57 protein-coding genes and 2 tRNA genes (2 of these 59 cut by a window edge) are annotated in these 56166 nt (G+C 60.9%); 26 read left to right on the forward strand and 33 right to left on the reverse strand.

From position 1 onward, the window contains the following. From edd to rimO, 4 genes are all read right to left on the reverse strand, one after another. Positions 1-733: the beginning of a phosphogluconate dehydratase gene (gene edd / locus CD351_RS05205; RefSeq protein ID WP_111991619.1), read on the reverse strand. It extends 1073 nt beyond the left edge of the window; only the first 733 of its 1806 coding nucleotides appear in the window; its start codon is at positions 731-733; its stop codon lies beyond the left edge, outside the window. Beyond that, complete coding sequence (gene zwf, locus CD351_RS05210; RefSeq protein ID WP_111991620.1) at positions 726-2198, reverse strand: glucose-6-phosphate dehydrogenase; 1473 nt, start codon at positions 2196-2198, stop codon at positions 726-728. The genes edd and zwf overlap by 8 nt, the downstream gene beginning before the upstream one ends. Before the next feature lie 86 nt (positions 2199-2284). Continuing rightward, on the reverse strand, positions 2285-3094 hold the full coding sequence (locus tag CD351_RS05215) for a transglutaminase family protein (protein ID WP_111991621.1): 810 nt from the start codon (positions 3092-3094) through the stop codon (positions 2285-2287). A gap of 248 nt (positions 3095-3342) precedes the next feature. Then, positions 3343-4755: a 30S ribosomal protein S12 methylthiotransferase RimO gene (gene rimO / locus CD351_RS05220; RefSeq protein WP_111991622.1), complete on the reverse strand. Its 1413-nt coding sequence runs from the start codon at positions 4753-4755 to the stop codon at positions 3343-3345. A 188-nt stretch (positions 4756-4943) separates the two neighbouring features. Between rimO and CD351_RS05225 the strand changes: the two genes are divergently transcribed. Continuing rightward, the gene (locus CD351_RS05225; protein WP_111991623.1) at positions 4944-5342 is read left to right on the forward strand and encodes a DUF1761 domain-containing protein; all 399 of its coding nucleotides are present in this window, start codon (positions 4944-4946) and stop codon (positions 5340-5342) included. Positions 5343-5476: 134 nt separating this feature from the next. Here CD351_RS05225 and CD351_RS05230 read toward each other — a convergent pair whose 3' ends face one another. The 3 genes from CD351_RS05230 to serS are packed head-to-tail and all read right to left on the reverse strand — an operon-like array spanning position 5477 to position 8625. Next, on the reverse strand, positions 5477-6568 hold the full coding sequence (locus CD351_RS05230; RefSeq protein WP_234027238.1) for a TrkA family potassium uptake protein: 1092 nt from the start codon (positions 6566-6568) through the stop codon (positions 5477-5479). A gap of 12 nt (positions 6569-6580) precedes the next feature. Further along, positions 6581-7345 (reverse strand): 5'/3'-nucleotidase SurE, encoded by a 765-nt coding sequence (surE, locus tag CD351_RS05235; protein ID WP_111991624.1) that lies wholly within the window; start codon positions 7343-7345, stop codon positions 6581-6583. Continuing rightward, the gene (serS, locus tag CD351_RS05240) at positions 7345-8625 is read right to left on the reverse strand and encodes a serine--tRNA ligase (protein ID WP_111991625.1); all 1281 of its coding nucleotides are present in this window, start codon (positions 8623-8625) and stop codon (positions 7345-7347) included. Before serS ends, surE begins: the two co-directional genes overlap by 1 nt. Positions 8626-8765: 140 nt before the next feature. Between serS and CD351_RS05245 the strand changes: the two genes are divergently transcribed. Continuing rightward, entirely contained in the window at positions 8766-9158 is a 393-nt protein-coding gene (locus CD351_RS05245; RefSeq protein WP_111991626.1) for a hypothetical protein, read from the forward strand. 77 nt (positions 9159-9235) lie between these two features. Here the strand turns inward: CD351_RS05245 and CD351_RS05250 are convergent, their stop codons facing one another. Continuing rightward, the gene (locus CD351_RS05250) at positions 9236-10003 is read right to left on the reverse strand and encodes a hypothetical protein (RefSeq protein WP_111991627.1); all 768 of its coding nucleotides are present in this window, start codon (positions 10001-10003) and stop codon (positions 9236-9238) included. An 84-nt stretch (positions 10004-10087) separates the two neighbouring features. Between CD351_RS05250 and CD351_RS05255 the strand changes: the two genes are divergently transcribed. Further along, a complete protein-coding gene (locus CD351_RS05255; protein WP_111991628.1) occupies positions 10088-10765 on the forward strand; it encodes a Fe2+-dependent dioxygenase in 678 nt (225 codons plus the stop codon). On the opposite strand, the gene CD351_RS05260 is transcribed toward CD351_RS05255, so the two are convergent. From CD351_RS05260 to CD351_RS05275, 4 genes are read right to left on the reverse strand one after another with little or no spacing between them, the layout of a single operon-like run. Further along, positions 10743-11477, reverse strand: coding sequence for a hypothetical protein (locus CD351_RS05260; protein ID WP_111991629.1), 735 nt, complete (start codon positions 11475-11477; stop codon positions 10743-10745). The genes CD351_RS05255 and CD351_RS05260 overlap by 23 nt on opposite strands. Positions 11478-11532: 55 nt before the next feature. Beyond that, positions 11533-13401, reverse strand: coding sequence for a beta-galactosidase (locus CD351_RS05265; RefSeq protein ID WP_111991630.1), 1869 nt, complete (start codon positions 13399-13401; stop codon positions 11533-11535). Positions 13402-13404: 3 nt separating this feature from the next. Further along, on the reverse strand, positions 13405-14508 hold the full coding sequence (locus CD351_RS05270) for an acyl-CoA dehydrogenase family protein (RefSeq protein ID WP_111991631.1): 1104 nt from the start codon (positions 14506-14508) through the stop codon (positions 13405-13407). 4 nt (positions 14509-14512) lie between these two features. Next, positions 14513-15724: an acyl-CoA dehydrogenase family protein gene (locus CD351_RS05275; RefSeq protein ID WP_111993606.1), complete on the reverse strand. Its 1212-nt coding sequence runs from the start codon at positions 15722-15724 to the stop codon at positions 14513-14515. A gap of 301 nt (positions 15725-16025) precedes the next feature. Between CD351_RS05275 and CD351_RS05280 the strand changes: the two genes are divergently transcribed. The 11 genes from CD351_RS05280 to CD351_RS05330 all read left to right on the forward strand — a co-directional run bounded on the left by CD351_RS05280 (position 16026) and on the right by CD351_RS05330 (position 24690). Next, entirely contained in the window at positions 16026-17657 is a 1632-nt protein-coding gene (locus CD351_RS05280; protein WP_162627617.1) for a caspase family protein, read from the forward strand. 44 nt (positions 17658-17701) lie between these two features. After that, a complete protein-coding gene (locus CD351_RS05285) occupies positions 17702-18106 on the forward strand; it encodes a hypothetical protein (protein ID WP_234027239.1) in 405 nt (134 codons plus the stop codon). A gap of 223 nt (positions 18107-18329) precedes the next feature. Beyond that, positions 18330-19688 carry a site-specific integrase gene (locus CD351_RS05290; RefSeq protein ID WP_162627618.1) on the forward strand — a complete coding sequence of 453 codons (1359 nt, stop codon included), beginning with the start codon at positions 18330-18332 and terminating at the stop codon, positions 19686-19688. Then, entirely contained in the window at positions 19685-19972 is a 288-nt protein-coding gene (locus CD351_RS05295) for a hypothetical protein (protein WP_111991634.1), read from the forward strand. The genes CD351_RS05290 and CD351_RS05295 overlap by 4 nt, the downstream gene beginning before the upstream one ends. A gap of 83 nt (positions 19973-20055) precedes the next feature. Continuing rightward, positions 20056-20286, forward strand: a complete 231-nt coding sequence (locus CD351_RS05300; RefSeq protein WP_111991635.1) for a hypothetical protein — start codon at positions 20056-20058, stop codon at positions 20284-20286. A 4-nt stretch (positions 20287-20290) separates the two neighbouring features. After that, entirely contained in the window at positions 20291-21739 is a 1449-nt protein-coding gene (locus CD351_RS05305; RefSeq protein WP_162627619.1) for a hypothetical protein, read from the forward strand. Between the two features lie 361 nt (positions 21740-22100). Then, complete coding sequence (locus CD351_RS05310) at positions 22101-22673, forward strand: hypothetical protein (RefSeq protein ID WP_111991637.1); 573 nt, start codon at positions 22101-22103, stop codon at positions 22671-22673. A 10-nt stretch (positions 22674-22683) separates the two neighbouring features. Continuing rightward, entirely contained in the window at positions 22684-22950 is a 267-nt protein-coding gene (locus CD351_RS05315; protein WP_174214246.1) for a hypothetical protein, read from the forward strand. After that, positions 22947-23255 (forward strand): hypothetical protein, encoded by a 309-nt coding sequence (locus CD351_RS05320; RefSeq protein ID WP_111991638.1) that lies wholly within the window; start codon positions 22947-22949, stop codon positions 23253-23255. Before CD351_RS05315 ends, CD351_RS05320 begins: the two co-directional genes overlap by 4 nt. Further along, positions 23218-23919 (forward strand): hypothetical protein, encoded by a 702-nt coding sequence (locus CD351_RS05325; protein ID WP_162627620.1) that lies wholly within the window; start codon positions 23218-23220, stop codon positions 23917-23919. Before CD351_RS05320 ends, CD351_RS05325 begins: the two co-directional genes overlap by 38 nt. A gap of 156 nt (positions 23920-24075) precedes the next feature. Continuing rightward, entirely contained in the window at positions 24076-24690 is a 615-nt protein-coding gene (locus tag CD351_RS05330) for a hypothetical protein (RefSeq protein WP_162627621.1), read from the forward strand. Positions 24691-24829: 139 nt separating this feature from the next. Here the strand turns inward: CD351_RS05330 and CD351_RS05335 are convergent, their stop codons facing one another. The 4 genes from CD351_RS05335 to sppA all read right to left on the reverse strand — a co-directional run bounded on the left by CD351_RS05335 (position 24830) and on the right by sppA (position 29218). Continuing rightward, positions 24830-25882, reverse strand: a complete 1053-nt coding sequence (locus CD351_RS05335) for a hypothetical protein (RefSeq protein ID WP_162627622.1) — start codon at positions 25880-25882, stop codon at positions 24830-24832. 14 nt (positions 25883-25896) lie between these two features. After that, entirely contained in the window at positions 25897-26949 is a 1053-nt protein-coding gene (locus CD351_RS05340; protein WP_111991642.1) for a DNA cytosine methyltransferase, read from the reverse strand. Between the two features lie 197 nt (positions 26950-27146). After that, positions 27147-27221: transfer RNA gene (locus tag CD351_RS05345), tRNA-Val, on the reverse strand. 107 nt (positions 27222-27328) lie between these two features. Next, the gene (gene sppA / locus CD351_RS05350; RefSeq protein ID WP_111991643.1) at positions 27329-29218 is read right to left on the reverse strand and encodes a signal peptide peptidase SppA; all 1890 of its coding nucleotides are present in this window, start codon (positions 29216-29218) and stop codon (positions 27329-27331) included. Positions 29219-29432: 214 nt separating this feature from the next. On the opposite strand from sppA, the gene CD351_RS05355 reads away from it, so the two are divergent. Both CD351_RS05355 and CD351_RS05360 read left to right on the forward strand, forming a co-directional pair. Continuing rightward, positions 29433-30461 (forward strand): aspartate carbamoyltransferase catalytic subunit, encoded by a 1029-nt coding sequence (locus tag CD351_RS05355; protein WP_174214247.1) that lies wholly within the window; start codon positions 29433-29435, stop codon positions 30459-30461. Further along, a complete protein-coding gene (locus tag CD351_RS05360; protein WP_111991644.1) occupies positions 30458-31693 on the forward strand; it encodes a dihydroorotase family protein in 1236 nt (411 codons plus the stop codon). The genes CD351_RS05355 and CD351_RS05360 overlap by 4 nt, the downstream gene beginning before the upstream one ends. Positions 31694-32076: 383 nt before the next feature. Here CD351_RS05360 and CD351_RS05370 read toward each other — a convergent pair whose 3' ends face one another. The 3 genes from CD351_RS05370 to CD351_RS05380 all read right to left on the reverse strand — a co-directional run bounded on the left by CD351_RS05370 (position 32077) and on the right by CD351_RS05380 (position 35022). Next, positions 32077-33549 carry an SPOR domain-containing protein gene (locus CD351_RS05370; RefSeq protein ID WP_162627623.1) on the reverse strand — a complete coding sequence of 491 codons (1473 nt, stop codon included), beginning with the start codon at positions 33547-33549 and terminating at the stop codon, positions 32077-32079. Positions 33550-33618: 69 nt separating this feature from the next. Further along, positions 33619-34278: a hypothetical protein gene (locus tag CD351_RS15675; RefSeq protein WP_162627624.1), complete on the reverse strand. Its 660-nt coding sequence runs from the start codon at positions 34276-34278 to the stop codon at positions 33619-33621. 15 nt (positions 34279-34293) lie between these two features. Further along, positions 34294-35022, reverse strand: a complete 729-nt coding sequence (locus CD351_RS05380; protein WP_111993610.1) for a ParA family protein — start codon at positions 35020-35022, stop codon at positions 34294-34296. A gap of 301 nt (positions 35023-35323) precedes the next feature. Between CD351_RS05380 and CD351_RS05385 the strand changes: the two genes are divergently transcribed. After that, the gene (locus CD351_RS05385; RefSeq protein WP_234027240.1) at positions 35324-36301 is read left to right on the forward strand and encodes an SPOR domain-containing protein; all 978 of its coding nucleotides are present in this window, start codon (positions 35324-35326) and stop codon (positions 36299-36301) included. A gap of 103 nt (positions 36302-36404) precedes the next feature. After that, positions 36405-37697 carry a DUF418 domain-containing protein gene (locus CD351_RS05390; RefSeq protein WP_111991649.1) on the forward strand — a complete coding sequence of 431 codons (1293 nt, stop codon included), beginning with the start codon at positions 36405-36407 and terminating at the stop codon, positions 37695-37697. A 13-nt stretch (positions 37698-37710) separates the two neighbouring features. Here CD351_RS05390 and CD351_RS05395 read toward each other — a convergent pair whose 3' ends face one another. Next, the gene (locus CD351_RS05395) at positions 37711-38412 is read right to left on the reverse strand and encodes a hypothetical protein (protein WP_111991650.1); all 702 of its coding nucleotides are present in this window, start codon (positions 38410-38412) and stop codon (positions 37711-37713) included. Between the two features lie 246 nt (positions 38413-38658). Between CD351_RS05395 and CD351_RS05400 the strand changes: the two genes are divergently transcribed. Then, a complete protein-coding gene (locus CD351_RS05400) occupies positions 38659-38874 on the forward strand; it encodes a bacterioferritin-associated ferredoxin (RefSeq protein WP_111991651.1) in 216 nt (71 codons plus the stop codon). A gap of 160 nt (positions 38875-39034) precedes the next feature. Further along, the gene (bfr, locus tag CD351_RS05405; protein WP_111991652.1) at positions 39035-39535 is read left to right on the forward strand and encodes a bacterioferritin; all 501 of its coding nucleotides are present in this window, start codon (positions 39035-39037) and stop codon (positions 39533-39535) included. Between the two features lie 46 nt (positions 39536-39581). Here the strand turns inward: bfr and CD351_RS05410 are convergent, their stop codons facing one another. The 3 genes from CD351_RS05410 to CD351_RS05420 all read right to left on the reverse strand — a co-directional run bounded on the left by CD351_RS05410 (position 39582) and on the right by CD351_RS05420 (position 41868). Continuing rightward, entirely contained in the window at positions 39582-40076 is a 495-nt protein-coding gene (locus CD351_RS05410) for a DUF2721 domain-containing protein (RefSeq protein WP_111991653.1), read from the reverse strand. Further along, entirely contained in the window at positions 40076-41503 is a 1428-nt protein-coding gene (der, locus tag CD351_RS05415; protein ID WP_111991654.1) for a ribosome biogenesis GTPase Der, read from the reverse strand. The genes CD351_RS05410 and der overlap by 1 nt, the downstream gene beginning before the upstream one ends. 80 nt (positions 41504-41583) lie before the next feature. After that, complete coding sequence (locus CD351_RS05420; RefSeq protein ID WP_111991655.1) at positions 41584-41868, reverse strand: DUF3297 family protein; 285 nt, start codon at positions 41866-41868, stop codon at positions 41584-41586. Positions 41869-42049: 181 nt separating this feature from the next. Between CD351_RS05420 and CD351_RS05425 the strand changes: the two genes are divergently transcribed. Both CD351_RS05425 and tig read left to right on the forward strand, forming a co-directional pair. Then, a tRNA-Leu gene (locus CD351_RS05425) sits at positions 42050-42134 on the forward strand. Between the two features lie 59 nt (positions 42135-42193). Further along, entirely contained in the window at positions 42194-43753 is a 1560-nt protein-coding gene (tig, locus tag CD351_RS05430; protein WP_111991656.1) for a trigger factor, read from the forward strand. A 75-nt stretch (positions 43754-43828) separates the two neighbouring features. Here tig and CD351_RS05435 read toward each other — a convergent pair whose 3' ends face one another. Both CD351_RS05435 and CD351_RS05440 read right to left on the reverse strand, forming a co-directional pair. Beyond that, positions 43829-45157 (reverse strand): sodium:proton antiporter, encoded by a 1329-nt coding sequence (locus tag CD351_RS05435; protein ID WP_111991657.1) that lies wholly within the window; start codon positions 45155-45157, stop codon positions 43829-43831. A 54-nt stretch (positions 45158-45211) separates the two neighbouring features. After that, the gene (locus tag CD351_RS05440) at positions 45212-46741 is read right to left on the reverse strand and encodes an amidase (protein WP_111991658.1); all 1530 of its coding nucleotides are present in this window, start codon (positions 46739-46741) and stop codon (positions 45212-45214) included. A 117-nt stretch (positions 46742-46858) separates the two neighbouring features. Here CD351_RS05440 and CD351_RS05445 point away from each other — a divergent pair, with 117 nt between their 5' ends. From CD351_RS05445 to CD351_RS05460, 4 genes are all read left to right on the forward strand, one after another. Further along, on the forward strand, positions 46859-47566 hold the full coding sequence (locus CD351_RS05445) for an ATP-dependent Clp protease proteolytic subunit (RefSeq protein WP_111991659.1): 708 nt from the start codon (positions 46859-46861) through the stop codon (positions 47564-47566). 209 nt (positions 47567-47775) lie between these two features. Beyond that, positions 47776-49050, forward strand: a complete 1275-nt coding sequence (gene clpX / locus CD351_RS05450) for an ATP-dependent Clp protease ATP-binding subunit ClpX (protein ID WP_111991660.1) — start codon at positions 47776-47778, stop codon at positions 49048-49050. Continuing rightward, positions 49050-49394, forward strand: a complete 345-nt coding sequence (locus tag CD351_RS05455) for a hypothetical protein (protein ID WP_111991661.1) — start codon at positions 49050-49052, stop codon at positions 49392-49394. Before clpX ends, CD351_RS05455 begins: the two co-directional genes overlap by 1 nt. A gap of 7 nt (positions 49395-49401) precedes the next feature. Continuing rightward, positions 49402-50094: an aspartate/glutamate racemase family protein gene (locus tag CD351_RS05460; RefSeq protein ID WP_111991662.1), complete on the forward strand. Its 693-nt coding sequence runs from the start codon at positions 49402-49404 to the stop codon at positions 50092-50094. Between the two features lie 128 nt (positions 50095-50222). On the opposite strand, the gene CD351_RS05465 is transcribed toward CD351_RS05460, so the two are convergent. The 8 genes from CD351_RS05465 to CD351_RS05500 all read right to left on the reverse strand — a co-directional run. Continuing rightward, positions 50223-50792, reverse strand: a complete 570-nt coding sequence (locus tag CD351_RS05465; protein WP_111993611.1) for a fasciclin domain-containing protein — start codon at positions 50790-50792, stop codon at positions 50223-50225. Between the two features lie 259 nt (positions 50793-51051). Continuing rightward, on the reverse strand, positions 51052-51861 hold the full coding sequence (locus tag CD351_RS05470; RefSeq protein WP_234027241.1) for an anti-sigma factor domain-containing protein: 810 nt from the start codon (positions 51859-51861) through the stop codon (positions 51052-51054). Next, positions 51858-52463, reverse strand: coding sequence for a sigma-70 family RNA polymerase sigma factor (locus CD351_RS05475; protein WP_111991664.1), 606 nt, complete (start codon positions 52461-52463; stop codon positions 51858-51860). Before CD351_RS05475 ends, CD351_RS05470 begins: the two co-directional genes overlap by 4 nt. Beyond that, complete coding sequence (locus tag CD351_RS05480; protein ID WP_111991665.1) at positions 52463-53443, reverse strand: cation diffusion facilitator family transporter; 981 nt, start codon at positions 53441-53443, stop codon at positions 52463-52465. Before CD351_RS05480 ends, CD351_RS05475 begins: the two co-directional genes overlap by 1 nt. A gap of 6 nt (positions 53444-53449) precedes the next feature. Then, positions 53450-54145: a monofunctional biosynthetic peptidoglycan transglycosylase gene (gene mtgA, locus CD351_RS05485; protein WP_111991666.1), complete on the reverse strand. Its 696-nt coding sequence runs from the start codon at positions 54143-54145 to the stop codon at positions 53450-53452. A gap of 36 nt (positions 54146-54181) precedes the next feature. Continuing rightward, positions 54182-55420, reverse strand: a complete 1239-nt coding sequence (locus CD351_RS05490) for an aspartate aminotransferase family protein (protein ID WP_111991667.1) — start codon at positions 55418-55420, stop codon at positions 54182-54184. A gap of 57 nt (positions 55421-55477) precedes the next feature. Further along, on the reverse strand, positions 55478-56047 hold the full coding sequence (locus tag CD351_RS05495) for a class GN sortase (protein ID WP_199797906.1): 570 nt from the start codon (positions 56045-56047) through the stop codon (positions 55478-55480). Positions 56048-56100: 53 nt separating this feature from the next. Then, a protein-coding gene (locus tag CD351_RS05500) for a marine proteobacterial sortase target protein (protein ID WP_234027242.1) crosses the window boundary here: on the reverse strand, positions 56101-56166 show its 3' portion. It continues 2187 nt past the right edge of the window; only the last 66 of its 2253 coding nucleotides appear in the window; its start codon lies beyond the right edge, outside the window; the stop codon is at positions 56101-56103.

Here is a 56166-nt window from a genome sequence, read left to right on the forward strand (position 1 = left end):
CCGGAACATGCAGCCCCATCATCTCCATCATCATCTGGTTGGAGTTGGCGGTGCCATAGAACGTGCAGGTGCCCGGCGAGTGATAGCTTGCGAGTTCGCTTTCGAGCAGCACATCGCGCCCGACTTCGCCCGCCGCATATTTCTGGCGGGTTTCCTGCTTCTGCTTGTTCGAAATCCCGCTCGGCATTGGGCCTGACGGCACAAAAATCGCGGGCAGGTGGCCAAAGCGCAGCGCGCCGATCATCAGGCCGGGGACGATCTTGTCGCAAATGCCAAGATAGGCCGCGCCGTCATACATCTGGTGGCTCATCGCGACCGTGGCGGCCATGGCGATGTTGTCGCGAGAAAAGAGCGAGAGCTCCATCCCGTCCTCGCCCTGTGTGACGCCATCGCACATAGCAGGCGTGCCGCCCGCGACCTGAGCCGTTGCGCCCACTTCGCGCGCATAGATCTTCAGGCGATCGGGATAGCGGCCATAGGGCTGATGCGCGGAGAGCATGTCGTTATAGGCGGTGACGATCCCGATATTGGGCCCGCGCCCCTCCTTCATCGCCTCCTGATCCTCAAGCGCGCCCGCAAAGGCATGAGCGAGCACCGAGCATGAGACCTGCTCGCGTTCGGGGCGTCGGTCGCCCTCGCGCTTCATCAGGTCGAGATATCGCCCGCGCGACGGTTTTGAGCGTTCGATAATACGCTCCGTCACGCGGTGGATGGTGTCGTTGAGGTTACTCATGCCAGCTCACTCCGTCGCGTTCGGCGAGCGCGATTGCCGCGCTCGGCCCCCAGCTGCCTGCGGTGTAGGTCTTGGGGGTGACGCCGTTCGCTTCCCATTCGGCGCGGATCGCGTCGATCCAGTGCCACTGTGCCTCGACCTCGTCGCGGCGCACGAACAATGTCTGATCGCCCTTGATGAGGTCAAGAAGCAGGCGCTCATACGCGATGCGGCGCTGGGTCTCGGCAAAGGCCGATGGCATCGCGATCTTCAGCGGCACTTCGCGCAGGCGTACGCCGTCTTCATCAAGGCCCGGCACTTTCGCCATCAGCGAGAGCGTGATGTCCTCTTCTGGCTGAATGCCGATGAGGAGGTGGTTGGGTTGGAGCCCTGCGGCGGTTTGAAGTTTCTGGCCTTCGAAGATCGAGTGCGGGACGCAGCGGAATTTGACCAGAATCTCGGTCACGCGTTCAGGCAGGCGCTTTCCGGTGCGCAGGTAAAAGGGCACGCCCTTCCAACGCCAATTGTCGACATGCGCCTTGATCGCGGTGAAGGTTTCCGTGGTCGAGGGCTTGCCCAGTTCCTCGTCATAGCCCGGCACCGCCTGTCCGTTGACCGCACCTGCGCGGTACTGACCGGTAACGGTCTCGCTGGCGACAGCCTTGCGCAGAGCACGCAGCACCTTGACCTTTTCATCGCGCACGGCGGTCGCATCGAAGCTTGTCGGCGGTTCCATCGCGACCAGAGCGAGCAGTTGCAACATGTGGTTCTGCACCATGTCACGCAGCGCGCCTGCATCGTCGTAGAACGTCACGCGGCCTTCGAGACCCACCGTCTCCGCGACTGTGATCTGCACATGCTCGATGATGTTCGAATTCCAGATCGGTTCGAACAGGATGTTGGCAAAACGCAGCGCAAGGAGGTTCTGCACCGTCTCCTTGCCCAGATAATGGTCGATGCGGAAAATGCGTTCTTCGGGAAAGGCATCGGCAACCGCATCGTTGATCTGCGCAGAGCTTTCCAGATCGGTGCCGAGCGGTTTTTCAAGGCACATGCGCACCTTCTCACCCGTCAGCCCGGCATGTTGTAGCCCGGCAATCGTGGGGCCGAACAGGCTGGGTGCGGTGGAAAGGAATATGGCGAGGCCGCCATTTTCCTCATCGCTTTTGCCCGCATCGGCGACCTTTGCCGCCAGCGCATCGAAGCCATCGACCGTGGACGCATCGAGCGGCTGGTATGTCAGGCGATTGAGAAACTGCGCCATGCTGCCGCGCCGTTCAGCGGGCAGGAATTCCTCAAGCGCCTCACGCGCCATATTGCGAAATTCGCCATCGTCGATTTCGCTGCGCGCCGTGCCGATAATGGCGAGGCGTTCCGGCAAAAGCCCGTCCGCATCAAGAGCGCAAAGGCTGGGCAGCAGCTTGCGCCGCGCAAGGTCCCCCGTCGCCCCGAACAAGAGCAAACGGTCAGCAGCAAATTCAGTCATCGTGATCCCCAATATTCAAGTGGGGCGTAACGTCATGTCAGGATGCCTGCAACGAAAGAATTGTTGCAGGTGCGAAAACGTAAGATTCAGTCTCCAAACGCTACGGAAACCTTGCTGTATTCGAATTGCATCGGGCCAAAGGTGGTGAGGAAAGAGACATCGGCTGCATCGCGTCCCACGCCGATCTTCACCGCATTGGCAAGGTCGGCCATTCCGGTTGCATCGACAAGTTGCCAGCTACCTGCGCCTTCGCTTTCCTCGCCATGCGGATCGGCAAGGAACACCTCGGCGACGGCATGAAAATCCTGCGGCGTGACCCCGGGCGCATAGCAGGCGACATAGCGCGCCGGGATCGAAGAGGCGCGGGCCAGCATCACCAGCACATGCGTGTAATCACGGCAGATACCGGCGCGCGCGATGAAGCTGTCGCTTGCATCGGTGGAAGCATCGGAGATGCCCGGCGTGTAGGTGAAGTTGGCCTCTATCCAGTCGCGGATCGCGGCGATGCGCGCACCCCCGCTCGTCCCTTCGAATTCGGCGGACGCGAGCGACTGGTACTGGTCGGCGCGGCAATAACGGGAATCGAGCAGGAACTTGACCGTCTCGCCCGGCAGCATGTGCGGGGGAAGCGAGGCGAGGGTGGAAAGGTCGTGCAGCTGTCGTTTGACGCGAATGTTCGCTTCGTACTGGACCTCCATCCGGCCTTTTCCTTCGAGCCAGATCCGCTCCCCGATATTATCCTGCGCCGCGACGCGGGCGAGGTGCTGGGTTGCGGTGATCGAAGTCGCAGTGTCGATAATCTCCTGCTCAGGCAGCGAAGCGGCTTCGAACTGAAGCAGCGCCGAAGTCGGCTGGTCGAAACAAAAGGCGAAGCGGGAGGAGATGAGTACGGACATATGTTAACCTAACGCATGAGAACGCGGCGGTTCCGAGCGCGGCGTGTTTTCCTACTTGCCAGCCGGCTGATACGGCAGCGCGCATGGCTCTCGCACGCCCGACTGAGAATGGACACTCGCCCTCAGCCAGAGTGACACTTTATGCCCAAGGGTCACACTTTGAGCCGCAAGGTGACACTTTTCGGCCCGAGAGTGACACAAAGGCAGGTTTTGCCCCTGGACCGTGTAACATGCGGTCCACTTCTGGACTAAGCGTCTGTAATCACGCCATAAAGGTCGTGAGCGTCGGCGTCCTCAATCTCGACATCGACGATCGCGCCGGGTTCCAGGGTCAGGGGCACGTTGCGGAGGTAAACCGCGCCGTCGATCTCCGGCGCGTCGGCCTGACTGCGCCCGGTTGCGCCGATGTCACCGTCCTCGTCGGGTTCGCCCACCTCGTCGATGATGACGGGCAGGGTCTTGCCGACCTTGGCGGCGAGCTTGGCGGCGCTGATGCGCTCGGTCACTTCCATGAGGCGGGCATAGCGCTCTTCCTTGACCTCTTCGGGCACGGGGTTCGGCAGGTCGTTGGCGGCCGCGCCCTCGACAGGTTCGAACCGGAATGCGCCGACGCGGTCGAGCTGTGCTTCCTCAAGCCAGTCGATGAGGTACCTGAAGTCGTCTTCGGTCTCGCCGGGGAAGCCCACGACGAAGCTCGAACGCACGGCGATCTCGGGACAGATCTCGCGCCAGCCCTTGAGGCGCTGGAGCACCTTGGCCTCGTTCGCGGGACGCTTCATCGCTTTGAGAACCGAGGGCGCGGCGTGCTGGAACGGGATGTCGAGATAGGGCGTCAAAAGCCCCTCGGCCATCAGCGGGATGACGTGATCGACGTGGGGGTAGGGGTAGACATAGTGGAGCCGCGTCCACGGAGCCTTGCCCTCTGCGGTGCGCAGCTGGCCAAGCTCACGGGCGAGGTCCGTCATGTGCGCGCGCACTTCGCGCCCCTTCCAAGGCTTAGCCTCGTGGCGCGTATCGACACCGTAGGCGCTGGTGTCCTGGCTGATGACGAGCAGCTCCTTCGTACCTGCCGCGACCAGCTTCTCCGCCTCGCGCAGCACCGCGTCGATCCGGCGGCTCGCCAGCTTGCCGCGCAATTGCGGGATGATGCAGAAGGCGCAGGAGTGATTGCAGCCCTCGGAGATCTTGAGATAGCTGTAATGGCGCGGGGTCAGCTTGATCATGTTGTCTGCGCTACCGCTTCGCTGCTTGAGCGCGGCGGGCTGCGGGATCAAGTCGACGAACGGCCCCTGAGAAGGCGGGGCGTGGGTGTGCACGGCCTCGACCACCTGCTCGTACTGGTGCGCGCCGGTGACGGCGAGCACTTGCGGATGAGCGGCGCGGATCGCGTCGGCCTCCTCGCCCATGCAGCCGGTCACGATGACGCGCCCGTTCTCGGCGATGGCCTCACCGATGGCGGCAAGGCTCTCTTCCTTGGCGCTGTCGAGGAAGCCGCAGGTGTTGACCAGCACGACATCGGCGCCCGCATAATCGGCGCTCATCGCATAGCCGTCGGCACGCAGGCGTGTGAGAATACGCTCGGAATCGACCAGCGCCTTGGGGCAGCCGAGCGAGACCATGCCGACGCGCTTGGCGTCTGGAAGGGTGGAGGGGGTATTCATGATGCGCGCGCCCTTACACCGGTTGCGAGCGAAGTGCCAGAGTGTGCAGCTTTCCTACATCTGGCTTTGGCGCTACCAAGCCACCCGCTTCCTCCACCCTTCCACCCGGATTATCACACCGGGTTACGATCCGGGTGGAAGGGTGGAGGGAGCGGGTGGCCGGGTCGCAAACAAACGGGAGAGGAAAGATGGGCGATTTCGCATTATGGCCGGTGCTTGCTGGCACCGCGGCGTTCTTCACGGTCGGGGCGATCTGGTATGGGGTGCTGTTCGGTGAAGCATGGCAGCGCGCGGCGGGCATGTCGGACGAGGACGTGCAGGGCGGCAACATGGCGCTGATCTTCGGGCTGACTTTCGCCTTCGAAATGCTGATCGCGATGGTGCTGTGGCACCTGATCGCGCGGACCTCGCCAGAGCCGCATGTGGTGATGATGATGGCTGTCGGTTTCGCGGTGGGCGTGATGATCCCGGCGGTGGGTATCAACTACCTCTACCAGCGCAAAAGCGGCATGCTGTTCGCGATAGATGCAGGCCACTTCATCGCGGGAATGGCCGCGATGGGCGGAGTGTTCTTGTTGTTCCTGTAAGCCGCCGATCCAATTGGTTAGCGGTGGATCGAACCCGTCAGGGTTCGCAAGGCCGACCGGCCGCCCGCAGCGGGCGCAGCTTTGCTGCGCGTCTAGCGAGGACGCTCACCCGGATGGGTGAGCGCAAGACAAGGTTACCCGCCGTTGCCATTACCGTTGCCGTTGGTCGACGGCACGATCTCGACGATCACGTCGCCGGGCTGGAGGTTCTGGCACTCGTCCTCCCAAAAGCCGATGGCGCGGCCGTTGCGATAGACGCGAAGGCCCCTGCCGCCGGTTGAAAGCTCGGTGATCGAGCAGCCGCACTCGTCCTCCGCCACCACGCGCTCGACGAGCTGAACACGGCCCGAAACCGAAGCGAGGTCGGCAAGGTAGTCTGCGATATGCGGCCCGTTGGCGGACCCTGCGAGCAGGAGGCCGGTAAAGCGCACGGGGTTAATCACGTTGTTCGCGCCCGCCTGCCGCGCCAGCAGCTCGTTGTCGTCAGCGCGCACGACCACGCTGATCGGCACCTTGGGAGCAAGATGGCGAACGGTGAGGACGATGAGGATCGAGGTGTCGTCGCGCCCTGCCGAGACCAGCACGTTCTTGGCCATCGACACCCGCACCGCCTTCAGCGTCTCATCGCGGGTCGCATCGGCGGCTATCACGTTGACGCCAAGCTTCTCGGCCTCCTTGAGGCGGTCTTCGCTCGGGTCGACGACCACGATGTCGTCGGCCTTGGTGCCGCGTTCGATAAGCTCCTCGACGCTCTGCGAACCCGACACGCCATAGCCGAGGACGACCACGTGACCCGAAAGCTTCTCCTGAATGCGAGCCATGCGCCACTTCTCCCAGCTGCGTTTGATGATGAAGTTGTAGGCAGTGCCCACGAAGATGAAGAACACCGCGAACCGGATCGGGGTGACGATGATCGCTTCCTTGAGCCGCGCACTGTCAGTGACCGGAGCGATGTCGCCAAAGCCCGTCGTCGTGATCGAAATCATGGTGAAGTACACCACGTCGAGGAAGCTGATCTCCCCATCGACGCTGTCGACCAGGCCGTCGCGGTCGAACCAGTGGATCATCACGACGATGAAAATGAGGAAGATCGCCGCGCCAATCCTGAGCGAAAGATCGCCCCAGACCGGCAGCTTGACCGCGCGTCTCAGCGGCTTGAGGCGCTTTTGCACGGGATGCCTGCCCCGCTGGTTCGAAATCGTGTGCTGAGGTTCGCGCTTCGCCATGGGCCTGTTGAATCAGTCCTCGTACCGCGATGCAAGCGTGTCGATGCTGCTGTAATGCGTGAGGTCGAGGTGAAGCGGCGTAACCGATATGAAGCCGTCGTCGATCGCTTCAAGGTCGGTGCCGTGGTCGAGTGTGTGCTCGATCGGGTCGAGGCCGAACCAGTAATACTGAAAGCCGCGCGGATCGCGCCCTTCGACCACCGTGCCGCGGGCGTAGTCGTGGAAGCCCTGACGCACGACGCGGATGCCCTTGACGTCTTCGGCGGCGAGCGGCGGGAAGTTGACGTTGATGAGCGAGCGCTCGGGCATCGGCACATCGAGCAGCGGCGCGATCACGCGCTTGCCCCAGGCGAGCGCCGCGCGGAACGTGTCGTCGTCCGCTGCTCCGTTGCGGGCATAGACCTGGCTCAAGGCGATCGAGCGAATGCCCGCAAGCGCGCCTTCCATCGCCGCCGAAGCCGTGCCGGAATAGGTGATGTCATCGCCAAGGTTCGCCCCGCGATTGACGCCCGACAGGATGAGGTCGGGCGCAGCGTCGACGACCTTGCGCAGCCCCATCGTAACGCTGTCGGTCGGAGTGCCCGTGACCGAGAAGCGCCGCTCTCCATGCTTGCGAAGGCGCACAGGGCGCGTAAGCGTGAGCGCGTGGCCCATCCCCGATTGCTCTTCGTCAGGAGCGCAGATCCAGATGTCGTCGGTAAACTCGCGCGCGATGGCCTCAAGCACTTCGAGCCCCGGCGCGCGGATGCCATCATCGTTCGTCAGGAGGATACGCATCAGGTGGCAGGTTCCAGCTTTGTCACGCCGCCCATATAGGGAGCGAGCGCCTCGGGGACCAGCACGCTGCCATCGGCCTGCTGGTAGTTCTCGATCACCGCGACGAGCGTGCGCCCCACCGCAAGGCCGGAGCCGTTAAGAAGGTGAAAATACTCGCTCTTCTTGGAACCTTCCGGGCGATAGCGCGCATTCATCCGACGCGGCTGATAGGTGCCGCCGTTGGAGCAGGAACTGATCTCGCGATAGGCATCCTGACCGGGCAGCCACACCTCCAGGTCGTAGGTCTTCATCATCGCCGCGCCCATGTCGCCCGAACACAGCGCGACGACGCGGTAATGCAGACCGAGCTTTTGCAGGATGCCTTCCGCGATGGCGGTGATGCGATCGAGCTCTTCCTCTGCCTTCTCAGGCAAGGAGGCAACGATCATTTCGACCTTCTCGAACTGGTGCTGGCGGATAAACCCGCGCGTGTCGCGGCCCGCTGCGCCCGCTTCGCTGCGGAAGCAGGGCGTGAGCGCGGTCAGGCGCATGGGAAAATCGCTCTCGGCGAACAGCTGCTCTCGGAAGGAATTGCCAAGCACCATCTCGGAGGTCGAAATCAGCAAGCGCCCGTCGGTCGTGCGAAACAGGTCTTCGCCAAACTTGGGGAGTTGTCCCGTCCCATAGCCCGCTTCCTCGTTGATCAGGAGCGGCGGATTGCACTCGGTAAAGCCATGTTCGCGCGTGTTGTTGTCGAGCATGAACTGGCCAAGCGCGCGGTGCAGGCGCGCCATATCGCCGCGCAGGAAGGTAAAGCGAGCGCCAGAAATCTTGGCGGCGGTTTCGAAGTCCATGCCGAGCGCGGGCGCAATGTCAGCGTGCTCCTGCGGGTCGAAATCAAAGCTGGGCTTCTCACCCCATTCGCGAAGGAAGACGTTGTCGTCCTCATCCTGGCCATCGGGAACCGAGGGATCGAGAAGATTGGGGAGCGCAAGCATCATGTCTTCGAGGCGCTTGGCGACTTCGCGCTCGCTCTCTTCCAGAGCAGGCATGTCGGCCTTGATCTGCGCAACTTCGGCCTTGAGCGCTTCGGCGGTGTCCTTGTCGCCCTTGCCCATGGCAGCGCCGATGGCTTTTGACGCTTCGTTGCGGCGGCTCTGCGCCTCTTGGAGCTTCGTCGTGAGCGCGCGGCGTTCCTCGTCGAGTGCGAGAATCTGCGCTGCAACCGGCTCAAGACCGCGCCGCGCCATAATGGCGTCGAACTCTTGCGGATTGTCCCTGATCATACGGATATCATGCATGGGCGCCAGCCTATGCCTTGTCGCCCTCGTGATGAAAAGGGAGAGTTTGCCGTACGAGCAAAACGATCCGCCGAACCGCTTGAATGCAAAACGGAACCTTCGTGCGCCGGTGCCATTAGTGAGGGGTAAGGAGAACTCACATGCTAAGGAACGTCATCGGAGCCCTCGTCGGCTCGCAAGTCACCAAACAAGTCCCCATCGCAGGCGGCACGGCAGGCGCTCTGCTGGGAAGCGCGATCCCGTTTGCGCTCAAGCGGATGAGCCTGCCCACCATGATTGCCGTCGGCGCTGGCGGTTACCTGTTCAAGAAAATGCGCGACGACAAGCGCGCCCGCGAAAGCGAAGTGCAGATTGCAGGCACAAGCATCGACGGCGACAGCATCGAAGCCCTGCCAAAACCCAAAGCGGCCAAGAAAACGAAGCCCAAGGCCAAGACCGCTTCGCGCAGTCGGAAAGCTGAAATGGCCGGCTCGCCGGCAGCGCCACTGGTCAATGGCGGCGGAGTGGCAATGCCTCCGGTGCCCACCAACTGAACCCAACCAGACCTGACACATAATCAGCGCGAGCCGGTCCCATACCGGCTCGCGCTTTGTGCGTCTGCGGAAGCCCTTTAGGGCAGGTCGAGCTGCACCCGCGATGCGAGCGCCGAAAACTGGCCCGCTGACGCAGGTTCGCCATCGGCGAACGGCCCGTCCTCACGCCAAAGGCCGAGCATCTGGTCGAGAGTTTCGCGAACGGCACCGGCTTTGGGCGCATCGAGATCCTCGGCAATCCTGCGCGCGACCGTCACGAAGCCCCACGCATCCTGATATTCGGCAGGATCGGTGATCGCGCCGTCTTTGACCGCGATCGCATATTCTTGGCTTGCGGTGTCCATCAGGAACCGGATCTGTGCTGCCGGATCGCCCCCGGCAGCCTCGCGCATCTTTTCGAGATTGGCCTGCGCGGCGGCAAGTTGCGGTTCGACTTCGGACGCGGGAAGGCCCGCTTCAAGACTGTCTGAAACTTGCTCGAAGGGAGCGGGATCGAAGCCCAGCGCGTCCAGTCCAGCGCGCTCGTCCGAATGGGTTTCGGACACCGGGTGAAGCAGATGCGGCGCAGCCGCCTCGCTTTCACCTGCACGATAAAGCGCCAAGCCCGCCTCAACGTGCCCTGCCATGAAGACCAGGCGCTGTTCCACGGGAAGGGCGCCGATCTCGCCGCCTTCTCCTCCTTCGCCGCCTTCACCAGCCTCTCCGGCTTCGCCTGCGGAGCCAGCTTCACCCACCATGGCGGCTTCGCCACCTTCGCCCGCCTCGCCGCCGCAACCGGCAAGACCCGTACCGATCAAAGCGGTTGCAAGGCCAAGCGCACCCCATGTCTTCATCTCAACTTTCATTGAATGTCCTCCAGCTTTGTCGCATGTCTGGCTCACGCCATAGCCACGGAGGGGGCAAGTGCAAATCACCATAGAGCAGGTGCCATGATCCTGAGCATCGCAGCAATCACGGACGAGACGACACTCGCTGACATTCGCGCAAAGCTTGAGGCGCTGACGTGGCAAGATGGGCGCGCGACAGCCGGGGCGGCGGCGCGCGAGGTCAAGGATAACGCGCAGGCGGTGATGAGCGATGCCGCATGGCGCAATCTCAACGCCGTGCTTGGCCCGCTCATTGCAGAAAACCCGGTCGTAAAGGCGGCTGCGCGGCCCCGGCGCATTTCGAACCCTATGATAAGCAAGACCGAAGGCGGCGGGCATTACGGCGCTCACGTCGACAATGCGATCATGGGCACTGGCACCGCGCGGATGCGCACCGATATCTCCTTCACGCTGTTTCTGAGCGATCCGGAAAGCTATCAGGGCGGAGAACTGGTCATCCACACTGCGGGTATGACCCAGTCGATCAAGGGCAAGCCGGGCGAGCTTATCCTATACCCCTCGACCAGTATCCACGAAGTGCGCCCTGTGACCGATGGCACCCGTATTGTCGCGGTGGGCTGGATCGAGAGCACGATCCGCGACGACCACCAGCGAGAGATGCTGTTCGATCTGGAAAACCTGCGCACTACGCTGCGTCAGAAATTGCCGGGAGGGTCGGCAGAATTGCTCACGGTCGATAAGACGATTGCGAACCTGCTCAGGATGTGGGGGCAGGCTTGACGCTGGCACGCTTCGAAGCAGGGCGCTTTGCCTTCACCGTGAACCAGATTATGAGGCTGACGCCGACCACACTGGGGCCTGCCCAGATCAGCGGATTGAAGACATGTTCGGGAACCCAGCGGATCAGGCCGACCGACATGAATGCGGTGTAGGCTGAAATGCCCATCCCGATGAGGGCGCGAAAATGTTCGCCAACGTATGATTTGGGCGAGGGCGCTTGCGGGCGCCAGATGAAAATCTGTTGCAGGCTCATCGCAACGATGCCGAGGAGCGCGACCGCCATCATCAGAACTTCCCCGATGCGCGCGCCGTAAATGCCGCATTGAAGTGCCGAAATGATCACAGCGGCAATGACGACCTGATAACGAAACCGCCTAAGCGCTGTGCGGTCGCGGGCGTGCCTGACGACGCTGAGGCCATAGTCGGCAAACCCTATCGTCAGCAGACCGAGATAGAGCATCATCCATCCGAAAAGCCCATCAAACAGCACGCGGTCGGTCACCGATGGAATGCGCTCTTCAGGACCGTAAAGCGACAGCAAGGCCATCGCCACGGCAAGCGCACCTGCACCCATGAACCCGTAGCAGGCAATGCGCCCCCAGCGGCGGTGGTTCATCGCGCCTTTTCGTGTCGCGATCGGCACCCAGAACGCAATCAGCCCGGTCGCTCCGGTGATTACGTGAAGGACAACGAGTAACTCGAACAAGTGCATACACTGCATGTGTACAATTTTCTGGACACTATTCGAAGCGATTTATGCTTTGTGATTAAGTGGTGCGCCAACTGGTCTCAGCATTGAGATAGTCGGAACGCACGATCACATTTCCGATCTGACGTTCGCGAATTCCTTCGGGCAGATTCTGGACCGGAAGCTTAGCGTCGCGGGCCGCTTGTTCGAGCACGGTGGCGAATGCGCTGCGATCGGGCCAGGTGGTGCACAGGCGAACCCTACCATGTTTCCAGCACAGGGTCTGATCCCGCTCACCCTCCATTGCGGGCTCGGCCTTGCCCGAATAATGATCGTACCAACCGCCCGTCACACCATGCGATCCGCGCTCGTCAAGTCGGTCCGGCAGGCTCTCGCTGAGCGTAATCGTGCCGCCGACCAGCGGGCCCAGCTTGCCCGGTGCAAGGTTGTGGGGAATTGCAAAATCATCGTCGCGGCTCCCGGTGCGCGGACCGATCACGACTTCGCCCTCATAGTCTTCAAGTGCCGCGACAAGCGCGTCGGGTACGATCGGAAGGCACGGGATGACGACCATCGGATAGTCCGACAAATCAGCACTTGGCGCGACGATATCTATGTTGAGCCCAAGCTTGCGAAGCGCAGAATAGCATGCGAATGCCGCCCATAGCGCCGAGCGACCCTGACCCTGTGGCTGGATCTGTGTGATCCACTCCGCATCGTAGGCGAAGACGATGGCTGCGTGCCGGGGCGTCGCGCTCTGGTCGAGCCCCTGGAACTCGCCAAGCGCATCTGCGGCCTCTCTGGCCTCGGCGAAAGCGGGCGCTGGCTCACCATCGGGGCGCAAAAGCCCTGCATGCATCTGCTCTTGCGCCCGAGGGCATTGCCTCCATCGAAAATAGCTTACCAGCTCCGCTCCGTGGGCGAAGGCCTCCATCGTCCAGAGCTTCACCATGCCGGGCAAGGGTGCGGGATTGTAGCGCGCCCAGTTCACCGGCCCCGGCTGCTGCTCGAGCACGCTCCAGCGCCCATCGATGGCGCAGCCGCGATACAGATCATGGTGAAATGCCGCGATGTCGGGGTGGCCCTGATGAGCGTATGCGCGTTTCTCTTCCTCGGAAAAGCGGAACATCTCAAGGAAGCCAAGCGGATAGCTGTCCCACCCCAGCACGTCGATATCGGCGGCAAGGTCATGGTGATCGTAGCCCGTGTAAAACCCCATCGCATTATGCGTGATGTCGCGGCCCGGCGAACATTCGCGCAGGATATCGACCTGTATCCGGTTGAACGCGATCACCTGATCCGAGGAGAAGCGCCGGAAGGCCAGCCAGTGTGCGGGGTTCGCCTCGGTCACGGTGAGGTTGGGCAATTCAACCTCATCAAAGCTGCGATATTCCATGCTCCAGAAGACATTGCCCCAGGCGGCGTTCAGCGCCTCGATGGAGCCGTAACGTGTCGCAAGCCAGGTTCGGAACGCATCGCGCGCGCTGCCGGAGAAGCTCTGCACCGTGTCATGGCAGCCATATTCGTTATCGGTCTGCCATGCGACCACGCCCGGATGCCCGCCATATCGCTGTGCCACGGCTCTGGTGATGCGCGCGGCCTCGGCCCGGTATCCGGCGTGGCTGAAGCAATAATGGCGCCGCGATCCGTGTCCGCGCGGTTTCCCGTCGCGGTCGATTGCGATCATGTCGGGCATCTGGTCGACAACCCATTTCGGCGGTGTCGCTGTCGGTGTCCCCATGATGATGCCGAGGCCGGCCTCATGCAGCGCCTCGACCGCGCGATCGAGCCAGCCCCAATCAAAGCGGCCCGGCTTCGGTTCGATCCGGCTCCATGCAAACTCGCCTATGCGAACCCGCGAAAGACCGACCTCGCGCATCTGGGCGGCATCGATCGCCCATCGGTCTTCGGGCCAATGCTCGGGGTAATAGCAAACACCAAGATCCATGGCTTAACGCTGACCCAGTTTGCGCAGGTGATAATCATGGTCGCCGAACATCGCATCATAAGCGAGCAGGCGCTTGTGATAGTGCCCGACATTAAGCTCATCGGTCAGGCCAAGTCCGCCATGCACCTGTATCGCTGATTCTCCGATTTCGCGCCCAAGCTTGCCGAGCTGGCCTTTGAGCACGTGGATATCGCGCGCCGTCACCGCGCCCGAATTGGCAAGCGCTGTTGTGTAAGTCAGCGTCGACAGCGCCTTCGCATAGGCGATCTTCATGTCGGCGAGCCGATGCGCAATAGCCTGAAACATGGCAATCGGCTGTCCGAACTGTTTGCGCGTCATGGCGTATTCGCTGGTGATGTCGAGCAGCGCATGCATCGCTCCCAGCGCTTCTGCGGAGAGCACGATAAGAGCCTGAGCGATGATGCGATCGAGAGCGTCGCTTGCATCATCGAGCAGCATTGCATCGGAACCCACCCGCACATTGTCGAAGCGGATATTGGCTGCGCTGCGCCCGTCAATCGTGGTGAAGGGTGATGTCGAAAGCCCTTCGGTGCTCCTCTCGACAAAAAACAGCGCGACCTTGCCCGTGGCACACATCTTTGCAGCCACGACCAGCACATCAGCATCGCCGCCGGCGATAACGATCCGCTTTTCTCCCGTCAGCACGAAACCCGCATCATTTTCTTGAGCCGTCATTGCGATGAGCTCGGGCGACGCGGTGCCGTTGCCCTCTTCATATGCGAAAGCTGCCACCGCTTCCCCGCTTGCAAGCTTCTCGATCCACTCTGCCGCCCTCGGGTTCGCGCTCGCCGCGAGGGCCGCGCCTGACAGCATGATCGCAAAGGCGAAGGGTTCGATCACAAGATGCTTGCCGAAACTGCGTGAGAACGAGACGAGGTCGCTGATCGACCCTCCCAGTCCGCCATGCTCTTCGCTGAAGGGAAGGGCCAGCAGGCCAAGCTCGGCAAATTGCGCCCAGACATTTGCAGACCATGGTTCGTCGGACGCGACCAGCGCTTTGCGGCTGTCGAAGTCGTAATTCTTCTCAAGATAGCGCGTGACGCTGTCGAAGAGCATCACCTGCTCTTGCGAGTAGCTGAAGTCCATCGCCTCAGGCCCCTGCAGCAAGACTGCGTGCAATCAGGTCGCGCTGGACCTCGTTGCTGCCGGCATAGATCGTGGTCGCACGGCTGTTGAGGTAAAGCGGCATGGTGATGAGGTCGAACTCGCTTCCCTGCGGCTCGACATTCGATCCCACACGCAACGCTTCCAGCTGGCGGGCAAGGCCTCCCACTCCCGACACCTTGCTCATCATAACGCTCGCGCGCTGGACGAGTTCAGAATTGATCGTCTTGTTCATCGAGGGGAATGCAGGGTCGCGCGCGATTTCGTGACCGCTGATCGCCAGCTTTTCCAGATGGCTTAGCGACGTTACATCAGCTTCAAGCTCACCGAAATCGCGCTGAAATACCGGATCGTCGGCCAGCATTCCGCCGAACGGCGAACTCGTCTCACAGGCCGCTGCGCGCGCGCGTTCCAGATAGCGCATCAGAGTGGGGCTCGCCGCATTGCCCCCGCCGCGCTCATGCTTGAGCAGGTGTTTTGCCACGCTCCAGCCCTGATTTTCCTCACCCACGCGGCCTGATTGCGGCACGCGGACATTGTCGAAGAAGACTTCGCATTGCTCAGGAAAGCCATCGAGCCCGTAGATCGGGCGCACTTCCATGCCGGGATAGTCCATCCGGTCGAGCAGGAGGAATGTGATCCCTGCCTGTTTCTTGCCCTCGGTGCTGGTGCGCACCAGCATGAACATGCGGTTTGCGTGATGCGCGTAGGTCGTCCAGATCTTAGAACCGTTGATGATGTAGTCATCGCCATCAGCCTCGGCGCGGCAACTCAGCGAGGCCAGATCGGACCCAGAACCCGGCTCGGAGTACCCCTGCGCCCAGAAATCCTGGCCTTTCAGAATCGGTGGCAGGTATTTCGCCTTTTGCTCTTCGGTACCAAGGTCGATCAGCAGCGGCCCCACCATGCCAAGGCTCTGCGGCAGAAGCGGGGGCAGGTCGGCCTTTCGGTACTCCTCTGCGAAGATGAAGCGTTGCTCGACGCTCCATCCTGTCCCGCCATACTCCTTGGGCCAATGGGGGGCGGCCCAGCCTTTTTCGTAGAGAATCTGATGCCAGGCCATGCACTGGTCAAACGGCGCAAATACGCTCGTCGTCTTGCGACCGGCTTCGCGGATGGCCGGGGTCGGCGCGGTGGCGAAGAACTCCGCCACTTCGCGCCGGAAAGCTTCGAGCTCTGGCGAAAACTCGACATTCATCAGATGTGCCTCTCTCGTCTCTTTTTGGCCGCTCACCATGGACGAAGGGTGCGCGGAGGCAAGCCTAAAGAACGGCTTTGCAGATCGCCGGGCGGTAATGCTGGCACTTCGTCTTCAGGAGGGGCGCGTGCTTTCAACGCGCCGGTATTGGGCCCGCTCAGTGTCTTTTTGTCCGAAGCGCCACTGTCCCGTTCCGGGCCTTGGCGACTCCTGACCTCATGTTGACTCGGTGAATTGATCGGCTAGGTCATTTCTCAGGGCGCGTTTCGGGGGGATTATGGCGTCAAGGCGGGGCTCATTGTTGTCATTTTTCGGGGCCATGGTGCTTGGCCTTGCTCCTGCGCTGGTGGCGGCACAGGCAGACCGCACGTCCGCTTCCGATGGCGAAACCGATTTGCGCGCGCCGGACGCCCGCATTGCGCAGCCATCAGCTGCGGATATCGGCATTACGGCGATGATGCAGATGCTGCGCGATGAAGGCATCGATATAGACGCACGCATGGCCGGCGCTCGCACCCAATGCCGCAGCAGAGTTACAGCTCAGGCGACGGATGAAAGCGCTGACCAGATCGAGCGTGACATCGAGCAATGCATCGTCGGTGAAGAGGGCATCATCTACGCCCGCGCCATCAATGAAATGAACGCCAACCGCGTGAACTCGTTCAATGATGCGATGTCGGATTACAATGCACAGGTCGCCGAAGCCGAGCGCAAGGAACGCGAATACGAGCGCGAGTTACAAGGACACAGCGCTGAAGTCGCCGAGATCGAGCGGCAAAAGCAGCAATATGAGCGCGATATGGCAGCGCACAGGCGATTGCTTGCAGAGCGGGGTTTGCCTGTTACGGGCGAGGCTACGCCACCTTCGCAGATCGCTCAATCCTCGCCGCCGCAACAACAGACCGCGACCTCAGAGCCGGAACAGCCTGCGCAGCAGGTCGCATTGGCACAAGGCGCATCTCCACCTCAGAATACCGCACCGGTTCAGGCCCCACCACCGGTCCGAACTGCACAGGCCGATCCTCCGCCTGCGGCCGCGTCGCGTCAGTCGCCCCCGGCGATAGCCGCTGAACGCGGCACTCCCGACAGCTCGACGCCTTCCAAGAAGGCGCAGATCGCGGGTAACAGAGCAAGCGCCTCGCGCGGGTCGCCGACGGTGCCCGGTCGCGGCAGGATGCTTTCGCAGGGGCCCGGAACTTCTGCGCAGGAGGAAATCGAGCTCGCCATCATGGAAGCGAGCGGCCCCCGGATCGCGCTCGTCATTGGCAACGAGGAATATGCAGGCTCGATGGGAGCGCTTTCCAATCCGGTAAACGACGCGGTGCTGATCGGCGCCACACTTCGCAGCCTAGGGTTCGACGTCGAGATACTGACGGACGCAACGCAGCGGCAGATGAAGGAGGCCGTTCGTCGTCTGGGCGATCGCCTGCTCGCCGCCGGTGAGAACGCAACCGGGCTGTTTTATTACGCCGGACACGGAGTGCAGTCGAAGGGGGCGAACTTCCTCATTCCCGTCGGCTCGGTTGTCGATTCCGAAAGCGACCTTGAACTGGAGGCCGTGTCAGCCGATGCCATTCTCGCGCAGTTGGAAGAGGCCTACATCTCGACCCGCATCGTCATCCTCGATGCGTGCCGCAACATGCCTCTGCGCCGCCGCACGAGGAACGGTGAGCGCGGACTGGCCCGCATGGAAACACCCAATGGCAGCTTCGTCGCCTATTCGACTTCGCCAGGAAGCACGGCGGCTGACGGCGGAGGCATCCACAGTCCCTTTGCAGAAGCTCTCGCAACGCAGATGCTGGTGCCTGACAGACCGATTGAAGTGACGTTTCGCGAAGTCAGGCGACAGGTCGTCGAGATGACCAGCGGAGATCAGGTGCCGTGGGATTCGTCCTCGCTCCTGGAGACGTTCAGCTTTTCCAAGAGCCGCTGAGATCAACCGCTCTTGATCTAGCGGCGTTCATGGTGCCATCAGGCATGATGCAAGCTCATACCCGCGCCCTTATCGCCGCTTCCACTTTTTCCGTCATTACCGGCGAGACGGTTGCCGGGATTTACGATCACACGTCTGGCCGCAATCTCAAGATAGCAGCAGAATGCCGCGGCGATCGCCTTCAGGCCTTCGACGGCGAGCGAGGCGTGCGCTTCGGCGGCACGCTCCCGGAATTGTACGATGAGGGCGACGAGGCCTACGTCTCACTGGAAGTCGCAGGCGACAAAGCGCGAGGCCACGACCGCGCAAGCGCGAGCGACTACTCCGCTCACGTCGAGGATGGATTGGTGCGGCTCTACGATTACGCGGCGAGCGAGTGGTTCGCCTACGATATGCAGGGCCCTGAGACTGGCTTTGCCTATCACCGCGATCTTCAAGCGGGACGCTGAGGTCTGGTGAGGAATGGTGGGCGCGGCAAGGATTGAACTTGCGACCCCACCCGTGTGAAGGTGACGGAGCAAGCTGTTTCGAGTTTGTTTGAGTTTGCGCAAGCTTGTTGAATCGCAGGTATTTCAGCGGTTTACCATGTTTGTGAGTTGTGCCCACTTGTTTGACGGGGTATTCAGATTGCCGGGCCGTCCTTTTCCGGTCCTTTTTTCTGGAGCCGATCGAATGAAGGTTGCAAAGCTAACCAAGCGCGAAATCGCAAAGCTGAAACCCGCCGAAAAACCCTACGTCGCATGGTGCGGCGTTTTGCCCGGCTTCGGGCTGTCGGTTCGTCCAAGCGGCGTCATGTCATTCATCGCGCAATACGACTTTGGCGGACGGGCGGGATCGACGCGTCGTGCGACGATCGGTCGGTTCGGTGATTGGACAGCCGACGAAGCACGACTTGAAGCTGAAGACATACTTCGGGCCGCGAAGCGGGGAGTAGATCATGTCGAAGCGAAGGCGAGGCGCAAAGCTGAACTAACGGTCGCGCAGCTTTGCGACGAATATCTTGAACACGGTTGCGAGCATAAGAAGCCGTCAACCGTCGCGATGGATAAGGGCCGTATCAATCGGCATATCAAACCGCACAAGATCGCGCGAATGAAGATAAGCGATGTTCGAGACGTGCATGTCGAGCGTTTGCTCAAAGACATTGCCAGCGGGAAAACAGCGGTGAAACGCGAAGGTGGCAAAGGTTACATCGCAACCGGCGGAAAAGGCACTGCAACGCGCACCGTTCGAATGCTTGGCGGTATCTTCAGCTACGCCGTGAAGTGCAAATACCTCAAACAGAACCCGCGTAGTGGCGTTGAACTCTATCCTGACAAGAAGGGTGAGCGGTTCTTGTCTCCGAATGAAATTCAACGATTGGGTGAGACGCTGCGCGAAGCTGAAACCGACGGATTGCCGTGGCAACCGAAGGACGGCCCCAACGCGAAACATACGCCGAAGAAGGCAGCAACGGCGCGCGAAGTCGTGTCACCGTATGCCGTAGGCGCTATTCGCTTGTTGATGCTGACAGGTTGTCGGCTGCGCGAAATCCTCAATTTGCGTTGGTCGCAAGTCGATCTTGAACAAGGGTTGTTGGACCTGTCGGACTCGAAAACAGGGGCAAAGAAGGTCTTGATCGGAGCCGCCGCAATCAAGGTTCTTGAAGACCTCAAGTCGAAGCGTCTCGAAGGTAACCCGCACGTCATACCGGGCGAAGCAAAGGGCAAGCCGCGAAGCGATCTAAAGCGGCCTTGGAAGCGGATAACCGAACACGCCGGGTTAAACGTCGATAGCGAAGGCAACCCAAAACCGCTTAGGCTTCACGATCTTCGCCATAGCTTTGCGTCAATGGGCGTCGCGTCGAACCTTGGCCTGTCAATTGTGGGCAAGCTGCTAGGCCACGCATCGCCGACGACGACACAACGCTATGCCCACATTGGCGAAAGTGCAGAACGCCGTGCGCTGAACGAAATCGAAAACAAGATCGCGGCGGCGGCTGGCATGATCGACACGGCTAAAGTTGTCGATTTGAAGCGAGGCGCAGCGTGACCCGCACCGTCGTTGTGAATAAGCACGAATGGGAATTGTTCGACGGCGAAGTGCCTATTCAACTCCCGAAGCGCGGTCGTCCGCGTAGCAATGAAGCGGCTCGCCGGACTGTTGTTATCGAGAAGGCATCGGCTGAAGTCGTCAACGAAGACTTCATGGCGGTAGCTGCAAAGTATCAAGACGAATTCTATGGCGAACGCACCGTCGCCGATAAGGATAGCATTGAATACTACCACCAAAGAAAGCACGTAGCGAAGCTTATCAGAAAGCACTTAGAAGAGTAATTTTCATTGAAGATTTTTGTCTCCTAGGTTTTTCCAGCAAGCTTCACCAAGCTTGATCCATCTTACGCAAATGAGGATGGATCATGGATTACCTGCGACGCGATAAGGCGGCTGAATACCTTCAGAAGAATTGGGGCTTTGGCGCTGTCGATACCCTTGCCAGCTTAGCCACACGGGGCGGAGGGCCGCGTTTCCGCAAGCTAGGGCGCTTCCCGGTCTATACCGAAGCCGACCTAGACGAATGGGCGCGCAGCCGCCTCTCCGATCCGGTGTCGTCCACGTCCGAACTCGCTGAACAGCAACGCCAAGGCTAATTCCGTGCCCACAATGGAATCATGGGACGATTGCCCGCCGGGGATCGTCGGCGACTTGGCGCGCTATATTTTCGATCAGGCACCACGCCCCGTGCGCGAAATCGCCCTGGCGGGTTCCCTCGCGTTCCTCTCCGGCATTGTCGGGCGGCAGTTCAACGTCAGCGGCACGGGTCTGAACAGCTACATCATGCTCATTGCCCCGACCGGCACCGGCAAAGAAGCGGTCAATCAAGGCATATCGAAACTCGCAAGTTCGATCGAACCAATCGCGCCGAAGATAAGAGAACATATCGGACCCGGTGAAATACGATCCGACGCGGCTCTGTTGAAGCAATTCGCGCGTTCGAAGTGCTTCCTGACAATCAGTGGCGAAGTCGGATTGCTCATCAAGCGTATGAGCGGGCCGCGAGCAAACCCGAACGACTTGGGGCTGAAGCGGGTCTTGCTCGACCTCTATAACAAGTCCGGGCACGGCAACATGCTGAACCCAATGGTCTATAGCGATAGCGCGAAATCGACGGATGGGATCGAAGCACCGGCCTTCAGCTTCTTCGGCGAAAGCACGCCGGAACGATTCTTCGAAGCATTAGACGAAACGATGGTTTCCGACGGTTTGCTACCTCGCTTCATTATCATCGAATACACGGGCGACCGACCTAGCTTGAATGCCAAAGCGCCATTCGCGCAACCTAGCGACGAACTCATTCAACGCGTCGCCAGCCTGTCGGCGAAGGTCAATGAACTCGAACTGTTCAACAAAGTTAGCAACGTAGCTTTCGATCCTTGGGCGGAGCGGCTTTTTCGCGACTTTGATTTGTATTGCGACGATCAAATTCGCGGTTCGAAAGAGGTGTATCGCCAGATTTGGAACCGAAGCCATTTGAAGGCGATGAAGCTTGCCGCGCTTGTTGCTGTGGGCATCAATTGGGAAGCGCCCGTTATCGGTCAGAAGGCCGCAGAATGGGGAATCAATTTAATCAAGAGCGACGCCGAAAACCTTATCGGACGGTTCGAGCGCGGCGAAGTCGGCGATTTGAGTGGCAACGAAATCGCACAACAGGACCGGGTGCGGGCTGTCATGCGGGAATGTCTCGAACGGCCCTATGATGAAATCGCAAAGACGTATGGTGGCACGGCTGAAATGCACGCGACGGGCCTCGTCACGCATCAATACCTTCAGCGGCGTCTGTTGACGCTCCCAATGTTCAAACACGATCCGATTAAGGCGACGCCCGCATTGAAGCGAGCGATCGAAAGCTTGGCGAACAACTCCGAAATTGAATTCCTCTCCCGAACCAACTGCAAACAGATATTCGGGCACACTTTCGTTTGTTACCGTTTCGCCGAATACAGCAAGAACAACTTCGTCGAAGAAGCGAAGAACCGCACGTTCTTTCAACCGGATATCGGCAAGCTAGTCCGCACGGATATGAAAGAAGGGCGGGGGCTATGAGCCGGAAACCCGCAGAAATCCGCCAGATATGCACATATGAAAATATGAAGGGCCGGGGATCGACCGCCACTAGGGATGGTCTATCGGAACACTGTTCATATCTTCATATATTCATATTCAACCAATTAATTTCACATTTTCAATGCCTTGCGCAAATTAGGTGCTTCATACCGATTGCATATCATTTGAAGCCCGGTTTCGCCGCAATTGCCCGCGTCCTTTGTTCGTCCTTTTCGTCAAACCGGACTGTCGGACAATCCATTGAAATCACGATGATTAATCGCCTCAACCGCCACCTTATGTGGGCAGCGGTCATAGGTTCGCACGCTCGAACTTCAGGCTTCGCAGAGGAACTCCCAACATGACCTTCGCACCGCGTAACCCACAAGAGCCGACATTCGAAGAATACGAACAGACAGTTGAACTTGCGACGGAGCAGTTCAAGCCGATCTTGCGAAGCTTCGTCCGAAACCTGTTCGCTGAAATGCGTTGGGAAACGGCAAAGGCGGCATTCGCTAAGCCTGTGGGTAAGGCAATGACAGCCGCGCTCGAAAAGCATGTTGAAGCTTACCGCGTCGCCGTCGGACTTCCCAATGATTGTCCTGTCGTAATTGATCGCATTCTTGATCGTATCACAGCGAAGAACTTACCCGATGATTTGATCGTCGTTGCCAACGTAGAGATTGAAACGATTATTCGTCGAATACCTGAAGAAAACGAGAGCGATGAGTTTATCGAACTTGCGTTCAAATACCAAGAAAGCGTTCCAGAATTCGCGAACAATAGAAAGTTCATTGACGTAATAAAGCAATTATATCGTAATTCTCGTAGCGAGCCGTTCGTATTATTAGAAAGAGAGCTACTTTTACTTGACAGGTGCTATCGGTTCCTAGAATCCTTGACCGTGAACCAAGGAACCAAAGTCGGGGCTTAGAAGTCGGATCATGTCGCAAGGATGGCCTTCAACACCGCAGGAAACCGCGCCCGCGCCCGCTGACACGGGTTCGAAGCCGAAGAACGTGCGGATGAAGCTGGATACGACCCGCGACTGCCAAAAGGCGCTTGCGCGGCTCATACGGGCCGCTCTGGCGGGTTCGATCGAGACTAGTGACCTGTCCCGCTACTCGAACGCGCTGATGATCCTAGCTCGCTTGATCGAAGGATCGTCGCTCGAAGATCGGATCGCGGCTCTTGAGGCTAAGGCCAAATGAGCATTCGCCGCCGCATCGAACGCCTTGAAGGCCCGAACGTGATCAATCGTCCGCCTTGTGTCGTTGCGGTGCGAGACGGCGAGACTTTGGCCGAAGCCTTCGATCGGATCGAAGCCGAACACGGCGCACGCCCGATCAAACCACTTGTCGTCCCGGCATGGCCGCAAACCGATGAAGAACGCGCCGAATTGATGCGGCGCTTCAAAGAGCAACAGCTTCGCTCAATGGCCGAAGCCAAATCATCAAGACCGAAGAAGGAAGATACCCATGAATACGTCAACGCCCATTTTCTCAAACGATCCTAGTTCCACTGCGTTCAACTCCATGATCGGAACGAATACGGGCCGCAAAGCGAAGCTTGGCGATCCGTCCGACATGGATACGGGCGTCGCTGCGCCGGTCAAACAGGCGCACACCGCCGTTGAAAACGGCATGTCGAAGATTACCCGGCTCGCTGAAGACGAAACGCGAAGCACGCCCGAAAAGCACGACGCGGCTCGAACCGTCGCCGAACAGACTGTCGCGACACTGAAGAGCACGCAAAGCGCGCTTCGCTTTCATGCCGATCAAATGCTTAGCGAAGCGCAGCGAGTGGTTGACGATCGGTTCGCGCCAGCTTCCGACGGATACAATGCGTTTCAGCAATACGACGTGTCGAAGTGGATTGGCGAGCAAGCGCGAAAGAAAGACGGGCTTGCCACGATTAAGCGCGAAATGAAGTCGGACCCGGACATTGCGATCGCGCTCATTCACGGCAAATCGTATCTTATGGGGCTGACGCATGAAGTTCGAATGAGCCTAGCGCATGAAGCCTATCGCCAGCACATGCCGAAAGAAATGGCGAAGATCGAAAAGGCTGCGAAACTGCAAGAGTTGGCCGACAAGTATTCGGTCGCCATGCGGTCGATCAACAAAGGTTGGTTCAACGGAGCAATGGCAGAGAAGGCCAAGAGCCGGGTTACGATCTAGGCTCGAACGAAGCACCGCCCGCCGGGAAGTGCGCCCCTTCCTTCGCGCTGTCCCATTCCCGGCGGTCTTAGCCCCGGCCCCTAAACCGACCTTGGGGTCGGGGCTTTTCTTCGGATTCTTCTTCGAAATGCAGCCTAAACCTTCTAAAGCAAGGCGATGACAGAAGAATCTCAAAAGACCCGTCCGAATTGTGGGCAGTGCGGCAAGCCCGCCGTCATGGTGATTGAAGAAATGCCGCTTTGCATCGACTGCGAGTATAAATTTCAACAGTCGCGGTGGATGGTCTTCGCACAGAACGCGGCCATGTATAATATGGCGGACAGGCAGATGACCGCCGTAACAGGAATGCCTCACCTCTCGTCGCAAATCGACATTCCGAATGCTCCGGTGCCACCACTACATTACAACAATCAAAACGTGACTGTTCAGGGAGGCACCGTCGGTGCCATCAATTTTGGCAATGTGAATGATATCCAAGTTAGCCTTCAAACCCTGACACAAAATGGTGAAATCGGGTTTGCAGACGCTTTGGCGGACGTCACGAATGCAATCTTGGAATCAAACGAGATTGCCGAGGACCAAAAGAATGAACTCTTGGAGCAAGTCGCCTTCTTATCTTCGCAGGCTACTAGCGAACCCAATGATCGTAAGCCGGGAATGATCAAATCCGTTCTCGGAACCGTAAGCGAAGGGGCGGGAGCGGTTAAGGCGTTGTCTGATGCGTGGGGCGCGGTGGAGCCGCTGCTCAAAGGGCATTTTGGCATAGGCTGACTAACGAACTCTATTCCGCATCCTCACAACGGTGAAGGGCGAAGCACACTTCGCGAAAATAATCGTTGAAATAACATTCGCTTGCCTTGGCGCTAATATAGCGGCTCAATAAGAAAAAGGACCGGCAAAGGACTTTGGGCTAATTCGCTTCGTCTAGCCAACCTTCGACCGCGCCGTTGAACCGCTCAACAATATCGTCTCGCCCGCAAAGGCTTGGCGTTGTCAGGTAGCTGTAGGTCTGCGTAACCGCCCGTCGAAGTTCGTCGGCGCTCAATTCCATCGCGAAGACGTTGACGAAATCGTGTATGTCTACAACTGCAATGTCGCGGCCATATGGCTTCAGGAAACGAATAAGGTCGGCGGGTTCGGCAAGATCATCGTCGCTGTTCACGTCCGAAGCGATGATTGTATATTTGCGGAGGCCAGCCGTATCCATCTTCTTGCGAAAGTCGCCGACACGATTTTTCCAATCGGGTCGAACGGTCACTTCATAAGCCCGAATTAGATCCCCGTTTAGCATTTCCTCAATGTCGCCCGCTGTAGTGTCGAAGCGGTCGGAAGCATGAACGTGATGCGTCTTAATCTCGTAGCCGTATCGCTGGCGGTGAACGAACAAGAGAGCGGCGATTAGGAACTGTTGAACATTGCCTTCGGATGGAATGGCAATCAGTGAATAGAACAGCTTTCGAGCACGTGCGTAGGTAAGAACGTCGTCACCAACCGGGGGCAACGGGGCAATGACTTTCCGGCTTTCGGAAAACTTCGCGGCCATATACTCCGCACTTCGGTTTCGCTGTTCGCTGTCCAATGCGGCGAGCCTTCGCGCAAAGGCGTCAAAGCGCACGTCGTCTTGAAGGCGAGCATTCGAGACGTTGCCCTTCCATCCTAGGTTTTCACCGAAAGCTGTAACAGCTTTGTGAATTGTAATGCTGCGAAGTCCTAGTTCCGTAGCGAAACGCTTGTCGCCGTATTTCCCGCGAATTCCTGTCGGAATGGAATTGCAGTCCCATTCCGCATCTACGGTCGCATAGAAGGCGAAGAACAGTGAGGCTAACCGCACGCTACCTGAAGTGTGGGCAAGTTGTCCGTCCAATGCTGCTCGCGTCGCACCGTCCGGCAAAGCATTGAGTTTCGCGCCTTCTATGAATCCGTCGATATGTTCGAGCGCGTTATCGACCGCGCGTTCAACCAAGACGTTGCGGGGCATTACGCCGCTGCCAGCAAGGGCAATGCCGCTGCGGGCTGATAGTGCGTGTCAGGGCACGCTGTCTTGCCTTCGAGTTGAATGCGTAGTGCGTTGCCAAGTGCTTCGCCGAGAACGGGCGGAACTGCGTCCCCGACTTGAGTGTATTGCGACGATCGCGAGCCAGCGAACCACATATCAGCCGGGAATGTTTGGATAAGGGCTGATTCCTTCAGCGTCATACGACGTGCGCCGGGCACTTCCCCTTCGCGCGGCTTTCCCCCTGCCATTAGGTGCGCGGAATAGTCAGGCGCAATGTCCAAAGTATCGACCCAATGCGTCTTGTAGCCTCCCGCTGAAGCCAAGATCGTATGACACGGCGCAGTAAGGTCGATCGGACGCCCGCCGCCATTATAGACTTGCCCAGCATAGGGGCTTCGGCGCGGGTCCGGGTATTTGGCGTAGATCACCGGGCAATCAGGCGGGTCGCCTAGCGGACTTTCTTTGTCGATCACCGTTCCCGACGCGACGTGCGGTTGATCTGTATCCGGCCCATGACTGGGCTTGGGAAACCAAAACGATCCTTCGCGCATGCCCACGATAATGAGGCGGCGGCGTTTTTGAGGCACGCCATAGTCAGCCGCCGAAACGACATGCCATGATATGTTGTAGCCCTTCGCTTCGAAGTCCTGAAGTAACTCGGCAAGATACTTGACGCGACTTCGTGTCGCCAAGCCGGGCACGTTTTCGCATAAGAATGCTGCGGGCCGCGCTTCGTCTAGCGCCCGCATGAATTCAGGGAACATATTGCGTGCATCTGCGGTGCCACGACGAAGCCCGCCGGTCGAAAACGGCTGACAAGGTGGACCGCCATAAATTACGTCAACCACGCCCCGATATTTCTCAAACGAAACGCTGCGAATATCGTTCTGATAGTGTTCGGCATCCGGCGTGTGCGCATCATAAGTTTCGACGGCATCTTTACGCTTTTCGACGCACGCGACCGGTTCGATCCCAGCACGCTTCATTCCGATCGACAGTCCGCCCGGACCAGAGAATAAGTCGAGAGCCTTCATAAGATTCGCATGCAGTGCATTTAACTACGATGCAAGTTTGTTCTCAATACGTTCCAATATCCGTCCACGACCATGTTTGATTCTAGGGCGCGGTGCCCATTGGGTGCGCCGTCCTTTGCCGGTCCTTGTTTTGTGGGCAGTTCTCGCGCAGGACACATCACCTTGGTCGGTAAAGCATTGTTAATGCAAGCGAAAAATGGTGGGCGCGGCAAGGATTGAACTTGCGACCCCACCCGTGTGAAGGGTGTGCTCTACCACTGAGCTACGCGCCCGTCCGTTGCTGAGCGGCAGGGTGAAGCCGCTTGGACAGGGGCGGGCGTTTACTGTGGCGCTGGCCCTATTGCAAGCATCACGTTGGGCAGCTGAGGCTGCGTTGAGGCTATCGGCCCAGCCACGTTGCGACCAGTTCCATCAGGCCACCTTGCTCGCGCGGCGAAATGGGCCGCGCTTCGCCAGGGCATTCGAGGCAATAGGCTTGCACGCCTCTTGTCCCGGCAAGCAGCTGCGCGTCACGTGTGATCTGGCCCAGAAGCGCCTCGCGCTGGTGGGCGGCGAGCGAGAACAGATCGCCCGATCCAGTGAGAGCAGCAGGCGCTGACGTGTCTGTCATCAATTGGCGGATGAGCGAATCGTAGCTGGCTTCCTGCGAGCCGAGGAACCGCGCGTTCCACGAACCCTCTTCAAGCTCGGCTTTCTCGGCGACCCAATTGATCGCGTCCTGCAATCCGCCAAACTGGTCGACCAGGCCAAGCTGGCGCGCCGTGCCGCCGTCCCAGACGCGGCCCTGCGCCATCGTATCGACCTGCTCGGTCGTGATGCCACGCGCCTCGGCGACGCGGGTCAGGAAGTCGTTATAGGTGTCGGTGACGCTCGCCTGCAGGATCGCATCGACTTCGGGTGAGAGGCCGGCGATGATATCCGGCTGGCCCGAAAGCGGGGTCGTGCGAAAGCCTTCAGCGTTGACGCCGATCTCGGCTGCCGCGTCCTCGAAGGTCGGGATGACGGCGAACACACCGATCGAGCCGGTGATGGTTTCAGGCTGCGCGAAGATGCGATCGCTTGACGTGGCGACCCAATAGCCCCCGCTTGCGGCGACATTGCCGAAGGAAACCGCGACGGGGATGTCCTTGTCGCGGAAACGCTGGACCGCGCGGCGGATTTCCTCCGAGGCTAGGACCGATCCGCCGGGCGAGTTAACCCGCACCACAAGGCCCTTGATGTCATCGGTGGCGAGCGCATCGTTGAGAAGGCCTGCGATCCGTGCACCGCCCGCTGCGCCCGGACCTGCATCGCCATCGACGATGGTCCCTGCAACAGTCACAACCGCGATCTCTCCGCTGGAATCGCCGTTGCCGATATCGGCCAGGAACGGTCGAAGGTCGCTCTTGGCATAAGTGCCCGGTTTCTTGGTCGAGGTGTCCTCGCCGACGATCTCTGCGACGCGGGTTCCGAACTCGACCGAGTCGCCCAGCTTGTCGACCAGCCCTGCCTCAAGCGCCGCCTCGGCAAGGTCGCCCGATGACGCTTCGACCCATGCCACCGGATCGCCGATCACGCGGTCGAGATCGAGTGATGGGCGGGCCTTTTTCACATTCGCCTGCCATTCCTCCCACAGCGCGCCGTAAAGCGCCTCGCGGTTTTCGCGCGCGGCGTCGGACGGACCGTTGAGGATATAGGGTTCGACCGCCGACTTGAACTCTCCCACGCGGTAGACGCGGGTGTTGATGTTCAGCTTGTCGAGCAGTTCGGCGTAATAGAGGTTCGCGCCGCCCGGGCCTGCGATGATTGCGCCGCCAAGCGGATCAGCCCACACTTCGCTGGCATGCGCGGCAAGGTGCATGTGATCATCACCATAAGCGATGGCATAGGTAAGCACCGGCTTTTCCGTCTTGCGCACCCGGTCCATGGCTTCGCCGATGGCCTGCATGTGCACCTGACCGCCGCCGACAAAGGCGGTCATGTCCATCACCACGGCCTTTATCCGATCATCGCTGGCGGCTGCGTCGAGAGCGCGGACAAGGTCGCGGGCTTGCAATTCGACCGGCGGCGCGCGGCCGCTGAGCAAGGTGGCGATCGGATCGACCGTCGCGCGCTCTTCGACAACGTATCCCGACATGTCGATATACAGGGCGCCTTCGCGGACCTGTCCGGGATTGGGAGTGGCCGACAGGATGCTGAAAAGGGCAAGGAAGAACAGCAGGAGGAACACGATGACCATCGCGTCTTTGATTCCGACGATGACTTTCCATGCCTTGCCGATGAAGCTCATTACGTTTGCATTTCCTTCTGTGCTACCGGGCCACCCGCTCCCTCCGCCCTTCCACCCGGATCATACTCCGGTGTGACAATCCGGGTGGAAGGGCGGAGGGAGCGGGTGGCCTGGTGTGTTCATCAGATAAGCTCGATGGACGCAAAGTTCCATGGGGAACCGCATGCGTGATGGGTTGAGCGTTCGATAGCACTCGACTAAGGGCGTGGCTTTGATGGACAACATGCCAACTTCGAGCGCAGCTGACCGCTTTCCCGCGGGTCGGCTTGCCTTTCCGCATCGCGATCTCACCGGCATCGGCCAGCTTGAACGGCACGAGATCCTCTACCTTCTCGATCAGGCAGCGCAGTGGGTGGAATTGAACCGCCAGCGCACCAAGCACACCGAGCTGCTCTCCGGCCTTACGATCATCAACGCCTTCTTCGAGAACTCGACCCGCACGCTGCTGTCTTTCGAGATCGCGGGCAAGCGGCTGGGTGCGGACGTGGTGAACATGCACGCCGCGCAGTCGAGCGTTAAGAAGGGCGAGACCCTGATCGATACGGCGATCACGCTCAATGCCATGCGCGCCGATGCCATCGTGATCCGCCACGGGTCGAGCGGCGCGACGCAGCTGATCGCGGACAAGGTCGATTGCCCGGTCTTGAACGCAGGCGATGGACAGCACGAACACCCGACGCAAGGCCTTCTCGACGCGTTGGCTTTGCGCGAAGCTCTGGCGCAGCAGGGGCGGGGCAGCCGCGATGCGCTCGCTGACTTTACCGGGCTTATTATCACGATCTGCGGCGATATCCTGCACAGCCGCGTCGCACGCTCCAACATCCTGTGCCTTCAGGCGATGGGGGCAAGTGTGCGCCTGTGTTCTCCCCCTGCGCTGATGCCGCGAGGGGTTGAGGCGATGGGCGCGCAGCCCTTCCACGATTTCGACGCAGCCCTCGACGGCAGCGATGTCGTCATGATGCTGAGGCTTCAGTCGGAGCGCATGGCGGGCCAGTTCATCCCTTCGGCGCGCGAGTATCACCATCTCTACGGCCTCACCCGGGAGCGGCTGAAGCGCGCGGCGCCCGATGCGCTCGTCATGCATCCCGGCCCCATGAACCGGGGTGTCGAGATCGACAGCGACGTTGCCGATATGCTCGACCGCTCGATCATCACCAGCCAGGTGGAGATGGGCGTCGCGATCCGCATGGCATGCCTCGACGTGCTGACCCGAAGCGCGCGCGGTGTGGAGGGCTGGTCATGAAGCAGGCACGGCCCCTTACCATCACAGGCGGCAAGCTCGTCACGCCCGGCGGCGTCGAAGCGGGCGCACTGCGCATGGCCGACGGCCTGATCGAGGCTGTGGGCGCTGACATCAGCGCCCGCGATGGCGACGAAGTGATCGACGCCAAGGGCAAGCTGATTGCGCCCGGCATCGTGGATTTCGGTGTCTTCGCGGTCGACAAGCCTGCCTTCCATTTTGGTGGTATAACGCGCGCGGCGTTGATGCCTGACCAGTCCCCGCCGCTCGATTATCCGAGCCGGGTCAACTACATCGCCAAGAGCGGGAAGCCTGACCTGTGGGTTCATCCGCTTGCCGCCGCGACACGCGGGCTCGAAGGGGCCGAACTCGCCGAGATTGCACTGATGCGCGATGCGGGCGCGCGCGGTGTTGCGACCGGGCGCAAGTGGATCGCCGATAGCGGCGTCATGCTGCGCCTGTGCCAGTACGCCGCGATGCTGGGCCTCGTCGTGGTCGCCCATGCCGAGGATAGCGGGATCGCGGGCGAAGCCGCCGCCACCGCAGGCGAGGTCGCAACGCGGCTTGGTCTCCCAAGCGCGCCTGCCGAGGCCGAGACGCTGGCGCTTGCGCGCGATATTGCGATTGCCGAGATGAGCGGGGCGAGGGTGCATTTCCGGCAGGTGACGACCGCCGCTGGCTTCGACCTCATGCGCGCGGCCAAGGGTCGCGGCTTGGCGGTCACATGCGGTATTACGCCTGCGCATTTCATGCTGTCCGACCTCGCGACAGCCGACTTCCGTACATTCACACGCCTCTCGCCGCCCTTGCGCAGCGAGGCCGACCGGCAGGCTGCGCGCGCGGCGATTGCCGATGGCACGGTGGACGTCATCGCTAGCGGCCACGATCCGCGCGGGCCAGAGGACAAGCGGCTCCCCTTCGCCGATGCGGCGCCCGGCATGGCAGGAGCAGAGACGCTGCTCGCCATGGTGCTGGGGCTGGTTCGCGATGAGGTGATCGACCTGAGCCGCGCCTTCGACCTGCTCGCCGCCAATCCTGCGACCCTGCTTGGCGTACAAGCCGGGGTGCTCGAAGTCGGGCGAGAGGCAGATGTGGCGGTCATCGATCCTGACGCGCCCTGGTTTGTCGACCGAACCAAGATGGAAGCCACCGCGGACAACACACCTTTCGACCGGCAAGGCGCGCAAGGCCGGGTGAGGGCGCTTATCAAGGGCGGTGTCGCGGTTGAGCTTTGAGCGGCGCGTGGACCGCGCAAGTGGGTGTTTGGGAAAAACTGAACTGTAGGTAAAGCTCTGATATAAAGGTGGATTGCTTGTGGGAGGTGTGACTTTCCGATCAGCTTTCTATTCCCGCGATTGGCGCTGCGTTGCCAGCTGTCTTGTACCGATCAGATCTCGAGTAGGAAAACCAGCGATCTTGCTCTGAGATCGCCCATCCGGGCGATCATCCTCGGCGCTGTTCCTCCGCTTCGCTACGGGCACCTGCGGGCGGGCGATCGCCCTTGCGACATCGAAGGTGTCGAACGCACTCGCTGCGCAGATGAAAAAACTCCCGGTGGCTGGGCCACCGGGAGAAGTTTCGCTGAAGCTCTCAATCAAGAGAGGATGCAAGAAATCCCTTAGCGAGCGGCAATCCGCACGCCGCGATCGACCGCACCTGCGGGCGGGTTCGATGCGGCATAGGCAAAGCAGCCGGTGCCGCCTGCCTTGAGCGTCGAACACATCGAGCGGGCACTGCGCGACTCGAAACCGGCGGCGGCAACGCGGAAATAGGTGCGGCCATTGACCAGCGCTTCGGTAATCACGACGTCGCGGCCCTTCAAATCAGGATAGCGACGCTGGAATTCGGCCCACTTGTTCTCGGCCACCTGGCGATTGTCGAACGCGCCAAGCTGGACGAGGTGAGTGGCCGCCGAACCGCTGGCAACTGCCATGCGGCGCTGCTGCGGAGCGGGCGCTGCCTGCGGAGCGCGCTGGGCCGAAGCTCGCGGTGCTGGTGCTGCCGGAACGTTCTGGACGACAGCGTTCGAGACAAAGCGAGGAGCGCCGCGCGAAGGCGCTGCGGCAACCGCAGGCATGCGGACCGGAGCAGGAGCGGCGGAGGTCGGCGAAGGAGCGGGCTTGGGAGCCTGCGCCACGCGAACCGGAGCGGCGGCTGCTTCATCGGGATCGACCGACTGCACCACGGGACCGCTTTCGACATTCACGGTGTCGATGCCGGCAATGCCGAACGGCATGGGTGCATCGCTGAGCGGCTGGGCCGCTGCAATTGCGACGGGCGCTTCATCGCTTTCGACGATTTCAAAGTCGCCCTGCTCTTGCGCCTCTGCAACCATGGTCGCCATCGCCGGGAAGTTCGACAGGGCAAGGCTCTGCGGCAGGCCGGTGTCGTAGGCCGGGGTAACGCCAAGCAGCGTCGCCACGCGGATCTGGTAATCTTCAGGACGGGCCACTGCCGCCCATTCTGCCATGCGCCCTTCAAGCTGATCGGCGGGCACATCTTCAGCAGCCATAACGCGCGCTGCGGGCCAATTGCCTGACAGCGCATAGGCATAAGCGAGGTTCTGGCGTGCCTTGGGGCTGTTGTGACCATGGCGCACGGCATTGATCAGATATTGAACGCCGCGTTCCGGCTGTCCTGCAAGCGCAAGCGCGAGGCCAAGATCGGCAGGCGCGATGTCGTCTTCGAAGGCCGAAAGCTGGACAAGCGCAGCGCTGTTGTCACCGCTCGCAACCTTTGCAAGCGCATAGCTCAGGACCGTGCGCGGATCGCTTTCACCAAGCTCGATCGATTCTCCGAAAGCGGTCGCGGCAGACTGAAAGCGGCCCGCTTCGAGATAGGCGGCGCCAAGCATCGCGCGATAGCCCGGATTGCGCGGCTCGGCGAGCACGGCAGCTTCGGCGTGGGTAATGGCATGGTCGACCTTGCCCGCGTCAAGCGCGGCCTGTGCCTTGGCGAAGGACGCCTGTGCAGGCGGGGCGCTACCGGCGCAGCTTGCAAGAGCGAAGCTGGCCAGCGCGGTGCTGACAAAGAGGCCGAGTTTGCGACCGCTTGAGGCGCTTTCGGTAAATCCCTGGTTACGGCTGGCCATGTTGGTTTCCTTCAATTTAACCATGTTTGTCTGCGGCTTGGTTGAATGCTTGAGGTTGTTCGTAAAAAATCAGGTGGTTTTGAGCGGTGCGCCCATTTGCGCGCCCATCTGCGCACCCATTTTTTGGGCGAGCGCGTCGAGGTCTTCGATTTCCGACAGCATCGAATCGAGCGCCTGCGTGACGAGCGACTGTGCGCTCACTCCCTGCATCGTCGCAGCGAGGCGAAGCTTGAGATGGCGTTCGGTGTCGAGGCGAAGCGTGAATGCGGCGCGGCGTGCATTGGCGCTTGTCTTGCGCGCGGTCGGCTTGGCCTTGGCGGGCGCTTCGACGGGCGTGGATTTGACGGGCCTGGTTTCGAGGGTCGTGGTTTCGACGGGCTCGTCTTCGACCGGTTCTTCATCGCGGACATTGCCGGTCGCTGCATCGGCTAGGATTCGATCGGCAAGATCGCGCTGCTGGCGGTGCACCAGCGGGCTGCCGACATCGTTGTCTGCACCCAGATCGGCATTCGCCTCTGGCGTCGCCGACGGGATGATGGAGACGATATTCGCGCCGTCCTGCGATGCACCTTCGTCGTCCTGGCCCATGTCGTTCCAGCCCAGATCTTCGAGCTGTTCAGGCTCGACCATCTCGGGCAGCGGCGCGAGTTGCGGACGCATGGCGGGCTTTGCCCCACCCTTGCGTGCAAGCAAAGTCGGTCCAAGCGAGGCGAAGCTGGCTTCGGACATCGGCTCAGCGCTCCCTTACTGGGCTACTCGGCGACCGAAGCCGCCACCGGGACGATGCATGCCGCCTTGCGAATTGATTGCGCCGTGGGCGGTGCCCGGCGCTGCAAAGACCGTGCGGCGGAAATTCTTTTCGAGCCGATCGGAGATATACTTCCACAGAGCGGTGATTTCGGCTGCGGAGCGGCCTTCCGGCTCGACTTCCATGACCGTGCGGCCGTCGATCATAGAGGCGGCAAAATCGGTGCGGTGATGGAGCGTGATCGGTGCAACCGTGCCGTGCTGCGAAAGCGCGACGGCGGCTTCGGAGGTGATCTTGGCCTTGGGCGTCGCGGCATTGACCACGAAGACCAGCGGCTTTCCAGCACGCTCACACAGGTCGACCGTTGCACCCACGGCGCGCAGATCGTGCGGGCTGGGGCGAGTCGGGACGACGATAAGCTCTGCCACACTGATAACCGACTGGATCGCCATCGTGATCGCGGGCGGTGTATCGATGACTGCAAGCTTGAAGCCCTGCTGACGCAGAACGGCAAGGTCGTTTGCGAGACGAGACACGGTGGTCTGCGCAAATGCCGGATATTCCGCTTCGCGTTCGTTCCACCAATCGGCGAGCGAACCTTGCGGGTCGATATCTATAAGTACGACCGGACCGGCGCCAGCGCGCTGAGCCTGAACAGCCAAATGTCCGGAAAGGGTCGTTTTTCCCGATCCGCCCTTCTGCGATGCCAAAGCGAGTACACGCAACGCTCGGTCCCCCTGATTTGTGACCATCTGCGCCGCCCAAATGCGACACTTGAGTAGGATGGATCGCAGACTACCCCTAATTTTGGGTTAACATCGTGCCGCTTGCTCAACGCCGCAGTTTCGCTGGGATGGCGCGCATTGCGCCCATGACGTGGTCAACGATATGCTAACCATTATTTGGTTAAGGATGGGCCGTTATATTCAGATCGCCCGCACGTGGTGCACAGCGTGGAGTTCACTTAAGATGGTAAATCGCAGCCTTTTCAAATCGCTATATGTGGCAGGCATTGTCGCAGCCCCCATGGCAGCGCTTGCACTTTTCGCCGCGCCTGCCGCTGCCAATGTGAAGGCAGGCGTCGATGCCTGGAGCGCCGGTGACTATGCCACGGCGGTTTCCGAATGGCGCGTGCCAGCACAGAACGGCGATGCGGATGCGATTTTCAATCTCGCGCAGGCCTATCGCCTTGGTCGCGGGGTCGATGCCGACATCACCCGCGCGCGCCAGCTTTACGCAGAGGCCGCCGAAAAAGGGCATGTCCAGGCCTCTGACAATTACGGCCTGTTGCTGTTCCAGCAGGGCGAGCAGGACACCGCGATGCCGCTGATCCGTTCGGCTGCCGATCGCGGCGATCCGCGCGCGCAATACGTGCTGGGTCTTGCGCATTTCAACGCGGACTATGCGCAGAAGGACTGGGTGCGCGCCTATGCGTTGATGACGCTTTCCAACGGTTCAGGTCTCCCACAGGCAAGCAACGCATTGCAGCAGATGGACCAGTTTATCCCGCTGACCCAGCGCCAGCGCGCCCAAGTGCTTGCTCGCCAGCTTGAAGAAGATGCGCAAGGGCGGCGCAGCGCTCAGCTTGCAGCCGTCGATCTGGGCACGCGCCCGGTCCCGCCTGCCGCGGTGCCTGCATCCGCTCCGAGCCCGGCACAAGCCGTACCTCAGGTAGCGCCGCCGGCTCAGCCAGCGCCAGCACCGATACCAACGCGTGTCGCCGCGCAGCAAGCCTCCACGCCAGCACCCGTTTCCGCAACGCCGCGCCCATCGGGCAATTGGCGCGTGCAGCTGGGCGCGTTTGGCGTTGCCGGCAACGCTGACAGGCTCTGGTCACAGGTTTCGAACAATCCGGCCCTGTCCGGCACGCGCAAGGCACTGGTTCCGGGCGGCAATGTCACCCGGCTGCAAGCCGTCGGCTTTTCCAGCCGCTCGGCAGCTCAGGCGGCGTGCGACACGCTCAAGCGACAGGGACAGGGCTGCATCGTGGCCGGCGACAGCTAAAAGCCACACCTTGCCGCTTTGATCACAGGCTTTTCGCCTGAACGCTTTTCCTGATCCCCGAGGCTGCTACGGTAGAGCACCTTAGGGATCAGGGGTAACGCAGATGAATGATGCGATTGCGGCAGGACCGGAAGTCTTCTCAGACGAGGCCGTTCCAGACCAGGCACCGGTAAAAACCAGCGAGAGAATTTCGAGCCTCGACTTCATCCGCGGGATCGCGGTCATGGGCATCCTCGCCGCCAACATCGTTGCCTTTGGACAGCCCTTCAACGCTTACATCTACCCTGACGCCTTCGTCGGCGGATCGGGAGATCCCGGTGGCTGGATGTGGATTGCGCAGTTCGTTCTTGTCGATGGCAAGATGCGCGGCCTGTTCACGATCCTGTTTGGTGCAGGCATGTATCTGTTCATGGAGCGCACCTGGAAGCGCGGCGGCACGCGCAAGCTGCAATTGTGGCGCCTTTTCATCCTGCTGATCTTCGGCCTGATCCATTTTTTCTTCATCTGGATCGGCGACATCCTCGCCATGTACGCGATGATCGGCTTCATCGCGGTCGCGTGCATGCGCTGGACGGTGAAGTCGCAGCTTGTCATCGGTCTGGTCGGCTATTTCTTCGGCGCGCTGTTGTATCTGGCGATGTTCTCCTTCCCGTATCTCGTCGTCGATACGCCGGTTGGCGACCCGGCCGGAATGGCCGAAGCGCGCACAGCGATGGAAGCGGGCATCACCGCTGCTCTCGAAGACGATGCCGAGATGACCGAGATCAAGCAGGCAGGCGATTACCGCGCTTTTGTTCAGCGCCGCGTGAGCGAGGAAGCCTCGTTGGTTTTGGTCAATCCTGCGCTGTTCTTCTTCGAGACCTTCCCGCTGATGCTGATCGGCATGGCGCTCTACCGCCTTGGTTTCTTCAGCGGTGCATTCACGCGTTCGCGGATGGTCCTGTGGGGCTGGATAGGCGTAATCGGCGGAGGCCTCGCTCATTTCGGACTTGGTCTGATCGTTAAGCAGGCAGGCTTCACCTTCTACGCAGGCAATGCCGCGTTTCTTGGCTGGAGCCCGCTGCCGCGCCTTGCGATGGTTCTTGGCCTCGCGGCGCTGCTCGTCACCTATTCACCCGCCTGGACCGGCTGGCTGGCCGAGCGTGTGCGCGCGGCGGGCAGGGCGGCTTTCACGAATTATCTCGGCACCTCGATTGTGATGCTGTTCGTCTTTCACGGCTGGGCATTGGGACTGTTCGGCGAACTCGATCGCCCGCAACTGTACCTTGTGACCGCGCTCACATGGGTGTTGATGCTGGCGTGGTCGAAGCCGTGGCTCGACCGATACCGCTATGGCCCGCTTGAATGGCTGTGGCGCTGCCTCACATACCGCCAGGTCTTTCCTCTGAAACGATAGCGCGCGAGGCCGCTTATTCCGGCGCAAGCATGTAGGCAGCCATGACGGGCTCATCCTCGTCGGGTAACGCGGTGAGCGCTTCGTAAACTGCGACGCCGATGGCGCATTGCTGGGGCGGGGGGAGCGCTTCCATCTGCTCTGTCGACCCAAGGGCAGCCTGCAACGGCGGGGCAAGGCCCGTTGCCGCGATCGCATTGCCGAATTGCTGGAGGTCCTCCTCATCCGGGCTGGCATATTGCGACGGCATCTGCCTGCCAGCCGAAGCCGCGCGCACCATGGCGGCGTTCCTTCGAGCGATTGCCGCTGTCGCCTCCTGATTGTCAGGGTCGATGGTGATCCACTCTCCCATGGTCAACCGTGCGCATTGCTGTTTCGCGGCGCTCTGGAGGCTGGTGTAAAGCGCATGCTCTGCCTTGCTCCAGGCGAGCAATTGTCTGGGCGGTGAGCGCACGGCATCGGGCGCAACGCGTTCGAAAAAGGCCTGAACCCAGCGAGCGCCAATCGCTTCGATCGCGGCCTCATCGCTGCGTTGCTTTTCGTCGAGCGTTTCGATCTCTTTGACCAGCGCGGCAAAATCCTCCGGATATTCCTCCATGATGGTGCGCCACAATTCCTCCTGCCCCGGCGTGCCCAAAATGCTCGCTTCGATGGCGGATCGCTCGCTTTCGGGACCGGCAGAGCACGCTGCAAGCGCGAGCGCCCAGGCGCCGAGCATTATCCTGCCGCAAGCATGCCAATTGAGGTTCCGGCTTCGCGCCAAGGCCCATGATCCCAAAAGCGTATCGACACAAAATGGTCGCAACGCGGTTCAGTCTAACCACGCTTTGAACCGGGGCAATTGCAAATGTGAGCGCAGGGCCCGGAGGAGTTTTGCCGGTTTTCGCGCAAATCAGCTTGCTATTGCGATTGAGTTGCATATATTCCTTTTTGCAAACGCCTCGCAGGAGAGATTCGCGCCGTCATGTACATCTGCATCTGCAATGCCATCCGGGAAACCGACCTTCGTGCGGCCGCGTTGACAAGCGGCGGCGATGCTGAGGCGACTTATGCATCTTTGGGCAAGCGCCCCAATTGCGGCCAATGCCTTGCAAAGGCTGGCGAAATTCTGGAGCAGGAACGCGCACTTGTCGCCAGCCTCGCTCCCAAGCCGATGGAATGCGAGAAAGTCGCATTATAAGTTTCTGAAGCGCAATTGCGAATGGGTCGCAAAGCCCTGATTTTAAACGAAAAATCTCTGTCATCCCCTTGCGCATAGGGGGTGCGAGGCTCTATATGTCTCCTTGCTGGCGCCGGTGCATTGACCTGGCGCAAACTCAAATTTGCAAGGAAAGAGAGCCATGAAGGGCGATCCGAAAGTCATCGAATACCTCAACAAGGCGCTCACGAACGAGCTGACCGCGATCAACCAGTACTGGCTGCACTATCGCGTGCTTGCCGACTGGGGCATCTCCAAGCTTGCCGAATATGAGCGCAAGGAATCGATTGAGGAAATGCAGCACGCCGACAGGCTGGCCGAACGCATCCTGTTCCTCGAAGGGCTTCCCAATTTCCAGGCGATTCACAACCTGAAGGTCGGCGAAAGCGTCGAGGAGATCCTGAAAGCCGATCTCGCGCTCGAACACGAAGCGATCCCGCTCCTGCGCGATGCAGCCGAATACGCGAAGAGCGTGCGCGACTATACGTCGGAGACGCTGTTCGAAGACATCCTCGCCAACGAGGAAGAGCATGTCGATTTCCTCGAAACGCAGTTCGACATGATCGAGCGCATGGGCTTGCAGAACTACAACCAGCTGCAAAGCGCGCCTGCTGGCGAAGGGGAAACCGGCGCAGGCGCCTGATGTTTAAAACCGCCTTTCGGCGTCGCAAAAAAGGGCGGAGGCTTTTTCAGCCTTCGCCCTTTTTCTTGCGCCAACGCTGCTCGCGCGGGCCCTCTGAGGCCATGAGCGTTTCGCGAAGGAACGAGAACAGGCCGATGATCAGGAGCACGACGGTGGTCACCCAAAGAACCGCGACAATCGTGCCCAGCCGCGTCTCGATGTAAGCCGAGACGAACAGCAGCGCGATGACGATGCTGATGACGACGGCGGCGGCGGTAGCAAACTTGATCGCGCTCCGGGCGAGAACGCGGCGGCGCTTGAGCCAGTCGAGCTCGCGCCTTTGTTCAGACGTGTGATCATCGTCGGATGTTTCGCAGAGCCTTTCAATCCGCCCAGCGATCCAGGTGACGCGCGCCATGATGACATTCATGATGCTGCCGATCCCAACCAGCAGGAACGCCGGCGCAAGGCTCAATTGCACGGCGCGCAGCACACGCGGCGTATCGGCGGTGCGTTCAAGCAGGTCGCTCGCGATATTGGCTGCCAGTGATAGGTCGAGCATCACGTCTTCGACGATCCCCCGGAATAGTTGCCGCCGCCTCCGCGATTGGCGTTGTAGGGGTTCTTGGACGACTTCAGCGTCACGCGAACCGGCACCGCTTCAAAGCCGAGTTTCGAGCGAATGCCGTTCACCAGATAGCGCTCATAGCTTTTGGGCAGATCATCGAGGCGCGAACCGAAAATCACGAAACGCGGCGGGCGGGTGCCTGCCTGCGTAATGTATCTGAGCTTGATCCGGCGGCCTCCGGGTGCGGGCGGAGGATTGGCGTCGAGCGCGTCGTCAAACCAGCGGTTGAGCGCGGCGGTCGGCACACGCTTCGACCAGCTGTCGCGCAAGGTGAAGGCCGCGCCCAGCATGGCGTCGAGGCCTTTGCCGGTCTTCGCGCTGACCGACATGACCGGAAGCCCGCGCACCTGCGCAAGCCCATCGTGAAGCGCCTGCTTGATCCCGTTGAACAGTGCGGAGGCATCCTCGGCCACGTCCCACTTGTTGATCGCAACCATCAGCGCGCGCCCTTCTTCAAGGGCGAGCGATGCGATCTTGAGATCCTGGTGCTCAAGCCCTTGCGTCGCATCGAGCAGCAGCACGACGACTTCGGCAAAGTCGACCGCGCGGCGCGCATCGGCAACGGAAAGCTTCTCGAGCTTTTCGACCACATTGCGCTTCTTGCGCATGCCAGCCGTATCGATCAGGCGAATTTCGCGCGTTTCGCCGGATTTGGGGTCAGTCCACTCCCAGTCGATCGCAATCGAATCGCGCGTGATGCCAGCTTCCGGCCCGGTCAGAAGGCGATCTTCGCCCAGCAGCCTGTTGATGAGCGTCGATTTCCCCGCATTGGGCCGACCCACGATTGCGAGCTTGAGAGGGCCAAGCGGGGCGTCTTCGTCCTCGCTCTCCTCTATTTCGTCCTCGATCTCGGCAGCCTCGGACTTCTCGCCGATAATGGGCCACAGCCCTCCGAACAGGTCTGCGATGCCCTCGCCATGCTCGGCGGACACAGCGAGCGGCTCGCCAAAGCCGAGCGAATAAGCTTCGAGCACGCCGCTTTCGCCTGCCGAACCCTCGGCCTTGTTGGCGACGAGCACGATCGGCACGTCATGTTCGCGCAAATACCGCGCGATTTCTTCGTCGAGCGGGTTCAGGCCCGCGCGTGCATCAATCACGAACAGCGCTGCGTCGGCACCTTCCAGGCTCGCCTCGGTCTGCTTGCGCATCCGGCCGGGCAGGGTGAGTTCGTCCTCATCCTCCCAACCGGCCGTATCGACGATGGTGAATTTCATCCCCGCGATTTCAGCGTCGCCCATGCGGCGGTCGCGCGTCACGCCCGGCTGATCATCGACCAGCGCGAGTTTCTTGCCGACGAGCCGATTGAACAGCGTCGACTTGCCCACATTGGGGCGTCCGATGATGATGACCTGGGGTTTCATTTGCCTCGCAAGTGGCGCTTCACACGCCACTTGGCAAGTTTCTAGAGTCGCGGGTCGCAGCCGTTATGGCCCGAAGGCGATCAGCCCTTCTTGGCGACCGGCGGATTATCGCCGAGATCTTCGTACCACGCCTCGACCGGGCCGGTCAGTCTGATCGTGAGGGGCTGGCCCTTGCGATCGACGGTCTTGCCCGCCTGGACACGAACCCAGCCTTCGGAAATCGAGTATTCCTCGATATCGGTGCGCACCCGGTCCTTGAACTTGATGCCGACGCCGCGCTGAAGCACTTCTGCGTTGAAATGCTCGCTGCGCGGATTGACCGAAAGATGGTCGGGCGGGGTGTCGCTTTTTTGCTCTTCTGACATGGGCAGCGCCCATAAGGCCGCTTTACGAGCGAAACAAGCGCGCACATCACTTCGCGCACTTAATACTGTCGCGCACTTATCCTCGCTCTGGGCGCTTGCCCTTTTGCGCCAACGTCTCTAGAGGCCATCGGCAACGCGCGCGGGGACCTTGACGGTTTCCCGCGCGGCTTCGTTCGGGCAGGCGGGCGTGGCGGAATTGGTAGACGCGCTGGTTTTAGGTACCAGTATCGCAAGATGTGGGGGTTCGAGTCCCTTCGCCCGCACCAACTTCGCCCTGGCTCGCTGAACCCCTCGATCCATATTAGAAGGCACAAGTTCACTACTCATGGCTATCAAGCAGACCACCAACGAAGGCCTCAAGCGCGCCTATGTGATCACTCTTTCCGCGAAAGAAATCTCGGACAGGATCGATGCGGAGATCAAGAAGGTCGCCCCGCAGGTGAAGATGCCGGGCTTCCGTCCGGGCAAGGTGCCGGCCAACCTCGTCAAGAAAATGCACGGCGAGCAGCTTCACGGCCAGACGCTCAACGACATGATTCGCGATTCGGTCGATTCGCTGATCAAGGACGAAGATCTGCGTCCGGCAATGCAGCCGGCGGTCTCGCTCAACGAAGACTACGAAGAAGGCAAGGATGCCGAGATCACGGTCGAGCTCGAAGTGCTCCCGCAGGTCGACGCGCCGAGCATCGACGGTCTCAAGCTTGAAAAGCTGACGGTTCCGGTTTCGGACGAGCAGATCGAAGAAGCGATCTCCGGCATTGCAGGCCAGAACAAGAGCTACAAGGACGCTGCCAAGACCAAGAAGGCAGCCGACGGCAACCAACTCATCATCGATTTCGTCGGCAAGCTTGGCGATGAAGAGTTCGAAGGCGGCAAGGCCGAAGACGCCCCGCTGGTTCTCGGCTCGGGCGCGTTCATCCCCGGCTTTGAAGAACAGCTGGTCGGCGTGAAAGCGGGCGATGAGAAGACCATTACCGTGACCTTCCCCGAAGAATACCAGGCCGAACACCTCGCCGGTAAGGAAGCAACCTTCGATGTCACCGTTAAAGCGGTGAAGGTCGAGACCGAGACCAAGATCGACGACGAGTTCGCCAAGAACCTCGGCCTCGACAGCCTTGAGAAGCTTCAGGAAATCATGCGGGGTCAACTCGAACAGCAGACCGCTGGCCTCACGCGCACACAGATGAAGCGTTCGCTGCTCGACCAGCTGGCCGCTGGCCACGATTTCGAAGTGCCTTCGAAGATGGTCGATGCCGAGTTCGAACAGATCTGGGCCCAGCTTCAGCAGGAAGCCGCCAAGGAAGAAGATCCCGAAGCCGCTCTCAAGCAGATTGAGGACGAGAAGGACGACTACAAGGGCATCGCGGAACGCCGCGTGCGTCTTGGCCTCCTGCTTTCCGAAATCGGTCAGGCCAACGGCGTCGAAGTGACGGGCCAGGAAATGAACATGCTGATCCAGCAGGCTGCTGCTCAGTATCGCGAGGAAGATCGCGAGCGTTTCGTCCAGTACATCCAGCAGGAGCCGATGGCCGCTGCCCAGCTGCGCGCACCGCTTTACGAAGACAAGGTTGTCGACTTCCTGTTCGACAAGGCAGACGTAACCGAACGTGAGGTGACTCTCGAAGAGCTTCAGGCCGCGATCGAAGCCGACGAGGAAGCCGAAGCCGAAAATGCAAAGGCTGCTCCGAAGAAGAAGGCCCCGGCTAAGAAGCCTGCCGCGAAGAAGGCTCCGGCGAAGAAGGCTCCGGCCAAGACGGCTGAGGCCGATGCAGGTGCGAAGCCCGCAGCCAAGAAAGCTCCCGCGAAGAAGGCGCCTGCCAAGAAGCCAGCGGCGAAAAAACCTGCGGCGAAGAAAGCTCCGGCAAAGAAAGCTGCTGACAAGTAAGCTTGCCTTGCACATGATAGCGAAAGGGCCCGGCCAGCGCATGCTGACCGGGCCCTTTTTGCTTGGGTCGCAGTGTTACTGCGCCGCCTTGGCCTCTTCGACTTCGCCGTCGCGATAGATATCATCGCCTGTGTGATCGATGTGGTAGCCGCCGCGCTCGACAAAGCGCACCAGCGGTCCGGCCAGCACGCCATGCACGACGATTGACACGAGTATGGCGAAGCTCACGGTCGCCCACAGAACATCGAGCCCTTCGAAGTCGCCGGAATTCTGGCCATAAGCGAGGTAGTAGATCGACCCCATTCCTCGCACGCCGAGGAACGCGATGGCGAATTTGCCGTAGGTGTGCAGTCCGCATCCGGCGAGGCCGAGCATCCCGCTGACCGGGCGAAGGACGAAGATCAGAACCAGTCCGATCATGGCAGCCGGCCATGTCAGCGCATCAAGCACGCCGCTTCCCAGCATCATACCAAAGCCAAGCAACACGAGGATCAGCACGATGTGTTCAAGCTGGTCGATGAAATGGTGGCTGATGCGGTGATATTCGCTGCGGTTTTCCATCTGCCGCGCCACGACGCCCGCGACGAACACCGCCAGAAAGCCATACCCTTCGATGATCTCGGCAATGGCATAGGCGCTGAGCAGGGTTCCGAGCACGACCAGCCCTTCGCGGGTCTGATAACGCGGGCCTTCCTCTTCGAAATCGTCCATCGGCGTGTCGGCTTCGAATTCGAACACGTACCAGCCGCCGATCCGGCCCACCGCCCAGCCAATGACCAGCCCTGCGGCGATACGCCAGACAAGGTCCATTCCGGCCCATTCAAGGGTCCAGTTGCCAAGGCTCGCCATGCCGATGGCGGCGATCGCGAGATAGGTGAAAGGAAAGGCGAGGCCATCGTTCAAACCCGCTTCGACCGTGAGGCTGAAGCGCACATCGTTGCGCTCATCCTGCATCGGCGGGCCGACCTGCACACTGCGCGCGAGTACCGGGTCGGTGGGGGCAAGGGCGGCGCCCAGAAGGATCGCGCTGGCCGGGGTGAGCGCCAGAGCCCACCAGCCGAGGAAGGCAACCCCTGCGATGGTGAGCGGCATTGCCACCGCGAGCATCGGCCAGATCTGACCCCAGTTGGTCCAGCTGACCGGCCTGTCGATGGCGATCCCGGCTGACGCAAGCGAGACGATGACGATAAACTCGGTCACATATTCGAGCGTCAACGCATCGAAGCTGTCGGATGCCGGGTTAAGCGATGGCAGGTCGATGGGCAGCAGCGTGATCGCAAAGCCTGCCAGAACGTAGACCATCGGCAGACTAAGCGAGAGCTTCGCAAGCTTGCGCTCAAGCGCAACGGCCAGCACCAGCGCGACGCCAAACGCTGCGATCATGAAAATGCGCGGTTCGACCATGCCTTCTCTTACGCGCAGAGCATCAGCAAGGTTCCCGAACCGCGCCCTTTGGCCTTATTCGGCCGACCACCTTCGAAAAGAGGGGCGCGGCAGTCGGGCTGTGCGCGCGCGCTCATAAGCTGCGCCCAGCTTGAGCACTTCGTGGTCCGCCCATTTCGCGCCGAAGAAACTGATCCCGACGGGCAAGCGCTCCACCTGGCCCATCGGCACGGTGAGGTGTGGATAGCCCGCAATTGCCGCAGGAGAGCCGAAGCCGATCGACCCGTTGAACTGATCGCCCAGCACCAGATCGCTCATCCATGCAGGTCCGCGCGTGGGCGAGACGAGGAACTGCACGTCATTGTCGGCCATCAGCTTGTCGAGCGTTTCCTCGCCCGCGATCCGTACCGCGTTGGCGCGCGCTGTTTCGTAGCCCTCGCGGTCTGTTGTGGCCTGCGCCGTCTGAAAGATGCCCTGGTCGAACCACCGCATCTCGGTCTCGGCATTCGCTTCGTTGAAAGCAATCAGATCGGCAAGCGTGCGCGGGGTCTGGCCGCCTTCCATCTCAGGGATCGAGGCGAGATACTTGCCCATTTCCTCGCGCAGTTCGAACAGCAGAACGGTGAAACTGTCGCCATACATCTCGGAATTGGGTTCAAATTCGATATCGACCAGCACCGCGCCCGCATCTTCGAGGTCTTTCAAGGCGGTCTTGAACACCTCTTCGACCTGTTCGTTGTTGCCGATCTGCTTGCGCATCACACCGATGCGCACACCCTCAAGGCTGAAATCAGCGAGGCCTCGGGTGTAGTCGGCTATGCGCGGCACGCCCACAGTCGCCGGGTCCGCCGCGTCCTCACCCGCAATGGCGGAGAGAAGCAGCGCGGCATCATGGACCGTCTTTGTCATCGGTCCTGCGGTGTCCTGCGTGCTCGAAATCGGCACGACGTGCGTGCGGCTCACGATGCCTACCGATGGCTTGAAACCGACGACGCCGTTGATCGAGGCGGGGCAGGTGATCGAGCCGTTGGTCTCGGTCCCGATCGCGCCCCAGGCGAAATCCGCCGCGACCGCCGCGCCGCTGCCCGACGATGAGCCGCACGTGTTGCGGTCGATCGCGTGAGGGTTGCGGGTGAGGCCCTCAACCGCGCTCCATCCGCTGGTGGAATCGTTCGAGCGGATATTGGCCCATTCGGACAGGTTGGTCTTGCCAAGCACCACACCGCCGGCAGCGCGAAGGTTGGCGATAAGCGGCGCATCACGGCCCGTGCGGTTGTTCGCGAGTGCGAGGCTGCCTGCCGTGGTCGCAAATTCGCGCGTGTCGATATTGTCTTTCACAAGGACGCTGCGCCCGCGCAGGATGCCGGTGGAGGCGAGGCGGCGTGCTTCGACCGGCGCTTCGACGTTGTAATCGATCACCGCATTCAATTCCGGCCCGTTATCGTCCAGCGCCTGAATGCGAAGGATATAATCGGTCACGCGCATGGTTTCGCCGAAACTGTCATGCATGTGGGAGGAGCCGTCCGCCTCGTTGTCCTGAGCATTGGCTGCCGGAAGGCCGAGGGTGAGCGAGAGCGCGGTAAGCGCAAGCGTTGTCCTGATCATGGGCAGGGATGCTGGCACTTTTCCGGCCTTTCCCCAAGAGCAAAGTTAATCCCCTTGAACAATCGGCGGTCGCGTCCGACATAGGCGTTCAAACTTTTGGACGAGGAAAATCCCTTCATGATCGATCTGTTCGGCAATTCCGGTGAAACCCACGGCACTCAGGGCCAGTTCGAGCGCGACCCGATGACGGGAGCGCTGGTGCCAACCGTGGTCGAGCAATCGAGCCGGGGCGAACGCGCTTTCGACATCTTCAGCCGCCTGCTGCGCGAACGCATCGTGTTCGTCACCGGCCAGGTCGAAGATACGATGGCATCGCTGATCGTTGCCCAGCTGCTGTTCCTCGAAAGCGAAAACCCCTCAAAGCCGATCAGCATGTATATCAACTCGCCCGGCGGCGTCGTGACAGCCGGCATGGCGATCCACGACACGATGCAGTACATCAAGCCGCGCGTTTCGACCGTGTGCATCGGCCAGGCCGCCTCGATGGGCAGCTTTCTGCTTGCTGCGGGTGAGCCGGGTATGCGTGTCGCGCTTCCCAACGCCCGGATCATGGTCCACCAGCCTTCGGGCGGTGCGCGCGGTATGGCGTCGGACATCGAGATCCAGGCGCGCGAGATCCTGCGCATTCGCTCGCGCATGAATGACCTTTACGTGAAGTATACCGGCCAGAGCCTCGACGAGATTGAAAAGGCTATGGACCGCGACACCTTCCTCGAAGCTGCGGAGGCCATGAAGTTCGGTCTGGTCGACAAGGTCTTCGAAACCCGCCCCGAGGCAGGCGACGAAAGTGAAGAGGAAAAAGGCTCTGGCGGCGCGCCCGAGTAAGGGCTTTAACCGCACCACGGTAAGCGCCCCACAGTGGGACGCGCTTACCGAAGGTTCAGGTCAATCTTCATAAGTGGTGCACGATTACCACGTAACGTGGACCAAAAATCGACGCCGATGAGTTGATTCATCTGGCGGGAAAGATACATTTGCCGAATCCATGGGTCGGATTCTCTCGATTTGACCCACTGGATCCGAGGATAACAGGAATGACCAAATTGAGCGGATCTGACAGCAAGAGCACCCTCTATTGCAGCTTCTGCGGCAAGTCGCAGCATGAAGTGCGCAAGCTCATCGCCGGCCCGACCGTGTTCATCTGCGATGAATGCGTGGAGCTGTGCAACGACATCATCCGCGAAGAGACCAAGGCTGGCATCGCCGGCAAGAAGGAAGGCGAGGTCCCGACCCCTTCCGAAATCTTTGCAACATTGAACGATTACGTGATCGGCCAGAACTCCGCCAAGCGGAACCTCTCGGTCGCGGTTCACAACCACTACAAGCGTCTCAAGCACTCAGGCAAGGCCGACGGGGTCGAGCTTGCGAAGTCGAACATTCTGCTGGTGGGGCCCACCGGCACAGGCAAGACGCTGCTCGCGCAGACTCTGGCTCGCACTTTCGATGTGCCCTTCACGATGGCAGATGCCACCACTTTGACCGAAGCGGGTTACGTGGGCGAAGATGTCGAGAACATCATTTTGAAGCTGCTCCAGTCGTCCGACTACAACGTTGAGAAAGCGCAGCACGGCATCGTCTATATCGACGAGATCGACAAGATTACGCGCAAGGCGGAAAACCCCTCCATCACCCGTGACGTATCGGGCGAGGGCGTTCAACAGGCGCTGCTCAAGCTGATGGAAGGCACCACCGCTTCGGTACCTCCACAGGGCGGGCGCAAGCATCCGCAGCAGGAATTCCTTCAGGTCGACACGACCAACATCCTGTTCATCTGCGGCGGCGCGTTTGCAGGCCTCGACAAGATCATCGCCGACCGCCTTCAGAAGCGCTCGATCGGCTTTGGCGCGCATGTCGCCGATCCGGACAAGCGCAAGGTCGGCGAGCTGCTCGAAAAAAGCGAGCCTGAGGATCTGCTCAAGTTCGGACTCATTCCCGAATTCGTCGGCCGTCTGCCGGTCATCGCGACCCTGCACGATCTGGATGAAGACGCGCTGGTCACGATCCTGAAAGAGCCGAAGAACGCGCTGGTCAAACAGTACCGCAAGCTGTTCGAGCTTGAGGATGTCGAACTTACCTTCACCGACGAAGCTCTCGTCGCGATTGCCGAACGTGCCATCAAGCGCAAGACCGGCGCACGCGGCCTGCGCTCAATCGTCGAAGGCATCCTGCTCGACACGATGTTCGACCTTCCCGACATGGAAGGCGTGACCGAGATCGTGATCGACCAGGACGTGGTCGAGGGCAAGAAAGATCCGATCCGCGTCCATGGCGGCGCGGCTGAGGGTGGGGCCAAGGAAGAAGCCGCCTGATGGTTTCAGGCGGCCCACTGCTTCTCGCAGCTGTCGTTTGCCTGTTCCTCCTCGCCTCGGCATTCTGGGCAGAGCGGCGCTTTGCCGGATATGATCGCTTGCCCCGGCAATTCGGCTTCACGCTCAAGGCAATAGCCTATGGCCCGCGCTGGGTGATCATCTGGTTCGTACCCCTCATCATTATCGCCGCGATCGCGCTTGCCGTGTTCGCACCGGCGATCTTCCCTTCGGAAAATATCCGAGGAGAGCCGGGAACCGGGGTAGTCATCGCAAGCCTTGTGGGTGCCGCCGCGCAGGTCTTCATCCTGTGGCTGCTGGTGCGCTGGGCGAACGGGCAGGGCTGACCCGCTCTTGAAGACCATTGGCATTATCGGGGGCATGAGCTGGGAAAGCTCTGCGCAATATTACGCCATCATCAACCGCGCCGTGCGCGACAGGCTGGGATCGCCCCACTCTGCCCGTATCCTGATGCACAGCCTCGACTTCGCGCCAATCGCGCAAATGCAGGCGGATGGTGAGTGGGAGCAATTGGGCGAGGCGATGGCGGGAAGTGCCCGCGCGCTCGAAGCGGGCGGCGCGGACTGCCTGTTGATCGCGACCAACACCATGCACAAGCTCGCGGACGAGGTTGAGGAAGCCTGCGACCTGCCGCTCATCCACATCGCCGACTCCACCGCCGACGCGGTATGCGAAAAGGGCCTGACCCGCGTCGCTTTGCTCGGCACCGCTTTCACCATGGAGCAGGATTTCTACCGTGACAGGCTTGAGGAGCATCACGGGCTCGACGTGATCATTCCGGACAATGACGACAGGGCAGAAGTGCACCGGATCATCTACGAGGAACTGATCGCAGGCGAAGTGCGCGATACTTCGCGCGAGGCTTATCGGGAGATCATCGAACGGCTGGTCGATCAGGGCGCGCAGGGCGTGATCCTGGGCTGCACAGAAATCATGCTGCTCATCAGCCAGAGCGACAGCCCGGTCCCCATCTTCGATACGACCGAGTTGCATGCGCTCGCAGCCGTCGAATTCGCGCTCTCCTGAAAATCCATCGCACCAAGAGTAACCCCGCCCGGTCAGGAGGAGCGACCGGGCGGGGCGGTTATTGGCACTGACCCCGGGTTGGGAGGGGGATCGTTGGGGACAGCGCCAGTTGTAAAGTGTGTTTCGGATCAGGCGGGGAGGAACACCCCGTCCGTCACGTGGATGACGCCATTCGAAGTTTGGACATCGGCCTGCGTCACGGCAGTCGCGCGGCCCTTGGCATCGGTGATGACGATAGTGTCGCCGGACAGGCGCGCCGTCAGCTTTTCACCGGCGAGCGTGTCGATGGTTGCCGCACCGTTGTGGCGCTTGATCAGGTCTACAAGATCGCTCGAAGTCACAGAGCCAGACACCGCGTGATAGGTCAGGACGTTGGTGAGCGTGCCCTTGTTTTCCGGGCGTAGAAGTGTCGGGACCGTGCCGTCGGGGAGCTTCGCAAAGGCTGTATCGGTCGGGGCAAAGACAGTGAAGGGGCCGGGGTTTGACAGGGTTCCGGCAAGGTCGGCTGCGGTCACGGCTGCGACAAGAGTATTGTGAACGCCGGTCGACTGGGCGGTCTGAACGATGTTCGGTGCCTGCGTGCTCGCGGTGCGGTGGTGGTGGCCTGCATAAGCCGGAGCGGTCGCAACCGCGGCGATGCCGGTGGTCGCAGCAACAGCCGCAATAACGAAGTTACGGAAGGTCTTGGCAGTGGTCATGATTGAACTCTCCATTGTCGCAAGCCCTCCCGGTCTTGCATGAAGATTTACGCGTGCGGCGATGCAGCGGATGCGAGTCATTTTCGGTTTTGTTGCGATTCTGGCAGGAATCGACGGTGAAGCGGCTCTAGCGCACGACAAAGCGAGATAATCGGTGCAGGATGTGGACAATTGTACAGAGCGCCGAAACGCGAACGGCACCCGTAGCGGGTGCCGAGCCGGTCGGTCTGCATTGCAATTGGGCGCGTCTTGAGCGCGCTTACACCGTGGTGAGCGTGCCTTCGGCCACAACCGGGCCGGCATCCTCACCCTCGGGCTTGCCGCCAATGGGCTCGCGTGTGAGGACGAGCTCCACACCGCTGCCCATATTGCTCACGATTTCGGCTGGCAGCTCAAAGCTGCGAACCTCGCCCGGCGCAACGACGCCCAGCGATTGCAGCGCGCTGCCATCTTCGGGAACGAGCCAAAGTTCGTGATCGTGCACCCCATCGGCAGTGAGGCCAATTGCGCCGACCAAAAGGCGGTCGGTTTCGGGGATGTAGGTGACGTCGAGCCTGAGGCCAGTGTCGCCAATCGGCACTTGCGCGACCAGTGGGTCGGCTGCCGCGAACTGAGGCGCGTCGGTCGCGGTGGGAACCGGTGCAGGGCCCGTGCCCTGTCCGACGAAGGCGACGGCCGCGAGCACGGCCGCTGCCGCGCCGGTAAGACCGGCGGTCCATTGCCAACGGCGCAGCCGCGCCGAGATGTCGACCACGTTGCTGTGCGCGCCGTCATTGGCCGCGACAATCGCGTCTGCCGGCATGGCATCTGCGGGGCGAAGGTCGATCTCTGCTGCGATGCGTTCCCAGACCTGCGGGCCCGGTTCAGCGGCTGGCATCTGGTCTGTCAGCGGGGCAAACCAGTTGTCCCACCACACCTTGCGCCACGCAAAGCCATCATCGTTCGCGAGCCTGCCCCTGGCGGCGAGCAGTTCCTCACCTTCGAGCAGGCCAAGCGAATATTCGGCCGCTGCCAAGGCGTTGCCGCGCTTGAATTCCTCGTCCATGTCCTGATCCCTCGGACTGCTCATTCGCTCGCCTCCAGGCAGGCACGCAGACGTTGAAGTCCGCGCCTGATCCAGCTTTTCATTGTGCCCAGCGGAACGTCCGCGCGCTCGGCCAATTCGGCGTAAGTGTAGCCATCGAAAAATGCGCTGCGGATATGCATCGCGGTGCGATCGTCGAGAGTGTCGAGACAGGTGTGGATCTGAGCGTTCTTTTCCGCGTCGATCAGCAAGCTGTCAGCCAACGGAGCTTCGTCGGCAAGCGGCGCTGCCTCTTCAACCGGCACGGCTCCGCCACGCACTTTCCCGGTGCGCAGGCGATCAATCGCGCGGTTGCGTGCGAAAGTCGCCAGCCACGAGATAGGGCTCGCCCGCGAAGGGTCGTAGCTATCGGCGCGCTGCCACAGATTGATATAGACGTCCTGCAATGCGTCCTCGGCTTCCTTTCGATCGCCCAAGATACGCAGGCAAATGCCAAACAGTTTCACGCGGGTCGCCTGATAGACCTCTTCAAGCGCAGTCTGGTCGCCATCGGCAAGCCGCACCATCTGAGCGCGCAGACGCTCGCGAGCGGCCTTTGCAGCGTCCGCAGAGGCACTGGATGCCTTGGGTGAGCCGCCATCGGCCATCAATGCGCGGCCACGGCAGCTTCGGCAGCGTCATCGCAGCCATGCTCGCACGGATCGCTTTCGACCTGGATCGTCGAATGGCCGATGCCGAAGCGTGCCTCAAGCGTATCCGACACCGACTTCAGAAACGCGTCGCTCGCCGGTTTGCCGGGCATCACGAGGTGCGCGGTCAATGCCGTTTCCGTCGTCGACATTGGCCAAATATGCAGGTCGTGCACGTCTTCTACCCCGTCCATGCGAGCCAGATGCGCGCGCACCTCGGCTACGTCAAGCCTTGCAGGAACTGCAAGCAAGCTCAAAAGGATAGAGTCCTTCGCAAGCCCCCACGTGCCCCATGCGATCATGGCGACGATGGCGATGCTCACCAGCGGATCGATCCATGCGAGGCCGGTGAGCACAATGGCAAGACCGGCGACCACAACGCCGACAGAAACCAGCGCATCGGCAGCCATATGAAGATACGCGCCCCTGATATTGAGATCCTCCTGCCCGCGCATGAAAAGCATCGCGGTGCCTGCATTGATCGCGATGCCGACCCCTGCGACCGCCATCATCACCACGCCTTGCGGCTCGCTGGGCTCGAACATGCGGTGGATCGTTTCGAACAGGATCGCCCCGATCGCCACTGCGAGAAGCAGCGCATTGGCGAGCGCTGCGAGGATCGTCGAGCTTTTGTAGCCATAGGTAAAGCGTTCGGTAGGCGCGCGTTTCGCCGCAACGCTCGCTCCCCATGCAAGCAGCAGGGCAAGCACGTCAGAAAGATTGTGTCCGGCATCGGCAACCAGCGCCATCGATCCATAAAGGAAACCGAATGTCGCCTCGATGATGACGAAACCGGTGTTCAGCACGATGGCAAGGATGAAGGCCGTGCCATAATCCTTGGGTGCGTGGTGGTGCCCGTGGCGATCATGCAGCCCGTGGCAATCGCTGTCGCCATGCTCGTGAGCGTGTCCGTGATTATGTGCGTGTGCGTGAGCCATCTGCTTTTATTGATAGACGCAGTCGTCCAGCCCGTCACCTTTGACGACATTTATCCGTGCCTCGATCGAATTGCCGTGCCGTGCGAGCCAGCCTGACGGGCCGATCACCGCGCGCTTCTTGGGCTGGGGCAGGGCGGCGGCCATGCGGCTTGCCTCGTCAGGTGACATGCGCGCGGCGGAATGCCCGAAATAGCGCTGCGATCCGGCTTCGGCGCCGTAGGTCCCGATCCCGGTTTCCGCGACGTTGAGATAGACTTCCATGATCCGGCGCTTGCCCCACACCGCTTCGATCCAGAAGGTGAACCACGCCTCGACGCCCTTGCGAAAATATCCGCCGCCCTGCCACAGGAACACATTCTTGGCGGTCTGCTGACTTATGGTGGAACCGCCCCGAATGCGCCCGCCTTCGCGGTTTTCCTCCATCGCCTGCTCGATCGCTTCGGTGTCGAAGCCGAAATGCTCGCAAAACTTGGAATCCTCAGCGGCAATGACAGCGGCGACGAGATTGGGGTCGATGCTGTCGAGGCTTTCCCAATCCTTGGTGATGCCGTTTTCATCCATCAGCATCGTCGCGGTGACGGGGATGGGGATCCATTTGAAGGCAATCACAAGAAGCAGGCTCAGCCCGATGAACCACAGGATTATCTGCGCGATCAGGCGCGCGATGCGGACGGGGATTGAGCGTGTTTTCGCCTGTGCCATTTTGCGCCGATTACTCGGCTGCGCGTCGCTTGGCTACTAATTGTAGCGCGCCTCGACTTTCTCGCCTTCCTTGCCCGCCGCCACGGTTTCGCAAGCCTCGCGAAGGTCATCGAGATATTGGTCGATCACCTCGGCATGTTTGGGCGAAAGCATCAGGTGCAGGCTTGGCGGGTCGATGGTGATCGAGGTGAACCAGCCCTTGCGGTACATTTCGGAATAGAGCGCAAAGCTGTCGTGCTCCGGGTGGCGAAAAGCGATGAGACCAAGCATAGGGTTGCCCAGCACCTCGAACCCGAGTTTTGCCAGCCCCTCTTCAGCCCGTTCGCGCGTCTCGCACACCAGCCCCTGTTTCTCGCGATAGCCTTCAACGCCAAGCACATTCATCACCGCCCACGCCGCCGAGATCGCGCCGCCCGGCCGCGTTCCGGCAAGCGTCGGGGTCTTCATCGGTGCACCGTTCCAGTCCTTCGTTTCGAAAGGCATGTGCTCGAACAGTTCCTTGCTGCGGAACAGCACGGTCGACGCACCCTTGGCGGCGTAGCCATATTTGTGGAGGTCCGCGCTCATCGAATGGACGCCCGCAACTTCGAAATCGAAGGGAGGGACGGGGACACCATTCATGCACGCGAACGGGGCGAAATACCCGCCGACACAGGCGTCGGTATGGAGCCAAACGCCCTTGGCCTCGGCAACCTCGCCCAGCGCTTCGATCGGGTCGATGATGCCGTGCGGGAAGTTGGGAGCAGAGCCGACCATCATGATCGTGCACTTGTCGCAGGCCTCGCCCATCGCCTGCGGATCGGCTTCGTAGCTGCCATCGGCCTTGAGCGGGACACGGCGCACTTCGATATCCATGAGATGCGCAGCCTTGTCGAAAGCCGGGTGCGCTGATTGGGGGAGCACGATATTCGCCGGACCGCTCAGACCCTTTTGCGCACGCGCAAAATCGCGCGCGGCCTTCATCGCCATCGTGATGCTGTCGGTCCCTCCTGAAGTGATCGCGCCGGTTGCGCCTTCGGGGCCGTGAAGGACCGAAAGCGCCATCTCGACCACCTCGCGCTCCATCTGGGCAAGCGAGGGAAAGGCGAGCGGTCCCAGACCGTTCTCCGACATGAAAAGCGTATAGGCCTCGTGCTGGACCTCGCCGATTTCGGGGCCTGCGTTGAAGACATAGACCGCGGTCTTGCCATCGCGCCATTTCGCATCGCCCGCGCCGCGAGCGATCATCTCCTCGCGCACGTCATCCCAGCTCTTGCCGAGTTTCGGCATCGCCATTCGCTCTCTCCCTCAAAGCGTCTCTCGCCTGTTGAGTGTCACATCGGCGCAGCGAGTTCAAATGCGAAGATCAATCCGCTTTGCCCACGCAACGCGGCGGAGCGGGCCGGGCGTGTGTGTGCCAAAGGGCCAGCAGGTGGTGAGGGCGAGAAGTCCGTCGCCTGCGTCCACGGGATACGCGAATTCATCCCACCGCACCGTTTCGAGATGCGTGATGCGGTAGATCGAAACGCTCCCGTCGATCCGCTCAAGGCGGACGATATCGCCCGGCTCTACATCTGCGACGAACTCAAAATGCGTGTCGCGGTGAGCGGCGAGCACCGTTATTCCTCGCCTCGGATTGTCGAGGACGGCCGTCGGGCCAAACGCCATCGCCTCGCCCGATCCGCCCGACAGCACGATCTCGCTTGTGCCGAGGCGCGGCAGGGTGACACGGGCGACCGGCGCGGTGTCGGCCCAGCTCCATGGCTTGACCGGCGCGCCGCTTGCCACGCTATGCTCGAAGGCGCGTTCCAGCAAGACTTGAGCGACCTCGGCCTTGACCGGAATGTAGAGCGCCTTCGCCACGAGCGCGGCGCCGCTCAGGAGCAGCACCGCGACGAACAGCAGTGGGAGGGCGCGCGTCAATTCTCCTTTCCTTAGCGCGCGCCCCTCTGCCCGGATTGCGGGAACGGCGAGCATCAGACCGCCGCCCGCCGGAGGCTTCGCAAGGCGAGGCCATCCGCCAGCCGCTCCCGCCACCACAG

The organism is Erythrobacter sp. KY5 (assembly GCF_003264115.1).
In the GTDB taxonomy this organism is placed as follows: domain Bacteria; phylum Pseudomonadota; class Alphaproteobacteria; order Sphingomonadales; family Sphingomonadaceae; genus Erythrobacter.

Excerpts from the sequence above, each read along its gene's own strand:
- zwf (WP_111991620.1), bottom strand. The coding sequence starts at position 2,198 with ATGACTGAATTTGCTGCTGACCGTTTGCTCTTGTTCGGGGCGACGGGG.
- CD351_RS05215 (WP_111991621.1), bottom strand. The coding sequence starts at position 3,094 with ATGTCCGTACTCATCTCCTCCCGCTTCGCCTTTTGTTTCGACCAGCCG.
- rimO (WP_111991622.1), bottom strand. The coding sequence starts at position 4,755 with ATGAATACCCCCTCCACCCTTCCAGACGCCAAGCGCGTCGGCATGGTC.
- CD351_RS05225 (WP_111991623.1), top strand. The coding sequence starts at position 4,944 with ATGGGCGATTTCGCATTATGGCCGGTGCTTGCTGGCACCGCGGCGTTC.
- CD351_RS05230 (WP_234027238.1), bottom strand. The coding sequence starts at position 6,568 with ATGGCGAAGCGCGAACCTCAGCACACGATTTCGAACCAGCGGGGCAGG.
- surE (WP_111991624.1), bottom strand. The coding sequence starts at position 7,345 with ATGCGTATCCTCCTGACGAACGATGATGGCATCCGCGCGCCGGGGCTC.
- serS (WP_111991625.1), bottom strand. The coding sequence starts at position 8,625 with ATGCATGATATCCGTATGATCAGGGACAATCCGCAAGAGTTCGACGCC.
- CD351_RS05245 (WP_111991626.1), top strand. The coding sequence starts at position 8,766 with ATGCTAAGGAACGTCATCGGAGCCCTCGTCGGCTCGCAAGTCACCAAA.
- CD351_RS05250 (WP_111991627.1), bottom strand. The coding sequence starts at position 10,003 with ATGAAAGTTGAGATGAAGACATGGGGTGCGCTTGGCCTTGCAACCGCT.
- CD351_RS05255 (WP_111991628.1), top strand. The coding sequence starts at position 10,088 with ATGATCCTGAGCATCGCAGCAATCACGGACGAGACGACACTCGCTGAC.
- CD351_RS05260 (WP_111991629.1), bottom strand. The coding sequence starts at position 11,477 with ATGCACTTGTTCGAGTTACTCGTTGTCCTTCACGTAATCACCGGAGCG.
- CD351_RS05265 (WP_111991630.1), bottom strand. The coding sequence starts at position 13,401 with ATGGATCTTGGTGTTTGCTATTACCCCGAGCATTGGCCCGAAGACCGA.
- CD351_RS05270 (WP_111991631.1), bottom strand. The coding sequence starts at position 14,508 with ATGGACTTCAGCTACTCGCAAGAGCAGGTGATGCTCTTCGACAGCGTC.
- CD351_RS05275 (WP_111993606.1), bottom strand. The coding sequence starts at position 15,724 with ATGAATGTCGAGTTTTCGCCAGAGCTCGAAGCTTTCCGGCGCGAAGTG.
- CD351_RS05285 (WP_234027239.1), top strand. The coding sequence starts at position 17,702 with ATGATGCAAGCTCATACCCGCGCCCTTATCGCCGCTTCCACTTTTTCC.
- CD351_RS05290 (WP_162627618.1), top strand. The coding sequence starts at position 18,330 with ATGAAGGTTGCAAAGCTAACCAAGCGCGAAATCGCAAAGCTGAAACCC.
- CD351_RS05300 (WP_111991635.1), top strand. The coding sequence starts at position 20,056 with ATGGATTACCTGCGACGCGATAAGGCGGCTGAATACCTTCAGAAGAAT.
- CD351_RS05310 (WP_111991637.1), top strand. The coding sequence starts at position 22,101 with ATGACCTTCGCACCGCGTAACCCACAAGAGCCGACATTCGAAGAATAC.
- CD351_RS05315 (WP_174214246.1), top strand. The coding sequence starts at position 22,684 with ATGTCGCAAGGATGGCCTTCAACACCGCAGGAAACCGCGCCCGCGCCC.
- CD351_RS05320 (WP_111991638.1), top strand. The coding sequence starts at position 22,947 with ATGAGCATTCGCCGCCGCATCGAACGCCTTGAAGGCCCGAACGTGATC.
- CD351_RS05325 (WP_162627620.1), top strand. The coding sequence starts at position 23,218 with ATGAATACGTCAACGCCCATTTTCTCAAACGATCCTAGTTCCACTGCG.
- CD351_RS05330 (WP_162627621.1), top strand. The coding sequence starts at position 24,076 with ATGACAGAAGAATCTCAAAAGACCCGTCCGAATTGTGGGCAGTGCGGC.
- CD351_RS05340 (WP_111991642.1), bottom strand. The coding sequence starts at position 26,949 with ATGAAGGCTCTCGACTTATTCTCTGGTCCGGGCGGACTGTCGATCGGA.
- sppA (WP_111991643.1), bottom strand. The coding sequence starts at position 29,218 with ATGAGCTTCATCGGCAAGGCATGGAAAGTCATCGTCGGAATCAAAGAC.
- CD351_RS05355 (WP_174214247.1), top strand. The coding sequence starts at position 29,433 with ATGGACAACATGCCAACTTCGAGCGCAGCTGACCGCTTTCCCGCGGGT.
- CD351_RS05360 (WP_111991644.1), top strand. The coding sequence starts at position 30,458 with ATGAAGCAGGCACGGCCCCTTACCATCACAGGCGGCAAGCTCGTCACG.
- CD351_RS05370 (WP_162627623.1), bottom strand. The coding sequence starts at position 33,549 with ATGGCCAGCCGTAACCAGGGATTTACCGAAAGCGCCTCAAGCGGTCGC.
- CD351_RS15675 (WP_162627624.1), bottom strand. The coding sequence starts at position 34,278 with ATGTCCGAAGCCAGCTTCGCCTCGCTTGGACCGACTTTGCTTGCACGC.
- CD351_RS05385 (WP_234027240.1), top strand. The coding sequence starts at position 35,324 with ATGGCAGCGCTTGCACTTTTCGCCGCGCCTGCCGCTGCCAATGTGAAG.
- CD351_RS05390 (WP_111991649.1), top strand. The coding sequence starts at position 36,405 with ATGAATGATGCGATTGCGGCAGGACCGGAAGTCTTCTCAGACGAGGCC.
- CD351_RS05395 (WP_111991650.1), bottom strand. The coding sequence starts at position 38,412 with ATGCTCGGCGCCTGGGCGCTCGCGCTTGCAGCGTGCTCTGCCGGTCCC.
- CD351_RS05400 (WP_111991651.1), top strand. The coding sequence starts at position 38,659 with ATGTACATCTGCATCTGCAATGCCATCCGGGAAACCGACCTTCGTGCG.
- bfr (WP_111991652.1), top strand. The coding sequence starts at position 39,035 with ATGAAGGGCGATCCGAAAGTCATCGAATACCTCAACAAGGCGCTCACG.
- CD351_RS05410 (WP_111991653.1), bottom strand. The coding sequence starts at position 40,076 with ATGCTCGACCTATCACTGGCAGCCAATATCGCGAGCGACCTGCTTGAA.
- der (WP_111991654.1), bottom strand. The coding sequence starts at position 41,503 with ATGAAACCCCAGGTCATCATCATCGGACGCCCCAATGTGGGCAAGTCG.
- CD351_RS05420 (WP_111991655.1), bottom strand. The coding sequence starts at position 41,868 with ATGTCAGAAGAGCAAAAAAGCGACACCCCGCCCGACCATCTTTCGGTC.
- tig (WP_111991656.1), top strand. The coding sequence starts at position 42,194 with ATGGCTATCAAGCAGACCACCAACGAAGGCCTCAAGCGCGCCTATGTG.
- CD351_RS05435 (WP_111991657.1), bottom strand. The coding sequence starts at position 45,157 with ATGGTCGAACCGCGCATTTTCATGATCGCAGCGTTTGGCGTCGCGCTG.
- CD351_RS05440 (WP_111991658.1), bottom strand. The coding sequence starts at position 46,741 with ATGATCAGGACAACGCTTGCGCTTACCGCGCTCTCGCTCACCCTCGGC.
- CD351_RS05445 (WP_111991659.1), top strand. The coding sequence starts at position 46,859 with ATGATCGATCTGTTCGGCAATTCCGGTGAAACCCACGGCACTCAGGGC.
- clpX (WP_111991660.1), top strand. The coding sequence starts at position 47,776 with ATGACCAAATTGAGCGGATCTGACAGCAAGAGCACCCTCTATTGCAGC.
- CD351_RS05455 (WP_111991661.1), top strand. The coding sequence starts at position 49,050 with ATGGTTTCAGGCGGCCCACTGCTTCTCGCAGCTGTCGTTTGCCTGTTC.
- CD351_RS05465 (WP_111993611.1), bottom strand. The coding sequence starts at position 50,792 with ATGACCACTGCCAAGACCTTCCGTAACTTCGTTATTGCGGCTGTTGCT.
- CD351_RS05470 (WP_234027241.1), bottom strand. The coding sequence starts at position 51,861 with ATGAGCAGTCCGAGGGATCAGGACATGGACGAGGAATTCAAGCGCGGC.
- CD351_RS05475 (WP_111991664.1), bottom strand. The coding sequence starts at position 52,463 with ATGGCCGATGGCGGCTCACCCAAGGCATCCAGTGCCTCTGCGGACGCT.
- CD351_RS05480 (WP_111991665.1), bottom strand. The coding sequence starts at position 53,443 with ATGGCTCACGCACACGCACATAATCACGGACACGCTCACGAGCATGGC.
- mtgA (WP_111991666.1), bottom strand. The coding sequence starts at position 54,145 with ATGGCACAGGCGAAAACACGCTCAATCCCCGTCCGCATCGCGCGCCTG.
- CD351_RS05490 (WP_111991667.1), bottom strand. The coding sequence starts at position 55,420 with ATGGCGATGCCGAAACTCGGCAAGAGCTGGGATGACGTGCGCGAGGAG.